The 57671-nt window shown below is 36.7% G+C and carries 53 protein-coding genes and 1 riboswitch (1 of these 54 only partly in view); of the genes, 35 read left to right on the forward strand and 18 right to left on the reverse strand.

Annotated elements, in window-relative coordinates; all coding sequences use genetic code 11:
- On the reverse strand, nucleotides 1-1167 hold the 5' end (the start) of the coding sequence (lon, locus tag AC52CF_RS00265; RefSeq protein ID WP_496517705.1) for an endopeptidase La. 1239 nt of this gene lie to the left of the window's left edge; 1167 of the gene's 2406 nt are visible here — the first part of the coding sequence; the start codon lies at nucleotides 1165-1167; the stop codon falls past the left edge of the window.
- Nucleotides 1168-1426: 259 nt separating this feature from the next.
- Here lon and AC52CF_RS00270 point away from each other — a divergent pair, with 259 nt between their 5' ends.
- The 11 genes from AC52CF_RS00270 (at nucleotide 1427) to AC52CF_RS00320 (ending at nucleotide 12604) form a co-directional block, all read left to right on the forward strand.
- Nucleotides 1427-3574 carry a peptidylprolyl isomerase gene (locus tag AC52CF_RS00270; RefSeq protein ID WP_336690218.1) on the forward strand — a complete coding sequence of 716 codons (2148 nt, stop codon included), beginning with the start codon at nucleotides 1427-1429 and terminating at the stop codon, nucleotides 3572-3574.
- A 126-nt stretch (nucleotides 3575-3700) separates the two neighbouring features.
- Nucleotides 3701-4651: an MlaD family protein gene (locus AC52CF_RS00275; protein ID WP_214587587.1), complete on the forward strand. Its 951-nt coding sequence runs from the start codon at nucleotides 3701-3703 to the stop codon at nucleotides 4649-4651.
- 12 nt (nucleotides 4652-4663) lie between these two features.
- Nucleotides 4664-6001: a 4Fe-4S dicluster domain-containing protein gene (locus AC52CF_RS00280; protein ID WP_214587586.1), complete on the forward strand. Its 1338-nt coding sequence runs from the start codon at nucleotides 4664-4666 to the stop codon at nucleotides 5999-6001.
- A gap of 85 nt (nucleotides 6002-6086) precedes the next feature.
- Complete coding sequence (locus tag AC52CF_RS00285) at nucleotides 6087-6872, forward strand: (Fe-S)-binding protein (RefSeq protein ID WP_214587585.1); 786 nt, start codon at nucleotides 6087-6089, stop codon at nucleotides 6870-6872.
- A gap of 118 nt (nucleotides 6873-6990) precedes the next feature.
- Nucleotides 6991-7479 carry a hypothetical protein gene (locus tag AC52CF_RS00290; RefSeq protein WP_214587584.1) on the forward strand — a complete coding sequence of 163 codons (489 nt, stop codon included), beginning with the start codon at nucleotides 6991-6993 and terminating at the stop codon, nucleotides 7477-7479.
- A gap of 93 nt (nucleotides 7480-7572) precedes the next feature.
- Nucleotides 7573-8703: a glycosyltransferase gene (locus AC52CF_RS00295; RefSeq protein ID WP_214587583.1), complete on the forward strand. Its 1131-nt coding sequence runs from the start codon at nucleotides 7573-7575 to the stop codon at nucleotides 8701-8703.
- Between the two features lie 70 nt (nucleotides 8704-8773).
- Nucleotides 8774-9973, forward strand: a complete 1200-nt coding sequence (locus AC52CF_RS00300) for an MATE family efflux transporter (RefSeq protein ID WP_250902061.1) — start codon at nucleotides 8774-8776, stop codon at nucleotides 9971-9973.
- A gap of 24 nt (nucleotides 9974-9997) precedes the next feature.
- Complete coding sequence (locus AC52CF_RS00305) at nucleotides 9998-10501, forward strand: hypothetical protein (RefSeq protein WP_214587581.1); 504 nt, start codon at nucleotides 9998-10000, stop codon at nucleotides 10499-10501.
- A 68-nt stretch (nucleotides 10502-10569) separates the two neighbouring features.
- Nucleotides 10570-11838, forward strand: coding sequence for a serine--tRNA ligase (gene serS / locus AC52CF_RS00310; RefSeq protein WP_214587580.1), 1269 nt, complete (start codon nucleotides 10570-10572; stop codon nucleotides 11836-11838).
- Between the two features lie 56 nt (nucleotides 11839-11894).
- Nucleotides 11895-12437 carry a peptidase associated/transthyretin-like domain-containing protein gene (locus tag AC52CF_RS00315; protein WP_214587579.1) on the forward strand — a complete coding sequence of 181 codons (543 nt, stop codon included), beginning with the start codon at nucleotides 11895-11897 and terminating at the stop codon, nucleotides 12435-12437.
- Nucleotides 12434-12604, forward strand: a complete 171-nt coding sequence (locus AC52CF_RS00320) for a hypothetical protein (protein ID WP_496517706.1) — start codon at nucleotides 12434-12436, stop codon at nucleotides 12602-12604. Before AC52CF_RS00315 ends, AC52CF_RS00320 begins: the two co-directional genes overlap by 4 nt.
- A 48-nt stretch (nucleotides 12605-12652) precedes the next feature.
- Here the strand turns inward: AC52CF_RS00320 and AC52CF_RS00325 are convergent, their stop codons facing one another.
- The 8 genes from AC52CF_RS00325 to AC52CF_RS00360 form a co-directional block, all read right to left on the reverse strand.
- A complete protein-coding gene (locus AC52CF_RS00325) occupies nucleotides 12653-13420 on the reverse strand; it encodes a sulfite exporter TauE/SafE family protein (RefSeq protein WP_214587578.1) in 768 nt (255 codons plus the stop codon).
- Nucleotides 13411-13863, reverse strand: coding sequence for a FixH family protein (locus AC52CF_RS00330; protein ID WP_214587577.1), 453 nt, complete (start codon nucleotides 13861-13863; stop codon nucleotides 13411-13413). The genes AC52CF_RS00325 and AC52CF_RS00330 overlap by 10 nt, the downstream gene beginning before the upstream one ends.
- A 9-nt stretch (nucleotides 13864-13872) precedes the next feature.
- A complete protein-coding gene (ccoG, locus tag AC52CF_RS00335) occupies nucleotides 13873-15327 on the reverse strand; it encodes a cytochrome c oxidase accessory protein CcoG (protein ID WP_214587576.1) in 1455 nt (484 codons plus the stop codon).
- Nucleotides 15328-15424: 97 nt separating this feature from the next.
- On the reverse strand, nucleotides 15425-16306 hold the full coding sequence (locus AC52CF_RS00340) for a cbb3-type cytochrome c oxidase N-terminal domain-containing protein (RefSeq protein ID WP_214587575.1): 882 nt from the start codon (nucleotides 16304-16306) through the stop codon (nucleotides 15425-15427).
- 10 nt (nucleotides 16307-16316) lie between these two features.
- The gene (locus tag AC52CF_RS00345; protein WP_076393748.1) at nucleotides 16317-16517 is read right to left on the reverse strand and encodes a cbb3-type cytochrome oxidase subunit 3; all 201 of its coding nucleotides are present in this window, start codon (nucleotides 16515-16517) and stop codon (nucleotides 16317-16319) included.
- Nucleotides 16518-16537: 20 nt separating this feature from the next.
- Nucleotides 16538-18796: a cytochrome-c oxidase, cbb3-type subunit I gene (gene ccoN, locus AC52CF_RS00350; RefSeq protein WP_214587574.1), complete on the reverse strand. Its 2259-nt coding sequence runs from the start codon at nucleotides 18794-18796 to the stop codon at nucleotides 16538-16540.
- Nucleotides 18797-18801: 5 nt separating this feature from the next.
- A complete protein-coding gene (ccoS, locus tag AC52CF_RS00355; protein ID WP_214587573.1) occupies nucleotides 18802-19023 on the reverse strand; it encodes a cbb3-type cytochrome oxidase assembly protein CcoS in 222 nt (73 codons plus the stop codon).
- 109 nt (nucleotides 19024-19132) lie between these two features.
- Complete coding sequence (locus AC52CF_RS00360; protein WP_214591154.1) at nucleotides 19133-21508, reverse strand: heavy metal translocating P-type ATPase; 2376 nt, start codon at nucleotides 21506-21508, stop codon at nucleotides 19133-19135.
- Nucleotides 21509-21597: 89 nt separating this feature from the next.
- Between AC52CF_RS00360 and AC52CF_RS00365 the strand changes: the two genes are divergently transcribed.
- The 14 genes from AC52CF_RS00365 to AC52CF_RS00430 all read left to right on the forward strand — a co-directional run bounded on the left by AC52CF_RS00365 (nucleotide 21598) and on the right by AC52CF_RS00430 (nucleotide 33038).
- Entirely contained in the window at nucleotides 21598-22311 is a 714-nt protein-coding gene (locus AC52CF_RS00365; RefSeq protein ID WP_076393740.1) for a Crp/Fnr family transcriptional regulator, read from the forward strand.
- A gap of 60 nt (nucleotides 22312-22371) precedes the next feature.
- A complete protein-coding gene (gene panB, locus AC52CF_RS00370; protein WP_076393737.1) occupies nucleotides 22372-23187 on the forward strand; it encodes a 3-methyl-2-oxobutanoate hydroxymethyltransferase in 816 nt (271 codons plus the stop codon).
- Entirely contained in the window at nucleotides 23188-23517 is a 330-nt protein-coding gene (locus AC52CF_RS00375) for a hypothetical protein (RefSeq protein ID WP_375182047.1), read from the forward strand.
- Nucleotides 23518-23521: 4 nt separating this feature from the next.
- A complete protein-coding gene (locus tag AC52CF_RS00380; RefSeq protein ID WP_375182046.1) occupies nucleotides 23522-24199 on the forward strand; it encodes an RluA family pseudouridine synthase in 678 nt (225 codons plus the stop codon).
- A 215-nt stretch (nucleotides 24200-24414) separates the two neighbouring features.
- A complete protein-coding gene (locus tag AC52CF_RS00385; protein ID WP_235131971.1) occupies nucleotides 24415-24885 on the forward strand; it encodes a glycoside hydrolase family 19 protein in 471 nt (156 codons plus the stop codon).
- 14 nt (nucleotides 24886-24899) lie between these two features.
- The gene (locus AC52CF_RS00390; protein ID WP_336690204.1) at nucleotides 24900-25277 is read left to right on the forward strand and encodes a hypothetical protein; all 378 of its coding nucleotides are present in this window, start codon (nucleotides 24900-24902) and stop codon (nucleotides 25275-25277) included.
- 725 nt (nucleotides 25278-26002) lie between these two features.
- Nucleotides 26003-26103: riboswitch (TPP riboswitch) on the forward strand.
- 57 nt (nucleotides 26104-26160) lie between these two features.
- Complete coding sequence (gene thiS / locus AC52CF_RS00395) at nucleotides 26161-26367, forward strand: sulfur carrier protein ThiS (protein WP_375191028.1); 207 nt, start codon at nucleotides 26161-26163, stop codon at nucleotides 26365-26367.
- Between the two features lie 12 nt (nucleotides 26368-26379).
- Entirely contained in the window at nucleotides 26380-28191 is a 1812-nt protein-coding gene (thiC, locus tag AC52CF_RS00400; protein ID WP_375191029.1) for a phosphomethylpyrimidine synthase ThiC, read from the forward strand.
- Entirely contained in the window at nucleotides 28188-28772 is a 585-nt protein-coding gene (locus tag AC52CF_RS00405; protein WP_375181812.1) for a thiamine phosphate synthase, read from the forward strand. The genes thiC and AC52CF_RS00405 overlap by 4 nt, the downstream gene beginning before the upstream one ends.
- Entirely contained in the window at nucleotides 28748-29491 is a 744-nt protein-coding gene (locus tag AC52CF_RS00410) for a hydroxymethylpyrimidine/phosphomethylpyrimidine kinase (protein ID WP_375181811.1), read from the forward strand. The genes AC52CF_RS00405 and AC52CF_RS00410 overlap by 25 nt, the downstream gene beginning before the upstream one ends.
- A gap of 115 nt (nucleotides 29492-29606) precedes the next feature.
- Nucleotides 29607-30227 (forward strand): thiamine phosphate synthase, encoded by a 621-nt coding sequence (locus AC52CF_RS00415; RefSeq protein ID WP_375181810.1) that lies wholly within the window; start codon nucleotides 29607-29609, stop codon nucleotides 30225-30227.
- 30 nt (nucleotides 30228-30257) lie between these two features.
- Nucleotides 30258-31034 carry a thiazole synthase gene (locus AC52CF_RS00420; RefSeq protein WP_375181809.1) on the forward strand — a complete coding sequence of 259 codons (777 nt, stop codon included), beginning with the start codon at nucleotides 30258-30260 and terminating at the stop codon, nucleotides 31032-31034.
- An 11-nt stretch (nucleotides 31035-31045) separates the two neighbouring features.
- Nucleotides 31046-32164, forward strand: coding sequence for a 2-iminoacetate synthase ThiH (thiH, locus tag AC52CF_RS00425; RefSeq protein ID WP_496517707.1), 1119 nt, complete (start codon nucleotides 31046-31048; stop codon nucleotides 32162-32164).
- Between the two features lie 163 nt (nucleotides 32165-32327).
- On the forward strand, nucleotides 32328-33038 hold the full coding sequence (locus AC52CF_RS00430; RefSeq protein ID WP_496517708.1) for a HesA/MoeB/ThiF family protein: 711 nt from the start codon (nucleotides 32328-32330) through the stop codon (nucleotides 33036-33038).
- 330 nt (nucleotides 33039-33368) lie between these two features.
- On the opposite strand, the gene AC52CF_RS00435 is transcribed toward AC52CF_RS00430, so the two are convergent.
- From AC52CF_RS00435 to AC52CF_RS00450, 4 genes are all read right to left on the reverse strand, one after another.
- Nucleotides 33369-35588, reverse strand: a complete 2220-nt coding sequence (locus tag AC52CF_RS00435) for an outer membrane beta-barrel protein (protein ID WP_496517709.1) — start codon at nucleotides 35586-35588, stop codon at nucleotides 33369-33371.
- A 67-nt stretch (nucleotides 35589-35655) separates the two neighbouring features.
- Complete coding sequence (locus AC52CF_RS00440; protein WP_496517710.1) at nucleotides 35656-36150, reverse strand: hypothetical protein; 495 nt, start codon at nucleotides 36148-36150, stop codon at nucleotides 35656-35658.
- 110 nt (nucleotides 36151-36260) lie between these two features.
- Nucleotides 36261-38531, reverse strand: a complete 2271-nt coding sequence (locus tag AC52CF_RS00445) for an aconitate hydratase (protein WP_375181804.1) — start codon at nucleotides 38529-38531, stop codon at nucleotides 36261-36263.
- Nucleotides 38532-38843: 312 nt separating this feature from the next.
- Complete coding sequence (locus AC52CF_RS00450; protein ID WP_496517711.1) at nucleotides 38844-41627, reverse strand: bifunctional aconitate hydratase 2/2-methylisocitrate dehydratase; 2784 nt, start codon at nucleotides 41625-41627, stop codon at nucleotides 38844-38846.
- 290 nt (nucleotides 41628-41917) lie between these two features.
- Between AC52CF_RS00450 and AC52CF_RS00455 the strand changes: the two genes are divergently transcribed.
- The 10 genes from AC52CF_RS00455 (at nucleotide 41918) to AC52CF_RS00500 (ending at nucleotide 52744) form a co-directional block, all read left to right on the forward strand.
- Entirely contained in the window at nucleotides 41918-42688 is a 771-nt protein-coding gene (locus AC52CF_RS00455) for a WG repeat-containing protein (protein WP_375191031.1), read from the forward strand.
- Between the two features lie 320 nt (nucleotides 42689-43008).
- Nucleotides 43009-45126: a TonB-dependent receptor gene (locus AC52CF_RS00460; RefSeq protein WP_496517712.1), complete on the forward strand. Its 2118-nt coding sequence runs from the start codon at nucleotides 43009-43011 to the stop codon at nucleotides 45124-45126.
- A 262-nt stretch (nucleotides 45127-45388) separates the two neighbouring features.
- Nucleotides 45389-46153, forward strand: coding sequence for a hypothetical protein (locus AC52CF_RS00465; RefSeq protein ID WP_496517713.1), 765 nt, complete (start codon nucleotides 45389-45391; stop codon nucleotides 46151-46153).
- Between the two features lie 186 nt (nucleotides 46154-46339).
- Nucleotides 46340-47116, forward strand: a complete 777-nt coding sequence (locus tag AC52CF_RS00470) for an HU domain-containing protein (protein WP_496517714.1) — start codon at nucleotides 46340-46342, stop codon at nucleotides 47114-47116.
- Complete coding sequence (locus tag AC52CF_RS00475) at nucleotides 47104-47625, forward strand: acyl-CoA thioesterase (RefSeq protein WP_496517715.1); 522 nt, start codon at nucleotides 47104-47106, stop codon at nucleotides 47623-47625. Before AC52CF_RS00470 ends, AC52CF_RS00475 begins: the two co-directional genes overlap by 13 nt.
- Before the next feature lie 213 nt (nucleotides 47626-47838).
- A complete protein-coding gene (locus AC52CF_RS00480) occupies nucleotides 47839-48120 on the forward strand; it encodes a GxxExxY protein (RefSeq protein ID WP_496517716.1) in 282 nt (93 codons plus the stop codon).
- Nucleotides 48121-48167: 47 nt separating this feature from the next.
- Complete coding sequence (locus AC52CF_RS00485) at nucleotides 48168-49097, forward strand: 2-hydroxyacid dehydrogenase (RefSeq protein WP_496517717.1); 930 nt, start codon at nucleotides 48168-48170, stop codon at nucleotides 49095-49097.
- 152 nt (nucleotides 49098-49249) lie between these two features.
- A complete protein-coding gene (locus AC52CF_RS00490; protein WP_496517718.1) occupies nucleotides 49250-50512 on the forward strand; it encodes a serine hydrolase domain-containing protein in 1263 nt (420 codons plus the stop codon).
- Nucleotides 50513-50537: 25 nt separating this feature from the next.
- Nucleotides 50538-52283 carry an Ig-like domain-containing domain gene (locus AC52CF_RS00495; protein WP_496517719.1) on the forward strand — a complete coding sequence of 582 codons (1746 nt, stop codon included), beginning with the start codon at nucleotides 50538-50540 and terminating at the stop codon, nucleotides 52281-52283.
- Nucleotides 52284-52285: 2 nt separating this feature from the next.
- A complete protein-coding gene (locus tag AC52CF_RS00500) occupies nucleotides 52286-52744 on the forward strand; it encodes a heme-binding domain-containing protein (RefSeq protein ID WP_496517720.1) in 459 nt (152 codons plus the stop codon).
- Between the two features lie 575 nt (nucleotides 52745-53319).
- Here the strand turns inward: AC52CF_RS00500 and AC52CF_RS00505 are convergent.
- From AC52CF_RS00505 to AC52CF_RS00525, 5 genes are all read right to left on the reverse strand, one after another.
- The gene (locus AC52CF_RS00505) at nucleotides 53320-53835 is read right to left on the reverse strand and encodes an NUDIX hydrolase (RefSeq protein ID WP_496517721.1); all 516 of its coding nucleotides are present in this window, start codon (nucleotides 53833-53835) and stop codon (nucleotides 53320-53322) included.
- Nucleotides 53832-54746 carry a site-specific tyrosine recombinase XerD gene (gene xerD / locus AC52CF_RS00510; RefSeq protein WP_214587547.1) on the reverse strand — a complete coding sequence of 305 codons (915 nt, stop codon included), beginning with the start codon at nucleotides 54744-54746 and terminating at the stop codon, nucleotides 53832-53834. The genes AC52CF_RS00505 and xerD overlap by 4 nt, the downstream gene beginning before the upstream one ends.
- Before the next feature lie 6 nt (nucleotides 54747-54752).
- Nucleotides 54753-55175 (reverse strand): deoxycytidylate deaminase, encoded by a 423-nt coding sequence (locus AC52CF_RS00515; protein WP_235131947.1) that lies wholly within the window; start codon nucleotides 55173-55175, stop codon nucleotides 54753-54755.
- A gap of 48 nt (nucleotides 55176-55223) precedes the next feature.
- Nucleotides 55224-55991: an enoyl-CoA hydratase/isomerase family protein gene (locus AC52CF_RS00520; protein ID WP_496517722.1), complete on the reverse strand. Its 768-nt coding sequence runs from the start codon at nucleotides 55989-55991 to the stop codon at nucleotides 55224-55226.
- Between the two features lie 105 nt (nucleotides 55992-56096).
- On the reverse strand, nucleotides 56097-57584 hold the full coding sequence (locus tag AC52CF_RS00525; protein WP_496517723.1) for a catalase: 1488 nt from the start codon (nucleotides 57582-57584) through the stop codon (nucleotides 56097-56099).
- Nucleotides 57585-57671: the final 87 nt, after the last annotated feature.

The raw sequence follows: 57671 nt of genomic DNA on the forward strand, positions 1-57671 counted from the left end.
AACTCCCGGAGGTCCTACAAGCAAAAGAATAGGGGATTTCATGTTGTTTTTAAGCTTTAAAACCGCCATGTGCTCCAGAATTCTTTTCTTGATATCCTCTAAACCGAAATGGGCTTTATCTAAAATTTTCTCCGCTTTGGCAATATCAAAAACATCTTTGGTGTATGTTTCCCAAGGAAGGTCTGTGAAAAAATCCAGATAATTTCTCTGAACATTATAATCCGGTGAATTCGGATTCTGACGCTGTAACCTGTTGATTTCCTTTTGGAAATGTTCCTCTACTTCATCGCTCCACTGTTTGGATTTTGCTTTGTTAATCAAATCTTCCACATCGCCTTCCGGTCCGCCTCCCAGCTCTTCCTGAATCGTTCTGATCTGCTGGTTCAGGAAATATTCTCTCTGCTGTTTATCAAGATCCTTTGATGTTTTCTGATGAATCTGGTTTCGCAGTTCCAGCTTTCTGAAATCTTCATGCATCATTTCGTAGCACTTATTGGCTCTTTCCATCAGATTTTTTTCTTCCAGAAGTTTTTGTTTGTCAGAAGAAGGGAAATTGGCATTTGTGCAGATAAAATTCAACAGATCATCATTATTATTGATGTTTTTGATGGCAAAATTCGCAGCATTCGGAATGTTTGGGTCTAGCTCAATAATTTTAAGGGCAAGATCTTTTACGTTTTCCAGCAATGCTTCATATTCTTCCTTGTTTTTAGGCTTAGAATCCTTTAATTTTGATATTTCTGCTTTAAAATAAGGCTGTTTTTCAACAACTTTCTTTATTTTAAAACGGTGAAAACCTTTGGTAATAGCTGTAATATTTCCTTCCGGAAGTTTAATGATTTTGATGATCTTTGCCAAAGTTCCGGTCTGGAACAAGTCTTTTTCCGCAGGCTGTTCAAGATCTGAATTTTTCTGGCTTACGATTCCGATAAAATCGCCGTTTTTCTGCGCTTCTTCCAATAACTGAATAGATGCTTTTCTTCCGGCAGTAATCGGGATTACAACATTCGGGAACATCACCATATTTCTTACAGGAAGGATCGGGAATATCTTTTGCTCAGAATTTTTTTCTGTTTCCGCAAGATCATCAATGTTGATTTCCTGAGCTACAATGTCAAATCCGTCGCTTATCATTTCTTCTAAACTTATATCTTCAAATTCTGTCATAGTAAATCGAATGACAAATTGTCATTATCGTTTTAATTCGTTAACGTGAAATTTCATAATATGTTTTAAAAAGGCAACCCATATTATGTGTGCTTAAATTCCACAAGACTTATGCCATTTGTTTTTTGCTAAAAAATACGGTCAAAATTTCCTTTTTCATAAAAATTAAATTTTAAAAATTAAAATAAAGGTCTTGTATTTCCGTAATTTCTTAAAAATGTGTATTTTCGCAAACTGATAAAAAACTATAATTTATATAATGGCAATTTTAGGACAAATTAGGAGTAGACCTTGGCTTTTGATGGGAGTAATTGCACTGGCGCTTTTGGCGTTCCTTGTAAACCCCGACAGTATTGATAAGGTTTTTGGTAAAAATCCTGATGTTTTAGGAAAAGTGAATGGTGAGAAAATTACCCGTGAAGAGTTTAACGATCAACTTTTCGTGCTGCAACAACAGGCTGAACAGCAAGGTCAACCAAAAAATGGTCTTGAAGAGCAGGCATGGCAATTGCTTGTGCAGTCGAAACTGATCAAACAGCAATTCGAGAAAATGGGCTTCGAAATGACGGATGATTATTTCTGGAACCAGATCCAGTACGATCAGATGTTTGCACAGCAGAAGCAGTTTTTTGATGAAAAAGGTAATTTTAAGACACAGGAGCTTAAGAAACAAATCGAAGATATGAAGGCTGCTTCGCCGGAAAGTTATAACCAGTGGTTGAAAACCAGAAAATCAATCGAGTACAGATTGATGGCGAGACAGGTATTTGCAAATGTTTCTACCGGGATCACGACAGGGAAAAAAGAAGCGGAAGAGCTGATGAGAGAAAGAGATCAGTTAGCGGATATCGATTTCGTGAAAGTAGATTATGCAACGTATCTTCAAAAAAATAACATCAAAGTTACGACTGAAGATTTAGCTAATTATATTAAGCAGCATCCGGTAATGTTTAAGGCTGAAGAAAGCAGAAACATAGGAATTGTATATTTTCCTTCTAAGCCAAGCCCTGCAGATGATGCAGCCGCTCAGAAAGAAATAAATAAATTATTCTCTGTAGGAAGCGATGCGAGCGGAGGTTCTGAAAACTTCCAGAATACAAAGAATGACTCTATGTTCATTATGGCAAATTCTGATATGCCTTTCAATCCGCAATATCTTAAACCTAACCAATTGCCTCAGACTATTCAGGCTCAGCTTCCAACTGCAGCAATCGGTCAGACTTTTGGTCCTTACAAAGAGCAGAACTTTTATGTAGTTTCTAAACTTTTAGATAAAAAGACTTCAGATTCTACATTATCAAGACATATTCTAATTGCTTTCAAAGGAAGTCCTGCGGGAGAAGGCGTTACAAGATCTAAAGAACAGGCTAAAAAATTAGCAGATTCTATCGGAGCGATTGTAAAAGCTAATCCCGGGAAGTTCACAGAATTCCTTAAATTGTCAAACGATCCGAATTCTGCTGCTCAAGGCGGTAGTTTAGGATGGACAACTCCTGAAACGCCTTTCGTTCCTGAGTTCTTAAAATATCTGTCTGAAAATCCTAAAGGTGCGACAGGTGTTGTAGAAACGCAATTCGGTTATCACATCATCAATATTGAAGATAAAAAACCGGGAGCTATGGCTTACAAAGTGGCAAACCTTGTAAAAGCGATTAAACCTTCTGATGCTACAGAAGCAGAAGTAAATAAGAATGCGAGCAGATTTGTTCAGCAGGTTCAGGGGAAGTCTTTCAACGATTTCGTGAATATTGCTAAGAAAGCAAACTATCAGTTCTCTAATCCTAAGCAGGCGAAGAGATTCGACGGTCAGCTTCAGGGATTGGGAACAGACAAAGATTCGGAAATTCTGGCATGGGCTTTCGACAAGAAAAGAGAAAAAGGAGATACTGAATTATTCACAGTAGACGGAACAGGAGATAAAATTGTAGTTTACTTAAACGGTAAGCAGGAAAAAGGAACTGCAGATCCGGAATCTGTAAGAGATCAGATTGAAGTTGTAGTTAAAAATAAACTGGCTGCAAAACAGATTTCAGAGAAAATCGGGAAAGCAGGAAATTTAGATCAGATTGCTAAACAATTCGGAACGACAAAACAGTCTGCACAGGTTAACCTGTTAAATCCTTCTGTAGCAGGTTCTATGGAGCCTAAAGTTGCAGGAGCAGCATTCGGAGTGAAGAAAGGACAGCTTTCTAAGCCGGTTGAAGGGGGAACAGGAGTTTACGTTCTTATTAAAAAGAATGAGATCACAAACAAACAGCCCGGAGATCTTAAACAGTTTACAGAATCTGTTACCCAAAGAAATGGAGGAATGTTCGGACAGGCTTGGTTAAAGAGCTTACAGGACAATGCAGATATCGAAGACTACAGAATCGAGATCTGGAACAAGCTGGGTTCTCAGCAACAATAAAAATAATTTTTAAGATAGATAAAAAGCGGCAAAGTTTTTGCCGCTTTTTTTGTGTGTAACGCAGAGCAATAAAGAAAAACATTCAGTTAAATGTAGTATATTTGCTCATTAGAAAAAATTTAGCAAGTGAAGTTCAGTAAAGAATTAAAAGCTGGTGTGATCGCACTATTAGCCATTGTTGGTTTTGTGGTGCTTTTTCAGTTTATGAAGGGCAGAAGCCTTTTTACTACCGACAATATATTTTACGCAAGATATGATAACGTAGAAGGTCTGGCTCAGTCTTCGCCGGTTTCCATTAACGGGTTAAAGGTTGGTCAGGTAGATAAAATTATTCCTAATACATCCAAAGACGGCAAGATTGATTTTATTGTAAAAATTACAGTAGATAACAATTTTGAGTTTTCAAAAAATTCAACATTAGAGATTTTTGAACCAAGTTTAATGGGAGGAAAAGAGATGAGGATTAATCTCATGTATGGAGGACAGACGGCAAAAGACGGTGATACTTTAAGGGGTGCTTTTAAATTGGGAACTTTAGGAAGCCTGTCTTCTCAGGTAGGTCCTGTAAAAGATCAGTTACAGGTTGTATTACACAGAGTAGATTCTTTGATGACCAACGCAAACCAGCTTGTTGATGCCCAAAACAGACAGGAGATTAAATTACTACTGGCGAATCTTAATAAAACGGTTGCCGCTTTACAGACTACTGCAGGAAGCGTAAACTCATTAGTAGGGCACAATGATCCTAAACTTCAGAAAGTATTGGATGATGCAAGTCTTACCATGCAGAGCGGAAAAGTAACTTTAGATAAATACGGGAATTTAGCAGAAAGTATTGATACTAAGAAACTAAATGCTACCATTGCTAATTTAGACGCGACAGTCGGGCAGTTAAATAATGTAGTTTCAGGAATCGACAGAGGTGAAGGAAGTTTGGGTAAAATTATGAAAGATGATCAGCTTTACAATAACCTGAATGCCGCTTCCAATAATCTGAATGCTTTAATTGAAGATCTGAAAGCACATCCCAAAAAATATGTTAACTTCTCCGTTTTCGGAAAAAATAATAAAGACTAATTTTTTTAAACCATGCATTATATCCCTAATATTATTTTTCTGATTTTATTAATTGCAGGTTTTGGACTTTTTGTAAAAAGTCTGCAAAAGATATATAGAAACATCAGATTAGGACGTGAGATCAATCGCAGCGACAGAAGAGGAGAGAGATGGGCAACGATGGCAAATGTTGCGATGGGTCAGAGTAAGATGACAAAACGTCCTGTAGCCGGAATTTTACACCTTTTTGTGTATGTAGGTTTCATCATCATCAATATCGAGCTTATTGAGATTGTGGTGGACGGAATCTTCGGAACGCACAGATTTTTATCAACCATTTTAGGAAGCACAGTTTATGGTTTCTTCACCGCCACTTTAGAGATACTGGCTCTTTTAGTGGTAATCGGGGTGGTACTCTTTTTTATCCGTAGAAATTTTTACGGGGTGAAAAGATTAACCATGAAAGAACTTTTAGGATGGCCAAAAGAAGATGCAAACTGGATTCTGATTATCGAATTTGCTTTAATGATGGCTTTCTTTACGATGAATGCTTCAGATTTTATTCTGCAGTCGAATGGTTACGGTCATTTTGTGAAGGTTGGCTCTTTCCCGATCAGCGAGATGACGTTCGTTCCGTTTCTTGAGGTTTTCAGTTTCAGCGACGGATTTTTATTCGGAGTAGAACGTGCAGCGTGGTGGTTCCACTTTGTAGGGATCTTATTCTTTATGAACTACCTTTATTATTCAAAACATTTACACATCATCCTTGCTTTTCCGAGTACATGGTATGCAAATCTGAATGAAAAAGGAAAATTCAACAATCTTGAGTCTGTAACGAAAGAAATTAAACTGATGATGGATCCGAATGCAGATCCTTACGCAGCTCCGGCAGAAGGAGAAGCGGAAACACCTTCAAAATTCGGAGCTGAGGATATTTTTGATCTTAATCAGGTGCAGCTTCTAAATGCCTATTCCTGCACGGAATGCGGTCGTTGTACTGCGGTTTGTCCGGCAAATATTACAGGCAAAAAATTGTCTCCGAGAGCTATCTTAATGAAGACAAGAGACCGTCTGGAAGAGGTAGGAAAGAATATCGATAAGAACGGAAAATTTGTAGACGACGGTAAAAAACTGTTGAACGATTACATCACCAAAGAAGAATTATGGGCTTGTACAACCTGTAACGCATGTACAGAAGCTTGTCCGGTTTTACTGGATCCGCTTTCCATTATCTTTGAAATGAGACGATTCCTTGTTATGGAGCAGTCTGCTGCACCGCAAGAACTGAATCTAATGATGACGAATGTAGAAAACAACGCTGCACCTTGGCAATACAATCAGGCAGACCGTCTGAACTGGGCAAAAGACTAATTAATGTAACAATCTAAAATGTAACGATGTAGCAATCATTTCATGAATAAACTGTTACAATGTTATTTTGGTAAACTGAATTAAAATGGATTTCAATATAAAAACAATGGCAGAATATGCTGCCGAAGGAAAATCGCCTGAAGTTTTATTTTGGGTAGGTTGTGCGGGAAGTTTCGACGACCGCGCTAAAAAAATTACGAAAGCATTTTGCAAAATTTTAAATAAAATAGGCGTGGAATTCGCTGTACTTGGGCAGGAAGAAAGCTGTACAGGAGATCCCGCAAAACGTGCAGGAAACGAATTTGTTTTCCAGATGATGGCTCTAACGAATATTGAAATTCTGAACGCTTATGAAGTAAAAAGAATTGTTACCGCTTGTCCGCACTGCTTCAATACGCTGAAAAATGAATATCCGAATTTAGGCGGAAATTATGAAGTGATGCATCACACTCAATTCCTTAAAAAATTAATGGAAGAAGGACGTCTGAAAATTGAAGGCGGCGCATTCAGCGGTAAAAAAATTACATTCCATGATCCTTGTTATCTGGGAAGAGCCAATGATGAATATGAAGCACCGAGACTTTTATTGGAAAAACTGGATGCCGAACTGGTGGAAATGAAGCGTTGTAAAACCAACGGGCTTTGTTGTGGAGCAGGAGGAGCACAGATGTTCAAAGAACCCGAAAAAGGGAAGAAAGACATTAATATCGAGAGAACCGAGGAAGCGTTGTCATTCGAACCGAAAGTAATAGCAACCGGATGTCCTTTCTGTAATACAATGATGACGGATGGTGTAAAACACTTCAATAAGAATGATGAAGTTGCCGTAAAAGATATTGTAGAACTTCTTGCTGAAGCAGAAGATTTATAAAAACTCAATAAAACATAAGCTCAGGATTTTCCTGAGTTTTTTGTTTGGTGATAATTCCCTCTATCCCGGATTACGGTATGAAGAAAAAATTGTAATTTTACCTTTTAAATTGATTAAAATGAAGATTGAAGAATCTAATATTGTAGAAGCAAACGACTACAGAGTAATAATATATCCTGCATCCAGACCTTTTGAAACAAAAGAAGCAAAGCAGATTACAGAGAAACTTTTTGATTTTCTGGCGACTTGGGCGGCTCACGGAAAACCGCTTTCTTCCTCTTTTAAAATTGAGAAAAATCAGTTTATTATCATCTGTGTAGATGAGGAAAAAGAAATGGCTTCAGGGTGCAGCATCGATGCATTGGGAAAGGTAATGAGAGAAATTGATGAAGAATATCAACTGGGATTATTCGACAGAATGAAAGCGAGCTTTATAGAAAACGGAGAAGTAAAAACTTTAAAACTGAACGATTTTAAATCAAAAATAAGAAACGGAGAAATCTCTAAAGATATTCAGGTTTTTGATTTTTCTAAAAATACCTATTTAGAATTTATAGGGAATTTTCTTTTGCCATTCGACAGAAGTTGGGCGGCGGGAGTTAAATAAAGCTCATAAGGCATTAATAAAATAGAAAGTGGAAGAGTTCCACTTTTTTTGCTTTGTGTATATTTGAAAACTTTTATAATCTGATCGAAGAGGATGCAGAAAATACTTTTTTTAACTACTGTTCACCGATATGACGATGACAGAATATTCCACCATCAGGCAAAAACGTTGCGGGATGCCGGAAATGTTGTTAAAATTTGCAGTCTTTCTTCAGAATTCAAGGGTAATGTCGATGGCGTTGAAATAGAGTCTTTTTCGATCTTGGGAAAAAGCAGAGAAGAAAAAATCAAAACTTTCGAAAGGATATGCAATTCTTTTCAGCCCGATTGTATTATTTGTTCTGAGCCGTTGGCGGTAATTGCTGCCGGAAAGGTTAAAAAACAGAAAAAAATCAGTATTGTATATGATATTACGGAATGGTACCCATCGATGAGAATGGTAGAAAATTTTTCCTTTCCTTTAAATATCGCCCATGCTTTTAAATTTTTTCTTTTTCAGCTATATGCTGGATTTGTGAGTACTCATTTTATTTTTGGTGAGAATACCAAAAAATTTCCGCTGGCTTATTTTTTTCCTTTTAAGAAGTCAATAACCCTGCCTTATTATCCTGATGACAGTTACATTCATCAGAATATTAAAAAACTTGAAGAAAATAAAATCTGCCTTTGTTATACAGGTCAGTTTTCAGAAGAAAAAGGGATCGGAAATTTTTTTGCCGCTGTGGATTGTTTAAGAAAGAGAAAGCCTGAGCTCAAGATCTCAATTCTTATAATTGGCGCTTCAAGAAAAAAAAAAGATGAACAGTACTTTTCTGATCAGCTTAATAAATATCAGTTTAGTCATATTACAATTGAAAAGTCTGCCTCATTCAAAGCTTTTTCCAAAGCCTATTCTGAAGCCGATATTTGTTTTGATCTTAGGGCTATGAATTATGAAAATCATCATTGTCTGCCGATTAAAATATTTTATTACATGGCTTCCGGAAAGCCTGTGATTTATACAGATCTTAAAGCGATACGTCAACATCTTGATGTTTCGGAATTTGGTTTTCTGGTAAACCCCAAAGATTCTGAAGGTATTGCAAATAATATTCTTACCTATATTCAAAATCCTGAATTATATTCGCTTCATGCGAAAAATGCGAGATGGATTTATGAAAAAAAATACAACTGGAATATTATTAAAAATTCATTCTTAAACTTCATCAATAATTCAACGAAATAAGATGAAGCAAAATACTATTGTTAAGACCTTTCTTTCCCGATTTTTAATTCTGATATTAAATTTCGGACTTGTGATTTATTCTACAAATAAATGGGGAAGTGAGGGTAAAGGGATTATTTCACTTGTGATTGCGGATCTTACCCTGATCAGTTTTTTTGCTAATGTTTTTGTGGGAAGCAGCATGAGCTATTTTGCCAAAAGATATAGGACAGAAGCTATTTTACCTTTTGCTTACATTTGGGCTGTTTTAATGGGGATTTTAATACCGCTCATTTTTAGTTTCAATCATGCCTCAGAATATTTAATTTATCTTATTGGGCTTTCTGTCTCATCATCCTTGTTAGCGGCGAACGTAAATTTATTTGTTGGCCAGCAGAATATTAAAATGTTCAATTTATATACAGCTTTACAGCAAATTGTTCATATTATTTTTATTTTAATTATTGTTTATCTTGTTAAAGTAAATTCTGTAACGGTTTATTTTGTAGCACAAATAGCCAGTTTGGGAGTTCTGTTTATAGCGAGCGGCTTACAGATTTTTAAACATTGTAATATAAGACGAATTTCATTCTCCGGAAAAGTTGGCGGGAAATTATTGGATTATGGATGGAAGACTCAGCTGAGTGCTTTTTTACAGTTTTTAAATAACAGGCTATCATTTTATTTTCTTGAATATTTTAAAGGAATTGTAAGTGTGGGGATTTTTTCGGTAGGTATCGCTTTTTCAGAAGCAATTTGGACGGTTAGCCGAAGCCTTTCCGTTATACTTTATTCAGATGTCGTGAACAATAAAAACTCCAACGATGCTATCGAAAAGACAAAAGTTTCGTTAAGAATCAGTTTTTTAATTACATTGGTTTTTATAACCATAATGTTGCTCATTCCGGGGCAGATATATTCCATGATTTTCGGAAGAGATTTTAGTAAAACCAAAGAGATTATCCTTTTTCTTTCTCCCGGAATTCTGGCAATCGCGGTAAGTAATATTATTGGTTACTATTTTGCAGGGATTAACAAATTAAGAATCTTAAATGTAAAATCTTTAATAGGACTTATTTTTACAATAGTATCTTCATTTTACATCATTCCTAGATGGGGAATTCGCGGTGCATGTATTATTACCTCTGTATCATACTGCATTTCTTCCGGCATTCTGTTTTGGAGATTTTACCAGATGACGGAATTTCGTTTTCAGGATTTCATTCTTTCTAAAGCAGAAATTAATTTACTTTTAAATAAAGTCCTGAAGAAAAATAGAACTCTCAAATAAAAATAAGTTTTATCTTTGTTGGAAATGAGGAATATTGTTTTTGGATTTCTGGTGATTTTTTGTGCCTTTCTGAGCTGCAGAACGGATGACGATGATTTGCAGAAAATCGATCAGATTTTGAATGTTTATATGAAAAACGGAGCGGGACGCGATCTTTTTCATGCTAAAAAAAACCAGACCTATTTTACCTATTCGTTAAATGATGTAAACGGAACAAAAGATGTTTCGCCTGTAAGCAGTACTCTGCGCGCTACTGCAGATTCCACTCTTTTTATTGAATATATTGCAGGAGCCAAAAGAGTAGGGCTGGATACGCTGGATCCGAACAACAAAACCTATCAGTCGGTAATTACGGTTTCACTGGTGAAGAGACTTAACAGTACAATTCTTGATACCATTAATGAAACCCTCAGAATTCAGTATCACATGACTCCTTCGGTTTTTGAGGTCTCAAAAGTTTATTATAACGATACTTTAAGGTTTACTAAAACACCGGGTTCCCCGAATGTTGTTACAATCGTAAAATAATAATTTATACATTTGCAAAACTGTTGACATTTAATGTTCAACATCCTAATAACTAACATCTAAATAAAATGTTACAAGTCAATTTTTTGCGCGACAATAAAGAGCGCGTTTTAGAAGGTCTTAAGAAAAGACAATTCAAGAATCTTGAGTTGGTAGACGAGGCTATTGCTACCGACGAAGAAAGAAAAAAAATTCAGTTTGAATTGGATTCCCAACTTTCCGAAATCAATAAAATCTCCAAAGAAATCGGACTTTTAATGAAAGAAGGAAAAAAAGAAGAAGCAGAATCCGCAAAATCTAAAACAGCGCAATACAAAGAGTCGACGTCGGAATTGAAAGCTAAGTTAGATGTAAAGGAAAAAGAATTAATCAATATTCTGTACCAATTACCGAACATTCCGAATGAAAAGGTAAAAAATGGGGCTTCTGCGGATGATAACGAAATTATATATCAGTCTCACGATGTGGAAGGTCTTGGCGAAGGAGCAATTCCTCACTGGGAACTGGCAAAGAAATATAACCTTATTGATTTTGAATTGGGTGTAAAGATTGCAGGAGCAGGTTTTCCGGTATATTTAGGAAAAGGGGCAAGATTGCAGAGAGCTTTGGTTCAGTATTTTTTAGATAAAAATGTTGAGAAAGGATATATGGAAGTAAATCCTCCTCACGTTGTAAACGAAGCTTCAGGATACGGAACGGGACAGTTGCCGGATAAAGAAGGGCAGATGTATTACATTCAGGCAGATGATTTATATCTGATTCCTACCGCAGAAGTTCCGGTAACGAATCTCTATCGCGATGTATTGTTTGAAGAAAAAGATCTTCCGGTTAAAAATACAGCCTTTTCTCAATGCTACAGAAGAGAAGCGGGAAGTTACGGAGCGCATGTAAGAGGTTTGAACCGTCTTCACCAGTTTGAAAAAGTTGAAATCGTAAGAATTGAAAAACCGGAAAATTCTTATGCCGTATTGGAAGAAATGGTAGAACACATTAAAGAAATTTTAAGTGATCTTGAATTACCATATCGTGTTTTAAGACTTTGCGGAGGAGACACAGGTTTTGCTTCTGCCATGACGTATGATTTCGAAGTATGGAGTGCAGCTCAGGAAAAATGGCTTGAGGTAAGTTCTGTTTCCAATTTTGAAACTTTTCAGGCAAACAGACTGAAATGCCGTTATAAAGCAGACGGAAAATCTCAGTTGGTGCATACCCTGAATGGTTCTGCAATGGCATTGCCAAGAATTATGGCTGCTTTACTGGAAAATAACCAGACCGCAGAAGGAATTAAACTTCCGAAGAAAATAGCGGAATATGCGAGATTTGATGTTATCAATTAATAATAGTAATGCCCTCTCACTGAGGGCTTTTTTTTAATATTTTTTATAATAGATTAATGAAGAAAATTTCTGAAAGTATTTTACTTTTCTGTCTTGTTTTATTTTCATTGGCAAAGAGTTCAGGATTTAAACATCGTTTTACTGAATCAAAATTTATAGAAATAGCAGGTATCGTAATAGATTCTGATAGCCTTACCCCGCTAGAAAATGCGAAGCTTTATGATGAAAAAGGAAAGCTTGTATCGACTACGGATTCTAAAGGTTACTTTAGCGGAAAAGTAAATTATTCTGAGAAAGGAGGAATACATTTTAAGATCAGAGTTGAACACAATGGCTATTTTTCCTTTACTCAGAAGGAAAATTGGGCAAATTTAGGAAATGTACGATGTATTTATTATTTCGGACTTGAGATAGCATCCGGAAAATCAATGAAGAATTCTTTTTCTGAAATGAAATTGAACAAAGACCTTACATATGAATCTGTTTTAGCAGGATTCGAATCTGTTAAAAATAATCGTAGATTTTATCATAAACTTGCATTGGCAGGAAGCAATAATGAGAATGTTTTTTTACGATCGATCAGAAGCATTATATCATGAACAATACAGGATGGCTGCTTATTACTTCTCCAGATGATAAAGTCTCGGTCAATAAGAAGAAAATAATTAAAGCTTCTGAATTGAATGCATCAATTAAAAGAAAAGATATTAAAAAGATGAGTCCTTCGGAATCAAAGGATTACTTATACGAGATATTTACAAAATAATGATAATAAAAAAGGAAACCTATTGAGATTTCCTTTTTTTATTTTCTATTAATGACAATTTACTTTACTATGATCGTGAGTGTTGTGATCTCCCGGCAAATGACAGTCTCCCTGATTATCTTTTGAAATGGTCATCGCTTCTGCCCTCGGAGAAATGTAGGGAATTCCCAGTTCCATTCCCCGGACAATAAAAAGTCCGCCCAAAATAATCATGACAATCGGAATCACTTTTAAAACTTTCACCCTGAAAGCCTGATTCATGAGATTTCCGACCAAAACTACCGCGAACATAAACGGAAGTGTTCCCAAACCAAATAAAGCCATATACAAAGCGCCCTGCCATATTCCTCCGCTTGCTAAGCTTGCCGTTAAAGCCATATAAACCATTCCGCAGGGTAAAAAGCCATTCAGAAGACCTGTAGTGAATCTTGAACGGTAATCTGCCTTTTGAAGCAGTCTTCCCAAATTCGATTTTACTTTGAATAAAAATTTTGAAAAAAACGGAACTTTAGAAGCAAAATCTTTTCCTCCGAATGAAAAAACAGCCATTACAATAAGCAGAATTCCTACAGCAATCGTAAGATATCTCTGAAAACCCGCCATTTCAAAGCCTTCTCCAATAATTCCAAGAATTGCTCCTAAAAGGGAATAGGTGAAAATCCTGCCGAACTGGTACGTAAGATTCTGAAGGTAGAAATTGGTTGCTTGTTTTTTTGTTAATCCCATCGACAATGCAATAGGTCCGCACATTCCGATACAGTGGAATCCAGATGCGAAACCCAACCCGATTGCCGATATTATAAGTGCTATTTCCATATCACATCATAATCCATTCTGTAGTCTGTTTTATCTTTTGTCCAGCTCAAACGAAGGGTATAGTTCCCCAGTTTCAGAACCTGCGCAGGAATTAAAAAAGACTGATTGGTATCCAACTGTACGGTTTTATGAACGTCCAGATTCTGATCGTCGGTTCTGTTCAGTACAAATTTCACTTTGGTATTAGAGTTATTGTAGTCTTTCGGAAAAGTAATCTTAATTCCTGAAGTATTTTGGCTGTAAACAGGTTTTTCCTTCAGTTCGTCTGCTCTTTTCTTGGCATCAATTACATCCTGATATTTCAGTTCTTCTTCATAGTAATTATCGGTTACCATTTCAGAGTTCTTCTGTCCGTTTGGAAAAAGGAACATCATGGATAATATAAAGATCATAAATGATGCTAAAGCGATAATTACACCGTGTCCCCAATTAAAGTTTTTCATTTCTAAAAATTAAAATTGTAATTTGAATGGTCCTTCAAAATATGTTTTGTATGAATCTACCAGTTTCCCCTTCATATCATAAACCCCGATCGTGATGTTCTGCTTGGAAAGCGTCATTTCATTTTCCGGGAAGCTGATGTTGATGGTTCCTTTGGTAATTTTATCTCTGTCTACCGGAATCTTGCTTGATGCACTGTAGATCACCTCTCCATGTTTCGGCTCAATTACTTTAATGGTTACAACTTTTTTTTCGTTGGTTTTATTTAAAAATGTATAATTGTAAGTATTGGTAATTTTTCCGTCTCTCACGAAGAACGTACTTCCTGCCGGTTTAATGAATTTAGCTTCCATTTCGGCTCTGCTGGTAAGAAGATATCCTAAAAACCCTGTAAGCAGTAAAAGAACGACTGCAAAACCTTTCATTCTTCCCGTGAATTTAAACTCGGTCTGCTTTTCGATTTCGTTCTCGGTGGCATATCTTATCAGTCCTTTCGGAAGACCTACTTTTTCCATAACTTCATCACAGGCATCTATACAGGCTGTACAGTTTACACACTCCAGCTGTTGTCCGTCTCTGATGTCTATTCCGGTAGGACAAACCACCACACACTGATGACAGTCTATACAATCACCTTTTCCAGCTGCTTTTCTGTCTTCTCCTTTTCTCCATTTCGCTCTGTTTTCACCTCTTTTAAAATCGTAGAAAACATTAACGGTATCTTTATCAATCAAAACGCCCTGTAACCTTCCGTAAGGGCAAACCAATGTACAGACCTGTTCTCTGAACCATGCAAACACAAAATAAAATGCTGCGGTTAAAAGGATCATAACGATAAAGTTGGTAGGATTGGCAAAAGGTCCTTCAGAAACAATTCTGAATACTTCTTCATACCCAACAATATACATGAACATGAAATGTGTAATGATTAAGGAAATAACAAGAAAAATCGTCCATTTAAGGCTTCTTTTCCAGATCTTTTCGGTGTTCCATTCCTGTCTGTCCAGCTTCATCTGCTTGTTCCTGTCTCCTTCGATAAGATAATCTATTTTACGGAAAATAAATTCTAAAAAAATTGTCTGAGGACAGATCCATCCGCAGAAAATTCTTCCGAAAGCCATCGTAAAAATAATGATGAATATTAACGAAGTAATTGCTCCAAGCGTAAGGATGAAAAAATCCTGAGGGTAAAAGGGCTGTCCGAAAATAAAGAACTCCCTGTCAATTACATTAAATAAAATAAGAGGATTACCATTAATTTTAATAAATGGCACTGCAAAATAAATGAGCAGTAAAACATAACTTACAATGTTTCGGTAGTTGGTATATTTTCCTTTTGGTTTTCTGGGAAATACCCACTTCCTCTTACCGGATTGTTCCATTGTCCCGATAGAATCTCTGTAAGTTTCAGGGTCCAGAACTTGTCCCTGTCCGCCGCGTACTTCTGTTTCTTCTATATCTGACATGTATGATAGTTTTTAAAAAAAGAAAAACATAATTCGTTACTATTTTTATTTAATAACAAACTATGTTTTTCATATGTTTTAATTTATTTAAGTTAAATTATTCTTTTTCCCAATGTGCTTCTGTTCCCTGAGGAGCTGCACCACCCTGAGCCTGTGTTACCGGAGGTAATTCCTGGTTGATGTGATATACATACGCTGCAATCTTTTCAATTTCAGCACCCGAAACCTCTCCGTTTTTACCAAATGCTCTCATCGCAGGATTGTTAGGAGAACCATTCCAGTCCATGTGGAAAACGTTTTTGAATAACGTTTTCTCTGGCTGATTGATCCAGTAGTTATCAGTAAGGTTTGGACCAATACCTCCGCCACCGTCTTCCTTATGACAAGATGCACAGTTTGTTTTAAACAATTCTTTTCCTTCTGCAATATTATCAGCCGAATATTTAGCTGTTTCTATTGTTACAGGAGGCTGCTCACTGTTGTATTTCTCAATTGCTGCCAATTGTTCTTTGTATTCTTTTTCATATTCGCTTAATGGATGTGCAAAATCTGTGAAAGAGAATGCTGCTACATATACAATACAAAAAGCAGTCCCAAAATAGAATAAACCTACCCACCATTTTGGCAATTGGTTATCTAACTCCATGATTCCGTCGAAACCGTGGTCGATAAGGATATCCTTTTCTTCTGCTGCAGATTGCTTTTTGAATGCTGCATTATATAATCTTGTAAAGTAAGGTACTTTCTTTTCAGCCAAATAAGCTGCCTTTTCTTCTGGAGATAGTTTTTTGAATTTATTATTCTCAATTAAATCTCCGATTGCACTGTGGATATAAGCTAAAATTCCTCCGATAATTACGGTTCCCCAGAAATAAGGAGAGGTAAGGAAATCGTAGCTCTGTACAAAAAGATAATAAAAAACTATTAAAAGTCCAATTATTATTACAATGTTTATAACAACCGGTGTTCTTTGTTTCATAATAAGTAGTTTAATTTTTTAAATTAAAATCGTCATCATTGTCATCCTGCAGAGGAGCTTCCTCTTCTTCCTTGTAATATTTTTTAGGCTTGCTAAAAACATAAATTACAAGAGCGATGAAGAACAGCATAAAGAAAATCAGAGCCAAAGTCTGGTAAAAACCAGCATTTTCTGTATTGGATAAGATGTCTTTAAAATTCTGAGGTATCATGATGTGAACCTTTTAATATATTAGTTATTACTTGCTGTTTTGATTTCAGTGGTCTTAATGTCCGTTCCTAATCTTTGAAGATAGGAGATTAGTGCTACCACTTCTTTTTTCTCCAGTTCTCCTTTAGGTTTTTGTGCATATGCCTTTTTCAAATCTGGTGCTTCAGACATGATGTCTCTTACGATTTTTGAAGCCTGGTTGTTTGCCCAAGAGTTTGCAGAATCTATTTCAGCTTTTGTATAAGGGACTTCGAAAGCACTCTTCATCAGCTTCATTTTGTCAACCATTTTAGATCTGTCTAAATCTGTTGCAATCAGCCAAGGGTAACGAGGCATGATAGAACCTGCAGAAGTTGATCTCGGGTTATACATATGTTTGTAATGCCAAGAACTTGGGTTTTTACCCCCTTCTCTGTGCAAATCCGGTCCTGTTCTCTTAGATCCCCAAAGGAAAGGTCTGTCGTATACGAATTCACCTGCCTTAGAGTACTGACCGTTTTTACCGTTAAATCTTACGATCTCATCTCTGAATGGTCTTACCATCTGAGAGTGACAGGCGTTACATCCTTCTCTGATATAAATATCTCTACCTTCTAATTCCAGTGGAGAATATGGTTTTACAGCTGAAATAGTAGGTACACTTTTCTTAAGAGACAGGGTAGGGATAATTTCTACCATACTACCGATTGAAATCGTTAATAAAGATAAAATACCTAATAATACAGGAGTTCTCTCTAACCAAAGGTGAGTTCCTTCTCCTTCTTTACGTTTTCCGCTGATATTTGCTAATGCTGGTGCTTCAGCAGGTACATCTTTCTGGAATGATCCTTTTCTTACAGTAGCCACTAAGTTTACCACCATTAAGATTGCTCCCGAAAGATAAAATAATCCTCCTACGAATCTCATTTTGAAGTAAGGAATAATAGCTGTTACAGTATCCAGCCAGTTTTTCCACACTAGAGTTCCGTCCGGGTTGAACTGCTTCCACATTAATCCCTGAGTAAACCCTGAAATATACATTGGCACCGCATAGAAAATGATACCTAATGTCCCTAACCAGAAATGCCAGTTAGCTAATCTTGTAGAATATAATTTCGTTCTCCATAAGATAGGGATCAGGTAATAGATAACACCGAATGCCATGAAACCATTCCATCCTAATGCACCTAAGTGTACGTGACCAATAACCCAGTCTGTAAAGTGACCGATTTTGTTAATGTTTTTTGTTGCTAAAAGTGGTCCTTCAAAAGTTGCCATACCGTAGCACGTTACTGCTACAACAAAGAATTTAAGAATAGGATTTTCTCTTACTTTATCCCAAGCTCCTCTTAATGTAAGAAGACCATTAAGCATACCTCCCCAAGACGGAGCAATAAGCATGATAGAGAAACCTGTTCCTACCGCCTGTGCCCAAGCCGGTAAAGCGGTATACTGAAGGTGGTGAGGACCAGCCCAGATATAAACGAAAATTAAAGACCAGAAGTGAATGATAGACAGTTTATACGAGAAAACCGGTCTGTCTGCCGCTTTTGGTAAGAAATAATACATTAAACCAAGAACCGGAGTCGTTAATACGAATGCAACCGCATTGTGACCATACCACCATTGTACGATGGCATCTTTTACCCCTGCATAAGCTGAATAAGATTTCCATCCTGTGAAAGACAAAGGTACTTCAAGGTTATTGAAGATGTGCAGCATTGCTACTGCGATCCATGTACCGATATAGAACCAGATCGCTACATAAAGGTGTCTTACTCTTCTTTTAGCAATCGTTAAGAACATATTGGCTCCGAAAATCACCCAAGAGAATGTAATCAGAATATCAATCGGCCATTCGTGTTCCGCATATTCCTTAGAAGTGTTGATTCCCATAAAGAACGTAACGTAGGTTACAAGAATCATAATCTGCCATGTCCAGAAATGGATCCAGGACAATGTATCACTGTACATCCTTGTTTTCAGTAATCGCTGTAAAGAGTAGTAAACTCCCACATAAACGATATTCATTACGAATGCAAAGATTACAGTGGTTGTGTGCAGCATTCTGATTCTTCCGAATCCGAACGCTCCATGAGTATTAATCAATCCCTCAATACTTCCACCTAAACTCTTAATGGTTGTATCGTCTGTTCCAAAAAAGAATTCCGGAAGCTCAGGATAGAAAAGCATTAATGCCGCCGTAAGTCCGAACAGAAATCCTATGATCCCGAAACCAACGGTCGCATAGAGGAATGCCCGAACAATACTGTTGTCATAACTAAACTTTTGTGTTTCCATATCAACTATTCACTTTTTTCTTCAATTTTTCTTTTCTCCTTTTCATCATCGCCTTCTTTGTTGCCAGATTCTTCTTTTTCCTTTATCTCATCGGAGTCGAAGAGTATTCGTACAGCCGGAGACTCATCATCTTCAAACTGTCCTTTTCTGGCATACACTATAAACACGACCAGGAAAACTGCAGCCAAAGAAACGCTGCACAGGATCATTAAATATAGAATATCCATTAGACAACAAAATTAACGTATTTTCGGGTTTCAAATTTAGTGAAAAATAATGACTTTCATCACGAAATACGGCTTTTGGCTAATTTAAAACGAATCTAAATAAGTTGTTTTAAGCCCCTTTTTTGAAGTATTTTCTTCCCAGAATCCAAGTCGAAAGTGTAGTGAATGAAACCACCGTAATTGAACTTGCAGGCATAATTAAAGCAGCAAAAAGCGGATGCATATGTCCTGTAACTGCGTAACTTAAACCAACAATATTGTAAAGAAAACTGATTATAAATGTGATTTTCACAATCGTGATAGATCCTTTACAGACATTCAGGTATTTATCAAGGCTTACCACTTTTTCACCGTTCATAATAACATCGGAAGAAGGGGTAAAACTGTTGGAATCATCTGCAATCGCAATACCTACATTGCTTTGTTTTAAAGCTCCGGCATCATTCAGTCCGTCTCCAAGCATCGCAACTTTCATATTCTGATTCTGAAGGTTTTGAATATAATTCAGCTTGTCTTCAGGGTTTTGATTGAAAGCCATTCCTTTGTAATTCGGAATTAATTGCTTTAATTGATTTTCCTCTGAAGAATTGTCACCACTCAGAATGAAAACTTTATAATGGGTAAGTTTTTTAAACAAATCTTTTAAATTCTCGCGGTATTCATTCTTAAAGATAAATTTCCCTAAAAATTCATTGTTTTTACTGATATAAACGGCGGTTTCAAGGTTTTTTGATTCCTGATTATTGTACCTCGCAGAACCGATTTTGTAAACACTTCCCCTTACACTTGCTTCATAACCCTTTCCTGAAATTTCCTGAAAATTTTCAACCGGGAAATATTCATCTTTTGTCTCTATGAATTCATATAATGATTTTGAAAGCGGGTGATTGGAATTTTTTAGTAACGTTTTGATATTCAGTAAATCAAATTCTTTTATCTCAGTGCCTTCAAATTTTATATTTGATTTTTTTCTGTGCGTAATAGTTCCGGTTTTATCAAAAACAATCGTATCTAATTTGGCAATTTTCTCAATTGTTAAAGTATCTTTTACGTAAAATTTATTTCTTCCTAAAATCCTCATAATGTGCCCGAATGTAAACGGAGCAGACAACGCTAGCGCACAAGGACACGCGATGATAAGAATCGCAGAAATTACCTGAAACATTTTCTCCAGATCTACAGTGTACCAATAGATTGCTGAAAGTAAGGCGATTCCTAAAATGATAAATGTGAAATATTTACTGATGTTGTTCGTTAACGTATCAAGTCCGGTTTCATGTTTTTTAAACGCTTCCTTATTCCAAAGCTGCGTAAGATAACTTTGATCCACATTCTTAATCACTTCAAGCTCCAGTGATGATCCGATCTGTTTTCCTCCGGCGAAAATTTTATCTCCCGGCTGTTTGCTGATGCTTTCGCTTTCTCCGGTAATGAAACTGTTGTCAATATTACCTTCACCATTAATTAAAATTGCGTCCACAGGAATAATCTCCTGATTTCTTACCAGAATCCGGTCGCCCACTTTAACTTCAGAAAGCAGTATGTTTTCCTGTTTACCTTCGAAATCAACTTTTGTAACCGCAATAGGATAGAAAGATTTGTAATCTCTGTCGTATGAAAGCGCATTGTACGTTCTTTTCTGAAAGATTTTACCCAAAAGCATGAAGAACAGAAGTCCGCATAAAGTATCAAAATATCCGGGACCGTAATTCGTGGCAACTTCATACAAACTTCGCCCGAAGAGAACAATAATTCCCAAAACAATCGGAACATCAATATTCACGATTTTATTTTTCAGACCGTACCAGGCTGATTTGTAATAATCTGAAGCAGAATATACCACGACAGGAATTGCCAAAAGACACATCAAAGCCCTGAAAAGCCCTTTGTAATGCTCCATCCAATAATCTTCTCCGCCAACATATTCCGGAAAAGCAAGGAACATCCCGTTTCCGAAGGCAAAAGCCGCAATAGCAAACTTTACCAGTAGGGATTTATCTAAATTTTCAACGTTTTTATCGGCGGTTTCCAGACTGATAACCGGTTTGTAGCCTAAATTCGTTAAAAAATTAGCTAATTCGCTTAATTTTAAATCGTTATGGTTGAAAGAAATCTGTAAGGTCTTTCTGGTGAAGTTAACCTGAGAATATTTGATGTTTTTATTTAATGTATGAAGACTTTCCAAAAGCCATATACAGGAAGAACAATGGATTACAGGAATTTTAAAAGTGACTAAACTTGTGCTTCCTTCAGAAAAATCCGTTACCTTTTCAAAGATTTCAGGAGTGTCGAGATATTCAAACTGTGAGGAACTTTCGTCCGGACGGATTCCTGCACGTTTATTTAATTCATAAAAATTACTTAAGTTGTTCGTATTCAGAATTTCATAAACAGATTTGCAACCGTTGCAGCAGAAAGTCTTTTCATCAAACAAAATTCTTTCCTTTTCGATCCCTTGACCACAATGAAAACAGTTCTCGCTCACCTTCATAAATTATTGAACTACAAAATTATAACAATTTTTTTTGTTTATCGAGTTAAAAAGTTCTATTTTTGTGATAAATGTCATATAAAATGTCGCAGGAACAACAAATTGCAATCGAGGAGAGGTTCGCAAGAGTTTTTAATGATAAATCATTCAAGGAAAGGCTTTCCAGTGCTGATTTTGAAAAATACATTAACGCTAAAAAGAAACTGAGTTTTCAGAAACACGAAACTATTTTCGAAGACGGGGAAACGCCAAAAGGCGTGTTCGTTTTGGAAAAAGGAGCAGCGAAGTTATCAAAATCGGGAGCTTTCGGGAAAGATCAGATCCTGAGATTCATTAAAGAAGGCGACATCATCGGTTACCGTTCTTTGCTTTGCGGAGAAAATTTTCAGGCGAAAGCAGAAGCTATGACGGATATTGAAGCTACTTTTTTACCGGCGGATATTTTTATGTATCTGTTAGAAGTAGATTCCCAGCTTTCCTTTGTGATGCTTCAGAAAATAGCTTATGAACTGGGAGAATCTTCCAATACCATTACTTTCCTTGCTCAGAAAACCGTAAGAGAAAGACTCGCGGAAATTCTACTGTTATTAGAACAGAAATTAGGAGTTGATCCCGAAGGATTTATCAAAATTTCTTTAACAAGAGAAGAAATCGCCAATATTATCGGAACCGCAACCGAAAGTGCAATTCGTCTGATCTCCGAATTTAAAGGAGACCATCTCATCGAAGTAGACGGAAGAAACATCAAAATTCTCAACCACGACAAATTAATGAAACTAGGTCACGTAGTTTTATAAATCATACAAAATTGAAGTCGGCTAAATGCCGACTTTTAACTTTTAAAAAATAGATACATTATGTCTGTTCATTCTGAAATTAAAAAAGTTACAACTGAAACCTTGCGTAAAATGAAATTCGACAAGGAAAAAATAACGATGCTTACGGCATACGATTATACCACTGCGAAAATGGTGGATGCGGGAGGAATTGATGCGGTTTTGATCGGAGATTCTGCGGCAAACGTAATGGCAGGTTTTGAAACCACATTGCCAATTACTCTGGATCAGATGATTTACCATTCTCAAAGTGTAGTCAGAGGAACCGACAGAGCTTTGGTGGTTGCCGATTTACCTTTCGGAACATATCAGAGTAATCCCGAAAAAGCTTTGGAATCTGCCGTAAGAATGATGAAAGAAGGAGGAGCTCATGCAGTGAAAATTGAAGGCGGGAAAGAAATTTCAAAATCAATTAAAAAAATTATCAATGCAGGAATCCCTGTAATGGGACATTTGGGATTAACACCACAATCGATCTACAAATTCGGAACATATAAAGTAAGAGCCAAAGAAGAAGCAGAAGCAGAAAAATTAATTGCAGATGCACAGCTTTTAGAAGAATTGGGGTGTTTTGCTGTGGTTTTGGAAAAAATACCGGCAGATTTAGCTAAAAAAGTAACGGAATCTATTTCTATTCCGACCATCGGAATAGGAGCCGGTGCGCATTGCGACGGACAGGTTTTGGTGTATCATGATATGGTGGGAATGAACAAAGGATTCAGCCCGAAATTTTTAAGAAGATATCTGGATTTGTATACAGAAATCACCGGAGCCGTTGCGCAATACGTGAAAGATGTGAAAACTCAGGAATTTCCTAACCAAAACGAAAGCTATTAAATGGATCGTCAAAAACTTCAGACCATTCAGGGTGTTATTTCTATTCTAGCCGTAGTTTGTCTTGCGGTGGGATGGTTTAAGCTATTTTCTCCGGATATTAACGAACTTCTTTCCAAGAAGATATTTTATATCATCGTAGGAGTGAGCTTCATTTTACAGGCACCTTTATTGCTGAACAGGAAATTTGTTTATCCGATGTATGCCGCTGCAGCACTTTGTATTATCGGTGCATTTTTACCTTACGAATCGAATCTTACAGGAATGAAAACCATCGGCCTTTTGGCAGGGGTAATTATTTCTTTTGCCAACCGATCCAATTACCGTCAGTAGAAAAATGGAAGAACAGATTGTTTATGAAGACAACCATCTTCTCGTAATCAATAAAAAAGTCGGGCAGCTTGTACAGGGAGACAAAACTGGCGATGATTCTTTATTGGAATTAATTAAAAATTTTATAAAAAAAAGAGATGACAAACCGGGAAATGTGTTTCTAGGTTTGGTTCATCGTATAGACAGACCGACTTCAGGTCTTGTGATTTATGCTAAAACTTCCAAAGCACTGTCCCGTCTCACGCAGATGGTGAAAAACCGTGAAGTGAAAAAAACATATTGGGCAGTTGTCGCAAAAGAGATGATTCCCAAAACCCAAAGACTGGTTCATTATTTAAAGAAAAACGAAAAAAATAACAAAGCCATTGTTTTTCCAAAAGCAACTGAAGGCGCAAAAGAAGCCATTCTTACGTACAACGTTATCAAAACTTTGGATAATTATCTTTTATTAGAAATTGATCTTGAAACAGGAAGACATCATCAGATCAGAGCACAGTTGTCAAAAACAGGAGTTCCCATTAAAGGCGATCTGAAATACGGTTCGCCGCGTTCCAATCCCGATGGTGGAATTAATCTTCACGCCAGAAAACTGGAATTCATCCATCCTGTTACCAAAGAAAATATTCAGATTATTGCTCAGGTTCCTCAAAATGATGCCGTTTGGAGAGCTTGCGAAGAGTAAATTTCCGTAAAAACACTTACCCAAAAACAGGGATTTTACTGTAATGATTATTGTTTTTTAGAAATAGTTTTACACTATCAATCTAAAGAACAATAATCATGCTTACATTGGGACAACTTAAAGAAGCTACCTGCTCAAAAACGGCATATGCTTCGCAATTCTTACCGTACGTTATAGCAACATGTGATAAATTTTCCATTAACACGCCTTCACGAATGCTTAACTTTCTTGCACAGGTCGGTCACGAAAGCGGCGGATTGTTTTACACCGAAGAACTTGCGAGCGGAAGCGCTTATGAAGGGAGAGCAGATTTAGGAAATACACAGAAAGGAGATGGTGTAAAATTTAAAGGAAGGGGGCTTATTCAGATTACAGGAAGAGCAAATTACAAAGCCGTTTCACTGGCTTTAGGAACTGATTTTGTGACAAATCCTACGCTCTTGGGAGGTAAAAATGTTACGAAATGCAATGCTGCTCAGCTCAAAAACGCAGCAGAAAGCGCGGGCTGGTTCTGGAACACCCGAAATCTGAATGCTTTGGCGGATCAGATTGATATTACCAAAAGTATTGATACCGGAAATAATCTTGTTGCTTTTAAAAAGATCACAAAAGCCATTAACGGAGGATACAATGGCTTGCCCGACAGACTGAACCGTTATAAAGCAGGATTAAGCTATTTTCTTTAATTAAAACAATTGCCATGAAAAATCTATTATTCTTAGTCATTTTTCTTTTAATCAATAACTTCTCTGCCCAAAAACCTGTTCTTCATGATCTGAAAGATCCTAAAATGCATGCAGGCTGTTATATTGATGGGAAGAATAATCCGGTTGCCAATTTATCCGAAGACGAAGGCGCTTTATTCAATTTTAACGGAAAAGATGAAATTTTTCCTTCCATCAAAGGAACAAAAGAATATCCTGAAGCGTTCGGAAACAAAACCTATAAAATTTACATCCGCGAAACGAAATCTGTAAAAGACGGAGAATCCTGCATTGAAAATAAAGTCTATTCAATAAAAATTATTTACAAGAAAAAAGCCTATCTCTATTCCAGAAAAGGAATGTGTGGCTGTTAATTCTCTAAATGCGATCACTTAAAGGCTATCCTCATCATATGAGATAGTCTTTTTTTTATTTTTGGAAATTGTTTCCCACTTTCGCTACTCGCTTTTTCGTTTTTTTCGGCGCGGCAGCTTCGCTGCCGCGCCGAAAAAAACGAAAAGAGCTCAGACATGCCGCTCAATCGCGACTAAATTGCCGTACCTGTTTTCAGCATTTGAATTAAATCAAAAAACATCTGCACAATCCGCAAAATCCGCGAGACATAAAAGAAAATCTTCACGCTTCGCGCCGCAAATTTATTTGCCTCTGCTTACTAAACTAAGAAGTTTTAATAAGAACTCTTTGCGTTAAAATCAAAACCTCTGCACTATCCACAAAATCAGTCAGCTAAAATTAAAAAATCAATTCAAAAAGAATATTTTCCAAGCTTCGCACAGCAAATTTATTTGCCTTTGCTTATTAAACTAAGAAGTCTTAATAAGAATTCTTTGCGTTAAAATCAAAATATCTGCATTATCAGAAAAATCAGCGAGAGATAAAATAAAAAAATCAATTCAAAAAAGAATATTTTCCAAGCTTCGCGCAGCAAATATATTTGCCTCTGCTTACTAAACTAAGAAGTCTTAATAATAATTCTTTGCATTGAAATCAAAAATCTTTTATCATCATCAAAATCAAAAACTTCCAACTTCCTTCCCTCACAAAATTTTGCCCATTTCAAAAAAATGTCTAACTTCGTCCCATACTTTAGGGGTGTCCGTTGAACAGACGGGCTGAGAATTTACCCTTTGAACCTGATTTCTAGATCATACTAGCGTAGGGAAAAGTGAGATGACTTTGCTGTACATTCTACTGTACAATCATGGGCATTCCTAAAGTGTTTTTAAAAATTTAGGAATGGAGCTCACAATCAATCACACGACAAAAAAGTTCAAAAAACTTCCCGAAAATCTGGAAGCACTTATTGCTATGGAATTACCTGAAAAGAGAAGAGGAATTGCTGTAGCACTCAACAACCGTATTATTCCGCAGTCATTCTGGGCGGAAACATTCCTCAACGATAAAGATTCAGTTTTAATTATCACAGCCACTCAGGGTGGTTAAAAAAATATTTTTATGGCTCATAACATCACACGTTCACCGTTTCCGAACTCAAAAAAGATCTATGTTGAAGGGACAATTCACCCGATCCATGTAGCAATGCGCGAAATACAGCTCAGTCCGACAAAACTAAGCAACGGAAAAATGGATGAAAATCCTCCTGTTACCATTTACGATACATCAGGAGCTTATACCGACGAAAATTTTGAAATCAATATAGAAAAAGGACTTCCAAGAATCCGCGAGCAATGGATTTTAGACAGAAATGACGTGGAAATTCTTGACGGAATCACTTCTGAATACGGAAAAGCCAGACTTTCGGATTCAAAATTGGACGAACTGCGCTTTTCATATAATCATAAACCTAAAGTAGCCAAAGAAGGTAAAGAAGTTACCCAGTTGTATTACGCAAAACAGGGCATCATCACTCCCGAAATGGAATATATTGCCATCAGGGAAAACCAGAGAATTGAGCAATTGGATTCCGTTTCAAAAGAAATGGCTTTCCAGCATCCGGGAAACAGTTTTGGTGCCAAAACGCCGAAAAATAAAATCACGCCTGAATTTGTAAGAGACGAAATCGCAGCCGGCAGAGCAATCATTCCCAACAACATCAATCATCCCGAAAGCGAACCTATGATTATCGGGCGGAATTTTTTAGTTAAAATTAATGCGAATATTGGAAACAGTGCCGTTTCATCAAGCATTGAAGAAGAAGTGGAAAAAGCAGTCTGGGCTTGTCGATGGGGCGCAGACACCATCATGGACTTATCAACCGGGAAAAATATCCACGAAACCAGAGAGTGGATCATCAGAAACAGCCCGGTTCCCATTGGTACCGTTCCGATTTATCAGGCATTGGAAAAAGTAAAAGGCGTTGCAGAAGATTTAACGTGGGAGATTTTTAAAGATACCTTGATCGAACAGGCAGAACAGGGCGTTTCTTACTTCACGATCCACGCAGGAGTTTTACTGAGATACATTCATTTAACAGCAAAACGGGTGACAGGAATTGTTTCCAGAGGAGGTTCAATTATGGCAAAATGGTGCTTATTTCATCATAAAGAAAACTTCTTGTACACCCACTTCGAGGAAATCTGCGAAATCATGAAAAAATATGACGTTGCCTTTTCTTTGGGTGATGGTCTTCGTCCCGGTTCAATTGCCGATGCCAATGACGAAGCGCAGTTTGCAGAGCTTGAAACCTTAGGCGAATTAACGAAAATCGCATGGAAACACAATGTTCAGGTGATGATCGAAGGTCCCGGTCACGTTCCGATGCATATGATTAAAGAAAATATGGAGAAGCAGTTAGAAGTGTGTGATGAAGCTCCGTTTTACACTTTGGGACCCTTAACAACAGATATTGCAACGGGTTACGACCACATCACTTCAGGAATCGGAGCGGCAATGATCGGTTGGTTTGGTTGTGCCATGTTGTGCTACGTTACGCCGAAAGAACATTTGGGACTTCCGAACAAAGAAGATGTAAAAGTGGGAGTGATTACGTATAAATTGGCGGCTCATGCTGCAGATTTGGCAAAAGGACATCCCGGAGCACAATACAGAGACAATGCGTTGAGCAAAGCCAGATTCGAATTCAGATGGGAAGATCAGTTCAATCTTTCTTTGGATCCCGAAACCGCGAGATCGTACCATGATGAAACACTTCCTGCAGACGGAGCAAAAGTAGCCCATTTCTGTTCGATGTGCGGACCTAAATTCTGTTCCATGAAAATTACACAGGAAATTAGGGAATCTGCCGAACAGGGAATGCTGGATAAATCGCAGGAGTTCATCGAAAAAGGAAAGGAAATTTATATATGATCGTTGTAATCACTCCTGAAGAACTGGTTCAGAATGAAACTGAAATCATCAATGCATTATTTGAAGAAGGATTGGATTTGCTTCACATCAGAAAACCCTTCATCAATTCGAAAGAAATGAAAGATTTTATCCAAAACATACATTCTGAATTTCATCACCAATTGGTTTTGCACAGTCATTATGATTTAGCTGAAAATTTTAATATTTCAAGATTTCATTTCAGAGAAATTGACAGACAGAATGATTTGTTTAAATCTTTCACAGATAAAACAATTTCAACCTCTGTTCATGATATTGAGACTTTTAATGAGTTAAGTGATGATTGGGAATATGCTTTTATCAGTCCGGTTTTTCCGAGTATTTCAAAAAAGGGATACGGAGAAAATTCGAATATTTTAAATGAGATTAAAAAGCGGAACAATTCAAATGTAAAACTGGTTGCTTTAGGAGGAATTCATGAAAAAAATATCAATGAAGTATTCAACAGCAGAGTAGATGGAGTGGCTTTGTTGGGTGCAATCTGGGAAAGTAATGAACCTTTAGATATTTTCAGAAAATGCAGAAAGAGCGTCCTTTCGTAATGAGCATTGCCGGCTTCGATCCAAGCGGAGGAGCCGGTGTATTGGCAGATATTAAAACATTTGAACAGTTAAAAGTTCACGGATTGGCTGTCTGTACAGCAATGACTTTACAAACAGAGTCCGAATTTTATACGCTTCAATGGCAGCCAATCGATGAAATTTTATCAGGGATCAATGTTTTAATGAAAAAGTATAAAGTTGAAGCGGTGAAAATCGGAGTGGTAAAAGATGCCAAATTTTTAGCTCAGATTGTAGAAAAGCTTAAATCGATTAATCCTGAAGTAAAAATCGTCTGGGATCCGGTTTTAAAAAGTACATCAGAATTTTCCTTTTTTGATTTGAATACCATTTCAGATGTAAAAAATGTTTTAGACCAAATTGATTTAATCACGCCCAACTATTATGAATACAACGTTTTGAAAGAACATCATCTTTTTGAAACATCAGAAAATGGATGTTCCGTATTAATAAAAGGCGGACATCGTGAAGATAAAACCGGAACAGATATTTTAATTCAAAACGGAAAAGAAATATTTATTGAACCGAGTGAGACGTTTTCTGTTTTTTATCCGAAACATGGTTCCGGATGTGTGCTTTCATCTGCAATTGCAAGTCATTTAGCAAACGAAGAAAACTTAGAAAATGCCTGTCGAAAAGGAAAATTATACATCGAAAAATTTTTAACAAGCAATCAGATGTTTTTAGGATTTCACTCCTGAAAATTAATATTAAAACTTTGTGGTCTTTGCTAAGTGAAACGCCTTTGCGAACTTAAAAAACATTTAGTAGTTAAAAAAATCTTAGCGCTCTTAGTGTTAAAATCAAAATTAAAAAATGGAAAAATTACAATATATCTCTCAGGGTTCATCTTTAGAAGTTCAGGAAAAGAACATCCGAAAAGCTCTTGATTATGGCGCAAAATGGATTCAGGTTCGCTGGAAAAATACACCCGAAAAAGATTTTATCACACTCAGTGAAATTTCAAAAAAGCTATGTTCAGATTATCAGGCTGTTTGTATCATTAACGATCATGTTCAGGTTGCAAAAGAAGTTGATGCAGATGGAGTCCATCTGGGACTGAAAGATATGTCCGTAGAAAAGGCGAAATACATTTTGGGAGAAAATAAAATCATCGGAGGAACAGCCAATACTTTTTCAGATATTCTTCAGAGAATGGCGGAACACTGTAATTACATTGGATTAGGTCCGTTGAGATTTACTTCTACCAAAGAGCAATTAAGTCCGATATTAGGATTCGAAGGTTATGGTGAAATCATCAATAGTTTAAAAGAAAAATCTATTGAGATTCCAAAAATTTTTGCCATCGGCGGAGTGGTTTTGGAGGATATCAAACAGTTACGGGAAATCGGGATTTATGGTGTTGCTGTTTCCGGACAGATTACCAGTCAGCCTTCCGTAATTAGAGAATTCAGAAACATTTTAGAATTCAGTTAAGTCTTAGAACATCTAAATTAAAAAGTAAATATGAAAAATCAACCTTTAAAAATAGCCGACAGAATCTTTGAATCGAGATTATTCTTGGGAACAGGAAAATTCGGAAGCCTGTCGGAAATGACTAATTCCATCATCGCCTCAGAAAGCGAATTGGTAACCATGGCTTTGAAAAGAATCGATGCAAATTCTTCGGAAGACGATATTTTAAGCGCATTAAAACCGACAAAATCTCACCTTTTACCCAATACTTCAGGAGCAAGAACTGCCAAAGAAGCCGTGTTGGCGGCACAGTTGGCAAGAGAAGCACTGGAAACCAACTGGGTAAAACTGGAAATCCATCCCGATCCGAAATATCTGTTACCCGATCCTGTTGAAACATTGTACGCAACAGAGGAACTTGCAAAATTAGGATTTGTTGTGATGCCTTACATTCATGCAGATCCTGTTCTGTGCAAACGTTTGGAAGATGCAGGAACAGCCGTCGTAATGCCTTTAGGAGCACCAATCGGAACGAATAAAGGATTGAAAACAATGGATTTTCTGGAAATCATTATCGCTCAAAGCAATGTTCCGGTTGTGGTGGATGCGGGAATTGGTGCGCCTTCGGATGCAGCAAAAGCAATGGAAATGGGAGCCGATGCAGTTTTGGTAAACACAGCCATTGCGGTGGCGCGAAATCCGGTAAATATGGCATTGGCTTTTAAAGAGGGTGTGATTGCCGGAAGAAGAGCTTTTGAATCCGGTTTGGGAGCAATTTCACAGCACGCAGAAGCATCAAGTCCGCTGACTTCTTTTTTGTTTGATTAAAATTAAATGAAATGAAGAGTTTTAAAGATTTTTTTGAAAAATACAAATGGGATGAGGTGAAAACAAAACTTGAAAAAGTAACGTTAACCGATGTTGAAAAAAGTCTTCATAAAAAGAATAAAACCATCGAGGATTTTTTGAATTTTCTGTCACCTGTTGCTTTTCAAAAACTGGAAGTGATGGCAGAAATGACTCAACAGCTTACCCAAAAGCGTTTCGGAAAAACGATTCAGTTGTATTCGCCGTTGTATCTTAGCAATGAATGTCAGAACATCTGTACTTACTGTGGTTTCAGTCTGGATAATTCCATTAAAAGAAAAACACTTTCTGACACCGAAATTCTGATTGAAGCCTCCGTTTTAAAATCAATGGGCGTGAACCATGTTTTACTGGTAAGCGGTGAAGCCAATAAAACGGTCGGAATCGATTATTTTCTGAATGCTATTCAGCTTTTAAAGCCTCATTTTGCGAATATTTCGATTGAAGTTCAGCCTTTATCTGAAGAAGAATACCGACTGCTTCACAAAGAGGGAGTACATGCAGTTTTGGTTTATCAGGAAACCTATCATCAGGAAGTCTATAGAGAATATCATCCGAAAGGAAAAAAGTCGAATTTCGATTTCCGATTGGAAACACCCGACAGAATTGGAAAAGCCGAAATTCATAAAACAGGGCTCGGTGTTTTACTGGGGCTTGAAGACTGGCGCATAGACAGTTTTTTCAATGCCTTACACATCGATTATCTTCAAAAACAATACTGGAAAAGCAGATATTCAGTTTCATTTCCGCGCCTCAGACCTGCGGAAGGAATTATTGAACCGAATTTCATTATGTCCGACAGGGATTTATTACAGCTCATCTGCGCTTACCGAATCTGGAATGAAGATTTGGAGATTTCTATTTCCACAAGAGAAAATGAAAAGTTCAGAAACAATATTATTTCATTGGGTGCAACGGCGATGAGTGCTGCTTCCAAGACCAATCCGGGAGGTTATGCGGTGGATAAAGAATCGTTGGAGCAATTCGAAACCAGTGATGAAAGAAGCATGGAAGAAATTAAAAATATAATTAAAAAATCAGGCTACTATCCGGTAATGAAAGACTGGGATGTGGTTTATAGCGGAACTTAAATTAGAAATTTGAACCATTAAGATTTTATTAAGGAGTTAAGTTTAATTAAGAAAATATTTAAAAATATTTTTTTAGTAATTCAACTTATTTTTATTTGCTTGCAAATACTTAATCTTTCTAAACTCCTTAATAAAATCTTAATGGTTCAAATAAAAATAATCAATGAAAAAAGAAGACATTTTTGCACGATACAGCCGACAGATTTTCATAGAAGAAATCGGATTGGAAGGTCAAAGAAAAATAATGAATTCTAAAGTTTTGGTAATCGGAGCCGGAGGTTTGGGAAGTCCCGTTATTCAATATTTGGCTGCTGCAGGAGTAGGAACTTTGGGTGTCGTGGATTTTGATGAGGTGGAACTCCATAATTTAAACCGACAAATTATTCACAATGAAAAAACGGTTGGAATCTCTAAAGTAAAAAGCGCCGGAATATTTGTCAGAAACCTAAATCATCAAATTAAATTCATCGGAATTGAACAAAAAATAGATGAATCAAACGCAGAAGAATTGATTTCCGGATTTGATATCATTATTGATGGTTCCGATAATTTTAAAACGAGATATTTAGTTAATGATACCTGTGTACAATTCAAAAAGCCTTTGGTGTATGGAAGTATTCTCGGTTTTTCAGGGCAGGTCGCGATTTTTAATTATAATGGCAGCAAAAATTTAAGAGATATTTTTCCGGAACCGCCTTTTGAAGAACAACTTCCGGATTGTGACAGTTTGGGCGTTTTGGGTGCTTTACCCGGAATTGTAGGAAGCATGATGGCGAATTTAGCTTTGAAAATTATTACAGATTTGCCATTGCAGTTGAATCAGTTAACATTGATTGATACGTTGAACTGGCGTTTTCAGGCTGTTGATTTCTAGTTTAAACACTAATGACACAAATATTTTTGCACAAAACGCACAAATTTTCGAAGTTTTGGCTAAAGCCTTTCTTTGGGGCGTAAAAAAAGCGGACTTTAGTCCGCTCGTATCGCCTAAACACTAATGACACGAATGTTTTTGTATAAATCGTACAAATTTTTTACGTTTTGGCTAAAGCCTTTCTTTGGTGCATATAAAAAAGCGGACTTTAGTCCGCTCCTATTGATAAAATAAATACTTATTAGTTTCAATTTTGCTTAATCATTATAAATCAAAATTATTCGTGAAATTTGTGCAAAACATTTGTGCAATTAGTGTTTAGAAAAAAAACTACTGTCCCTGCTGCATCACACCGCCGTTTTCATCTTTCTTCGTCTGATTTAGGATGTTTGCATCTTCTTTTGCCAATTTGTTCTTCGTCGGGATTTTGTAATTAATAGATAATCCGAAATTTCTTGAGTCGTATTTCGTTCTCAGCATTACCGTTTCTCCGGAAGGCGGATTCGAGCGAACCTGCATCAATTGTCCGTTGAAAATATCATTGGCAAAAACAGAAACCGTCAAACGATTGTCCATAAATTTCTTCGTAAGCGTAAGATCCACAGAATTGTTGAATGGTTTTTCTGCGGTGAAATAAAAATACCCTGCTTTTGGGGTGAGATAGCTGTAATTGGCTGTCAGTTTGATCTCTTTCGGTAAAATGATCTGCGTCATCAGATTTAGAATCCAGAATCCTTTATTGTTCAAATTGTCGATATCATGTTTCTGATAACCTGCGTAAATATACATGAAGTTGATCTTATCCGGATTGAAATTAAACTTCATAATTTCGCTCAGCGGTTTGCTGAAAATCATGAAAGGAACCGGTAATCCGACATTGAAATTGTGGATTTTCATTTCAGAAATATTAATCTGCTCGTTGAACAGGTTTTTTCCGTCTTTTCTGATGATCTGTGCAACCTGATTTTTTGCTGAACTTACACTGTATCCGATAAATGCATAATCGAAAGCCGAAATTTTTATTTCATAATTATCAAATATCGTTGGCTGAAGATTCGGGTTTCCCGTTACCTGTGTATTCGGTCCCTGAAATGTGGTGTTGTTCGGGTTTAAGGCGGAAATACTCGGCAAATTTATCTTTTTATTATAATTTGCTGCTACATACACCTGATTCATCAGATTGTACTGAACACTTGCGTTCGGGAACAATTTAAACTTGTTAAAAGGAAGAAGATCTGCCTCAATAAGATTTTTGTTGTTGTAATATCTTGTAACACCGGAAATATCATAATTTTCAGCACGCGTTCCCAAAATAAAATCGAACTTTTTCAGCTTAGCCTGAAACTCCAGATAAGTTGCTGTTGTTTGTCTGGTATATTCTAAATTTGTGATTCCTTTGCTTTCCGTATCAAATTTCTGATGCTCGTACAATCCTCCCAAACTTACTTTTCCACCGTCCAGAATCTTTAAAGGCTGAGAATAATCTACCTTAAAATTGGCGATTTCCATATCCGATTTGTTGTTCAGTTTATTTGAAAAAGGAATTCTTGGACTGTTTTCAACAGGGTTGGTATAAACCACATCTGTAAAAATATTATCCTGAATAAATTTACTGTCGGATTTTGTAAAACCAAACTGGAAGTCCAGCTTCTGAGATTTTTCCGTGAAACGTTTCTGATACGTTACCACAGCTTCCTGTCTCAAATTGTCGGTGTGAGCTGCATCAAAACTGGAAAATTTTCCTTCTCTGATAATATTCGGATTCAGATAATAAGGAAGATCTGCAAGTCCGTTGCTGGAAGTATAATTATCATTGTTATTATGATAAATATCATAATTTAAAAGCAATCTGTCCTGTCCGAGATCAAAAGTAAGCCCGGATTTTGCAAAATATCCTCTTCCCACTCTGTCCGTATTGCTTAACATTAAATTATCCTGATTGCTGTTCAGCATGCTTTCACGGTAATTCTGACCAACATTCAGTTGCCATCCGAAAATTTTATTTCTCGCATTCAGATTCAGAGAGTTGCTTGTTCTGCTTCTGAATTTATCATAATTAGTAAACGAATAATTTCCGGAATACGTTGCCGTTAAATATTTATTCGCATTCTTATTCGTAATAATATTCATGATCGCGCCTCCGGAAGTGGCAGGAAATTCCGCACCGGGCTGTGTGATCACTTCAATTCGGTCTACAGAATTGGCAGGCATTCCTTCAAGAAAAGAATTAAGCTCATTGGAAGTAATGTTCAAAGGTCTTCCATTTAAATAGACATCCAGAACTTTTCCCTGATACATCATTCCTGCTATATCGGTAGAAACCAGTCCGGGAAGTTTTTTGATGCCTTCCAGAACGTTTCCATTATTAAGCTGCGGCTGTTCCGAAAAATCGAAAATCGTACGGTCTGCTTTCTGTTCAACGGCTTTTTTAGTTTTGGTAATGGTTACCCCTTCAATTTGTTTTTCTTTGGTTGTCTGGTTATTCGTTTTTTCCTGGGCAAAAGAAAAGATACTGCCCAAAATTGATAACGCAATAATCGCTTTTTTCATAATGTCTTTCTGGTATTCTATTAGACATCGAAAAAAGTACTTTTGTTACATTTTTATTCTCTTAAATTTAAAATCTATACCCTGCTGAAATAAAGAGGCGGAATAATCCGCCGTACTGATCTCTGTCTGAAGCAGATAAATTTTTAACAATTCCGGCTTCCAGACCAGCTTCCACAAAGATATTTGATAGAAATACATATTTTTCTCCAACTCCGGCTCCGATTCCTAAAGATGATCCCCATTTCTCATTATTTAAAGTCTGACCATTTTCGTCGAGCGGAGAATATTTGTCTCTGTTGTAAATAGCTAATGCTTCAATAAAAAAATCTTTTGCAATACCTTCATTATCCGTGTAAAATCTATAATATGGCATAACCGTATATTTTTCTTTCCATTGATATATAAAGTAACTTCCTATTCCGGCATTGTAATTAATAATTCGCTCATATCCGATATCAATTCTTGATTTAAATATTCCATAGGCATTAATTTTCACTTCGTTGTTTTCCTGAGCGAAAGAGAGTACAGGAAGAAACGATAAAAGCAGTAAAAGTTTTTTCATAGTTCAGTTTTACTATTATTTTTAAAGCCTAAAAATAAACTAAATCAATATAAAACAAAAAGCAACTTCAATCTGAAGTTGCTTTTTTAATGATTAATTAGATCTAACAATTAATTTTTCTCCTGTTGTTTGATCAGATTTAAAGCAGAACCTGCCTTAAACCAGTCAATTTGCTGATCGTTGTAAGTGTGGTTTGCCATCACAATGTCTTTCGTACCATCTGAATGGATGAATTCTAAAGTCAGTTGTTTTCCCGGAGCAAACTGATCGAGATCCAGGAAATTGATCACATCATCTTCCAGAATTTTATCATAATCTGCTTCATTGGCAAAAGTAATTCCTAACATTCCCTGTTTTTTAAGGTTGGTTTCATGAATTCTCGCAAACGATTTTACCAAAACAGCTTTTACGCCCAAATGTCTCGGTTCCATCGCAGCGTGCTCTCTTGAAGAACCTTCCCCGTAGTTTTGGTCTCCCACAACGATGGATGGAATTCCTGCGGCTTTATAATCTCTCTGTACAGCAGGAACTTCTCCGTATTCTCCTGTAAGCTGATTTTTAACTTTATTGGTTTCCATGTTGAACGCATTAACTGCGCCGATCAACATATTATTTGAAATATTATCAAGGTGACCTCTGTATTTCAGCCATGGTCCTGCCATAGAAATGTGGTCGGTTGTACATTTTCCGAAAGCCTTTATTAAAAGTCTTGCTCCTGTAATATTCTTGCCGTCCCAAGCCGGAAATTCTTCCAGCAACTGAAGTCTGTCTGAAGTTGGGCTTACATTTACCTGAACAGAAGATCCGTCTTCAGAAGGCGCCTGATAACCATTGTCATCTACCGCGAATCCTTTTTCAGGTAATTCAAAACCTTTTGGCTCGTCTAATTTAATCTGCTCTCCGGCTTCGTTGGTTAAAGTATCGGTAATCGGATTAAAATCCAGTCTGCCCGAAATTGCCACAGCCGCTACCATTTCCGGAGAAGCTACGAAAGCGTGCGTATTTGGATTTCCGTCTGCTCTTTTTGCAAAGTTTCTGTTGAATGAGTGAATGATTGAATTCTTTTCACCTTTTTCAGCACCTTCTCTGTCCCATTGTCCGATACAAGGACCGCAAGCGTTTGTAAAGATTCTTGCATTCTCAAACTTTCTGAACGAATCTAAAAATCCGTCTCTTTCTGCGGTAAATTTCACCTGCTCAGAACCCGGATTAATTCCCAGAATTGCTTTCGGTTTTACTCCTTTTGCTACTGCGTCTTCCACAATAGAAGCTGCTCTTGATAAATCTTCGTAGGACGAATTGGTACAGGAGCCAATCAATGCCCACTCTACTTCTAAAGGCCATCCGTTGGCTTCTGCTTTTGCTCTGAATTCAGAAACAGGCGTTGCCAGATCCGGAGTGAAAGGTCCGTTTAAGTGAGGAGTCAGTTCAGAAAGATTAATTTCAATTAGCTGGTCAAAATATTGTTCAGGATTTGCATATACTTCAGGATCACCGGTTAAATGTTCTGCAATCTGGTCTGCAGCATCTACAACATCCTGTCTTCCGGTAGACGAAAGATATCTTCTCATGGAATCATCATATCCGAATGTTGAAGTCGTTGCTCCGATTTCTGCTCCCATATTACAGATGGTTCCTTTACCAGTCGCTGAAAGAGATTGTGCTCCTTCTCCGAAGTATTCTACGATGCAGCCTGTTCCTCCTTTTACGGTAAGAATTCCTGCCACTTTTAAGATCACATCTTTTGCGGAAGTCCAGCCCGACATTTTGCCGGTTAATTTTACCCCGATCAGTTTAGGCATTTTAAGTTCCCAAGCCATTCCCGCCATTACATCTACAGCATCTGCACCACCAACTCCGATGGCAACCATTCCTAAACCTCCTGCGTTTACGGTATGAGAGTCCGTTCCGATCATCATTCCTCCCGGGAAAGCATAGTTTTCCAGTACAACCTGATGGATGATTCCGGCTCCCGGTTTCCAGAAACCGATTCCGTACTTATCACAAACCGAACTCAGGAAATTGAAAACTTCCGAGTTTTTGTTAATTCCCTCCTGCAAATCTTTGTCAGCACCTACTTTTGCCTGAATAAGGTGATCGGCGTGAGCGGTTGAAGGAACAGCCACTTTTGCTTTTCCTGCCTGCATAAACTGAAGCAGCGCCATTTGTGCCGTTGCATCCTGCATTGCCACTCTGTCCGGTGCGAAATCTACATAAGAATTTCCTCTTTCGTGTGCCTGTGTTGCATTTCCTTCCCAAAGGTGGGTGTAAAGGATTTTTTCTGAAAGGGTAAGAGGTTTTCCCACTACTTTTCTTGCCGCAGCAATTCTTTCCGGGTAACGCTCGTACACTTTTTTGATCATATCAATATCAAAAGTCATATCTGAATTTATTTTTCTTCTGTTTTAATTATTTGCTCTTTGCTATTAAATTAATTAACATCATTAAATTATCAAATTCTATTCCTGTATGCTTTTAAAAAGGATAAAAAAGGATAAATAATTCTGAAATTTCCAACCTTCAAGTTAAGAAAAAATAAAATTTTTGTGATTGATCTAAGTTAAAATAATTTTTGCAATCTTTAAATGGAAAGATTCTAAATAAAAAATTGAAAGATTCTACATCTTTACGAGTAAAATCTTTCAATTCTATAAATTGTTAAAAACAGCCTTTACGGCTTATCTGTAAGCTTTTTAGTGAGCGCTTGTACTTGTCAGTTCTTTAATAGAAGGAACAAAAGTAGTAAGGTCGATCCCTTCAACCGCTGTTTTATACTCATCGATGCTCGGAATTCTTCCCATAATCGCAGAAAGTACAACTACCGGAGTTGATGCCAATAAAGATTCTCCTTTTTTACGTTCAGAATCTTCAACCACTCTTCCCTGGAAAAGACGCGTAGAAGTGGCTAAAACCGTATCTCCTTTCGCTGCTTTTTCCTGATTCCCCATACAAAGGTTACATCCCGGTCTTTCTAGATACATCATGTTTTTGTATTCAACACGAGCTTCGCCTTTAGGAGCATTGTCGTCAAACTCAAAACCTGAATATTTCTCTAAAAATTCCCAGTCGCCTTCAGCTTTTAATTCATCAATGATGTTATAGGTAGGAGCAGCCACCACAAGCGGAGCTTTAAATTCTACGGTACCGTTTTGTTTTTCAATGTTTTTAAGCATCTGAGAAACAATCTTTAAATCTCCTTTGTGAACCATACAAGATCCAACGAAACCAAGATCTACTTTTTTCTCACCACCGTAATACGTTAAATCTCTGATGGTATCGTGCGTATATCTTTTAGAAACATCTTCATTGTTTACATCCGGATCGGCGATCATCGGTTCTACGATGGCATCAAGATCTACAACAACTTCAGCGTAATATTTAGCATTGGAATCCGGAGTCAGAGCAGGTTTTTCACCGGATCTGATTTCCTCAATTCTTTTATTAGCCTTGTCAATTAATCCCTGAAGAACCTGATTGTGGTTATCCATTCCTTTATCAATCATAATCTGGATTCTGCTTTTTGCAATTTCCAGAGACTCGATTAAAGTGGCATCTTCAGAAATATTGATGGAAGCCTTTGCTTTCATTTCAGCCGTCCAGTCTGTGAAGGTAAACGCCTGATCGGCAGGAAGTGTTCCGATATGAACCTCAATAATTCTTCCCTGGAATACGTTTTCTCCTCCAAACTGTTTCAGCATCTGAGCCTGAGTTGCATGAACCACATCACGGAAATCCATATGTTCTTTCATGGTTCCTTTGAACGTTACTTTTACAGATTCCGGAATTGGCATTGACGCTTCTCCCGTTGCCAAAGCAAGGGCAACAGTTCCTGAATCTGCTCCGAAAGCAACTCCTTTAGACATTCTCGTGTGAGAATCTCCTCCGATGATGATTGCCCATTCGTCTACAGTAATATCGTTAAGAACTTTGTGAATAACGTCTGTCATCGCGTGATATTCACCTTTCGGGTCACGCGCTGTGATCAAACCGAATTCGTTCATGAATTTCATTAATTTAGGAATATTAGCCTGTGCTTTTTTATCCCAAACTGAAGCGGTGTGACATCCGGACTGGTAAGCTCCGTCTACTACCGGAGAAATTACCGTTGCAGCCATAGATTCCAGTTCCTGAGCCGTCATTAAACCTGTAGTATCCTGAGAACCTACGATGTTTACTTTCACACGTACATCAGAACCTGCGTGTAAGATTTTACCCGGAGTTTTTCCTACTGCATTTCTGTTGAAGATTTTTTCAACCGCAGTAAGCCCCTGTCCTTCGTGAGAAATTTCTTTAGAAGGTGCAAAAACTACCGGAGCTTCGATGCCTAAAACTTCAGCAGCGAATGTCTGTAATTTTTTACCGAATACGATAGCGTAAGATCCACCCGCTTTAATGAATTCCATTTTCTGCGGTGTGAAAGATTTTGTAAGATCAATAAGTTCCTGATCTCCGTTGTATAATTTTTTCTCTTTGGTATTGATGGTTAAAACCGTTCCTGTTGCAACAGAATAAGTCTGCTCAAGAATAGGTTCGCCTTCTTCGTTAAGAACAGCGTTTCCGTTTTCGTCTACTTTCTTTACCCAGTTTTTAAGATCGATTCCGATACCTCCGGTTACGTCTACTGTTGTAAGGAAAATTGGTGAAATTCCGTTAGTGCCTCCAACGATAGGAGCAATATTTACGAAAGGAATATAAGGACTTGCCTGTTTTCCCGTCCAAAGTGCAACATTGTTTACACCGGACATACGCGAAGAACCTACTCCCATTGTTCCTTTTTCTGCGATAAGCATTACACTTGCATCCGGATATTTTGCCTGTAAGGCTTTAATCTCTTCCTGCGCCTGAGGCGTAATCATGCATTTACCGTGTAATTCGCGGTCTGATCTTGAGTGTGCCTGATTACCCGGAGAAAGTAAGTCGGTAGAAATATCTCCTTCCCCTGCGATGAAAGTAACTACTTTAATTTCTTCAGCAACTTCAGGAAGTTTTGTGAAGAATTCTGCTTTTGCATAGCTTTCCAGAATTTCTTTTGCAATTTCGTTCCCGATATTGAAGGCTTCCTTCAGACGGGTAGTATCTGCTTCATAAAGGAAAACCTGCGTTTTCAATACTTCTGCAGCCTGTCTTGCGATATTTTCGTTGTTTCCTAAAGCCAGATCCAGCAATACTTCGATAGATTTTCCACCTTTCATGTGGGATAACAGTTCGAAAGCAAAAACCGGAGAGATTTCTTCTACTACAGATTCACCAAGAATAATTTCTTTTAAAAATTTAGCTTTTACACCGGCTGCACTTGTGGTTCCGGGTAAGGTGTTGTAAATAAAAAATTTAAGAGAATCAGCCCTGTATTCGTTTGCTGTATCTTTAATCTGTGCGATGATCTCGCTTAATAATTCTGCACTGTCAATCGGCTTTGGATGAAGCCCCTGAGTTTTTCTTTCTTCAATCTCTTGGATGTAATCCTGATAAATATTCATAATAATAGAAATCTTTTCAATCTTAATCGGATGATAATCAAAAGATTGTCATCGTATGTTTTCCGGCGGAATTATTATTTTTATTTTTCTGATCTAAACAAGAAGCTGAAATTTTTAGATAGTGTATTAAAAATGACTTCTTTAAGACATCTGTCATAATAAATGCCTGAAAACGTGCCCAAATTTACGGAATTTTAGAATTTTTTCAAGTTTAAATTATTTAGATTCTTTATAAATATGTATTTTATATTTTCTATTTTTGGCGATATTTTTGCAAACAATTGATGATTATGAAAAATGTAGCTTCGGTTTTATTCCTTTTTATTTCGGTTTTTGTTTTTTCTCAGGCTAAAACAGTGAAGAAATTGCCTTCGAAGACAGGTTCTAAAACTGTGGTTAAAAAATCATCAGAAAAGGCAAAGCTTAATAGTAATCTTCCAATCATCACCGAAGAGCTTCCGTTGTTAATTCCGAAAAAACAGGACGGCAAATTCGGATATGTGAACCAAAAAGGAAAATTTATCATTCAACCGGAATATCACATTGCGGTATTCTTCTACGAAGACTGTAATCTTCTGAACTCTCCAAATGTAAAACTCAGAAAATTCGGGACTGCGGATTATGCGACGGTAGAAAAAGATGAAATTTCTTACCGCATTGACAGAACAGGCAAAAGGGTGTATCAGTATAAACAGTCCGATTTGGCAAAATGTCCTCACAAAGAATATGTTCAGCAGCTTTTTCAGGTGTATACGATGAATGGTTTTTTCGGAATCATCGAAAAAGCAACGTTTGAAAATCCTTATGACTACAAACAGTTTAAAATTTATCCTCAATACGATTACCTTTTTATTTTAGAAGGCGATGATGTTGCCAATCCGATGATTATTGCTTCAAAAAATAATGTTTTCGGAGTGGTGGATGTGAATGGTAAGGTGGTTATTCCGTTTGAATATTCTGATATTAAACGAAATTTTAGCTGGAAGCTTGGTAAAATGTTCGAGGTTTCAAAAGACAGTAAGAATTATTACTATGTAGATTCGAAGAATAAAACCTATTAGTTTTAAACACGAATTTCAAGAATCTTTCACCAATAACGCAAATTTTTAGTTAAATGATTTTAGTGCGTAAAAATAGGCTGAAAAACGTAATTTCCCAGAGTTGGTAAATTTTTCGTAATTTCGCGGCTGAAATAAAGGGGTGCTGTAGCAAGCTGAGATTATACCCAATGAACCTGGAACGGGTAATGCCGTTTAGGGAAATTAAAAATGAGCAATAGGTAATGAGCAATGAGTGATCCTCATCATATTATTTATTACCGATTACTAATTACTCATCATAATCCGCCCCTTTTATTCATTAAATTTTAAAGATTTATAGAATGAAAGGATTATTTTTTTTAGGGCTTACCGTTGGCTCTTTCGCTTTTTTACAGGCGCAGAATTCCGATTCCCTGAAAGTAAGGGAAATTGAAGCTGTTAATTTTACCAAAAGACTTCCTGTTGCCAAAGAAATCATCAATGTTCAGAAAGATCTGGACAGCAGAAATTTAGGACAGGATCTCCCGATTTTACTGAAAAATCAGACTTCCATCATTTCAACTTCAGATGCCGGAAACGGAGTGGGGTATACAGGATTCCGGATTCGTGGTGTTGCGGGAAGCGCCATCAATGTCATGATGAACGGCGTTCCGTACAACGATTCCGAAAGTCAGGGGACATTTTTCGTGAATGTTCCGGATCTTACGAGTTCGGCGTCACAGATTTTAATTCAGAGAGGGGTGGGAACTTCCAATAATGGTTCTGCGGCTTTTGGAGCAAGCATCAATGTACTTTCCAAAGATCCTGAAGAGAAGTTTTATTTTAAAACAGACGACAGTTACGGATCTTTCAACACCTATAAATACTCTGCGGAAATAGGTTCCGGAAAATTCTTGGGAAACCGTCTTTCTGTAATGGGAAGATATACCCACATCAATTCTGACGGATATATAGACCGTGCTTTTTCAAAATTAAATTCTTACAATCTGACCGCTTTGTATGAGGAAGGAAATACAAGAATTCGTTTGATGGCTTTCGGAGGAAAAGAAAAAACGTATCAGGCGTGGAACGGAATCGATAGGAAAACATGGGAAACCGATCCTAAATTTAATTATTCGGGAGCGATTTACGACTCAAATTGGGAAAATATTGTCGGATTTTATGATAATGAAACGGATAATTACAGACAGAACCATTATCAGTTGCTTTGGGAACAGAAATTCAATGAAAGATGGAATCTGGAAACAACGGTACATTACACCAAAGGAAAAGGATATTATGAAAACTATAAGCAGGACGCTAAATTTTCGAAATATAATCTTCCTAACTTCATCAACGGTTCTCAAACCTTGACGAGAACAGATTTTATCAGAAAAAAATGGCTGGATAACGATTTCTACGGAGTTGTTTCTACGCTTTACGGAAAATTGGGAACAGTTGATGTGAACTTCGGAGCCGTTGCCAATCAATACTACGGAAGACATTTCGGCAATGTAACGGGCGTTTTTCTTCCCCAGATTGATGAGCATGAATATTACAGAAACCGCTCTGTGAAAAACGAAGTTTCAGGTTTTGCCAAAGCACTGGTAAGAATGAATGATTTTGAATTTTTCGGAGACCTGCAATTGAGAAATGTAGATTATGATACAAAAATCATCACGGCAGGAGATGGAGAAGGCGCTGATTTAAATAAAAACTGGCTGTTCTTTAATCCAAAAGCGGGGATCAATTATAAAATTTCAGCAGGAAAAATTTTCGTTTCCTATGCACATGCGCACCGCGAACCGAACAGAGATGATCTGTTGGCAAATAATGAAGTAAAGGCTGAAAAGCTTCACGATTTCGAAGCCGGAGTAGAAAAGCAGTTCGGGAAAGTGTCTTTTACCGCAAACTTATATTATATGTATTACGTGAATCAGTTGGTTTTAAATGGCGAACTGAATAATGTGGGTGCTTTCATCAGAACGAATTCCGGAAAAAGCTACCGAAGCGGAATCGAGCTTGGAGCTTTGGCAAAGCTTTCCAAACAGTGGGAACTTTCCGGAAATGTGAGTTTCAGCAACAACAGGAATTTAGATTTTAAAGTGGAAACAGAAACGGGTGTTAAAGATCTCGGAAATACACAGATTTCTTTTTCTCCGGATGTGATTGCTAATTTAGGTTTGAAATTCAATCCGACACAGAATTTCCAGTTTGCATTGATGAATCAGTATGTCGGCAAACAGTATCTGGATAATTCGGAAGATGAAAATTTACAGCTTAAAGATTACTTTTTAACCGATTTTAATGCGCAGTATCAGTTTAAAATTAAAAATAATGAGATTGCTTTGAAGCTTTTGGTGAATAATTTATTCAATAAAAAGTATGTGAACAACGGAGCAGTTTATGACGGTTCTCCGTATTATTTTTCTCAGGCAGGAACAAATTTTATGTTTGGGATTAGCTGGAAAATTCAATAAACAATCAGGCTATATTTAAGATTAATTATAGAATGTAAAGTTAGATTTAAGACTGCTTCGGCAGTCTTTTTTGTTAGTAGACTTCTTTTGAGTAAGATTTTTAATTGTAATTATCACATTCATTAAGATAGAGTTATGTTCCGACACTAAAATTTTTATGTACTTTTGAGAAAAAGACACGGATAATTATATGTCTTATAAAGCCATAGTCTAGGAATCTGTTCCTACTACAGTAATCAAAAATACCATTTAGAAATGGCAGATGAAAAATATAAATAAAAACTTTTATAATAGAGAAAGGAAATATATTTTAAGTTTAATATTCTTATTTCCGTTCATTTTAAATGCACAAAAATTTCCTCTCAATGAGAATTTTTATATTGACAGAATAATTGGATTAGATTCTGTTAATATTTATCAATATAGATTGATTAAATATCCTCTAAAAAAAGATCAAAAGAAAAATTATTTATATTATTTAAGTTTTGATAGTGATGGTAAATTTGACTCACGTGATTCTGGCTCAACCTGCGGTTTAGATATATACAAATCAATATCCGGAAGTTATCAATTAATTGATGATTCTCATATTTTATTAACGCCAAAATTATATCATAACTCCAAAAAGTTATATCCGGAAACAATCTCTTCAAAATCGTATTTGTTCTTTATCTCAAAAGAAAGTGAAGATTATTTTAAGCTGATTCAAAGTAAGGGAAATATTAAAGACGATAAAAAAAACGCAATCTTATCAAAAGAACTAGATAAGAAAATTAAAACATATGATAGGAGAAGTATTTTCGAGTTATGTGATTATAAACCAAAATCAAAGGATAATATTTCTAGAGTAGATGAATATATAAGAAATGTTTGGAGAAAAAATCCGAAAGATTATGATATTCTTTTTGTTGCATGGTATCCTGATGATTTTTTAGTTAATATAGTTTACAACAGAAAAACAAAAAAGAGAACATTAATACTAAATTATGTGGCAAAATATGTAGAAAATACAATGGGGCATATCTAAGAAATTGAAATAGAAATATCTACAATCTACAACAAATTATTGTCAGAAGAATAAGTCATACACATGAAAATCTAATCCTTATTTATTAGATGAATTATATGATTGGTTAAAAATAAATTTGGTTACAGTTAAGCATGAAATATTTTAATCTATTTTTTACTCAAAAAGTCATAAATTTGCTGCCAAATGAATATTTCAGCTTACATTTTAGAATATTTGAAACAATTCGGGACCGTTATTGTTCCGGATTTTGGCGTTTTTTCTTTGGAAAATTCCAAAGCCATTATCAATTCCGAAAATGGGAGCATTCTTCCTCCTGCAAGCAAAATCGTTTACAGTTCCGATTATGAGGCGAAATCTGATGATTTGGCATCTTTTATTGCGGGGCAAAAACAGATGACTTTGGAAGCTTCAAAAACAGATCTTCAGATTCAGACCGATTTTTGGAAGAAAAAACTGCAGGCAGATCAGACGCTTGAAATTCAGGGTTTAGGAGTCCTTTTTGTAGAAGACGGCAAAACGCACTTCAAAGGAAACAGACTGCAGTCGGATCATCCGGATTTTTATGGTCTTGAAGAAATTAAGATTTCCGATATTAGCAATAAAAACATTCCGTTAGCAACTTCTCTGAATACGGAAAAAGATTATCAGTTTAATAAATCTATTCTTTGGGCTTTTCTGATTATCATCCCGATTTTAGGAATCGTATACGTAGCTTACACGCAGCAGGAACTTCTTTTCGGAGAGAAATCTTTTGACAAAGCCAATATCTCTATACAGACAAAAACACACAGAATTCAGGACACTGTAAAAGCTCAGCCAAAAATAATGAATCCTGCTCCGGTTGCGGATTCTTTAAAGAAAGATTCTGTGGTTCCAAAAGCGGTTCAGCCTGCAGTGCAAAATGCGGCAAAAGTTCCGGCAACTCAAAACAACACTAAGACAACGAAATGGCAAAAATAAAAAAGGCGTCAGAATCTCTGACGGTGATGACGAATATTGTACTTCCGAATGATACCAACCAATTGAGAAACCTTTTCGGAGGAGAATTATTGGCAAGAATGGACCGATGTGCTTCGATTTCCGCAACAAGACATTGCGAAAGGAGAGTGGTAACGGCATCCGTAAATCACGTTTCATTCGACCATCCGATTCCGGAAGGAGGAATTGTTGTAATGGAATCCAAAGTTTCCAGAGCTTTTTCCACCTCAATGGAAATCTATGTAGATGTTTGGCTGGACGATCCGATCAATCATAAAAAAATTCAGACCAACAAAGGAATTTATACCTTCGTTGCGGTAGATGAGTTCAACAGACCGATCCCGATTCCTGATATGGAACCTGAAACAGATCTTGAAAAAGAACGATATGCAGCGGCACTGAGAAGAAAAGAACTTTCCCTGATTCTTTCCGGAAGAATGAAACCCTCTGAATCTATTGAGCTTAAAAAGCTTTTTCAGGAGCCGAACTGATAAACACAAATAACACAAATGTATACACAAATTTTCGCAAATAATTTTATTTCGTTACTACACTCAAAAAGAAATTTGTGTTTTAGATTATTATAACACAAGATGAAAAATGATATTTCTGAAAATGAAATCTCGAAAATAGTTTATGAGTCCGGTTATTTAGTTCATAAAGTTTTAGGACCCGGATTGTTAGAGAGCGCTTACTAAGAATGTATGCTGTATGAACTTCAAAAGCAGGGACTTTTTGTAGAAAAACAAAAACCAATGCCTTTGATTTATGAAGATGTGAAATTAGATGTAGGTTACAGGCTCGATTTATTTATTGAAAATAAATTTATATTAGAAATAAAATCCGTTGAGTTACTGAATGATGTGCATTTAGCTCAGATTCTTACCTATCTTCGATTGAGCAATTCCAAACTTGGAATGTTGATTAATTTTAATACCCATCAGTTTAAAGATGGTGTAAAAAGAGTAATCAACGGCAAATTATAGTTTAGTGCCATTTGTGCAACAATATTAGTGTCATTAGTGTTAAAAAAATGAAAATTTTACTCCTCGATAAAAACCACCCCTTAATTACCGAACAGCTTTTAGCTAAAAACTTTATTCTGGAAGAAGATTTCAGCTCTTCTTATGATGAGGTTTGTGCTAAAATTGAACAATATGACGGAATTATCATCCGAAGCAGAATTCCTTTGGATAAGAATTTTTTAGAAAAAGCTAAAAATCTGAAATTCATTGCAAGAGTAGGAGCGGGAATGGAAAATATAGACATTCCGGTTGCTGAAAAATTGGGAATTCAACTGATTAATTCTCCGGAAGGAAACAGGGATTCTGTGGCAGAACACGTTGTCGGGATGTTGCTGATTTTAATGAACCGGCTTTTTATCGCTTCTCAGGAAGTAAAAAACGGCATCTGGCTTCGTGAAGAAAACAGAGGCGACGAACTGTTGGGAAAAACGGTCGGACTCATCGGTTACGGAAATATGGGAAAAGCCACGGCAAAAAGACTTTCAGGGTTTGGCTGTACAGTGATTTTCCATGATATTCTACCGGATCTTTCGGATGAATTCGCAACACAGGTTTCTCTGGAGGAATTAAAACAAAGAGCTGAAGTTGTAAGCTTACATATTCCATTAACGGAACAGACCTATTATTTGGTGGACGGTCCGTTTATCTCTGATATGAAAAACAATTTCTATTTTGTAAACACAGCAAGAGGAAAGAATGTTGAAACGAAAAGTTTAGTTGAGGCATTAAAAGCAGGTAAAGTAAAAGGAGCCTGTCTTGATGTTCTGGAATACGAAAAATCTTCTTTCGAAAATCTGGAAACGGAGAATGAAGACCTTCAATACCTTCTGGAATCCGAGAAAGTAATTGTTACTCCGCATATTGCAGGATGGACGGTTCAGAGTAAAGAAAAATTGGCGCAGGTGATTGTAGATAAAATTGTGGCACAGTTTGCTTAGCCTTGAAATTCAGTAAGATTAGAAATAAATTTTGACGATACTATTTTATGAATTATTTTTCATTTTTATTTATGTTAAATAATTCATAATTTCTATTCAGGAGATACGAATTATTTCGAGTTTTATTAAATTGCCGCTCATTTTCGAAACTCATGACGAAGCGTAATTTTATCCTTGTATTATCTGCCTTTTTATTTCTTTTTTCCTGCAAAAAAAAATCTGAAAATCAGGACAGTGTCGCTGAAAGCACGACCAATCTTCCCAATTACGGAAATGTAGACTTAGCCAAAGTTTTTGCACCTGCCGAAAATCAGGTTGTCAATAAGGCTTCACTGGCAAATTACATCAACAGTTATTACCAGAAAGTTTGGGAAAACGGTGATCTGAGCGGGGGAATTTTAGTCGCGAAAGGAGATAATATTATTTACGAAAATTACAGAGGCTTTGCCAGAGAAGGAAATCAGAACCCGATCGGTAAAAATACGCCGCTTCATGTGGCTTCCGTTTCAAAAACGTTAACCGCAATGGCGATGCTGAAACTTATTGAAGCAGGAAAAGTGAATTTATCTGATCATCTTACCCAGTATTTTCCGGGTTTTCCTTATCCGAATGTTACTGTTAAAACATTGCTCGATCAAAGAAGCGGTCTTCCTAAATACGAATACTTCATCACGAAAATTCAGCCGGCTCCCGCAGAACTTTCAAAAACGTTCCTTACGAATGAGGATATTTTGAATATGATCATTAAATATAAACCGGATCTGGCGAGAGAAACAGATACCGGATTTATGTACTGCAACACGAATTTTGCCATGTTGGCTTTAATTATTGAAAAAGTAACAAAAGTTCCTTTTCCGCAGGCAATGAAAGAAATGGTTTTTGATCCTCTGAAAATGAAAAACACCTATATTTTTCAGGAAAAAGATATTCCGACAGCGTCACAGTCTTTTTATTACGGAGGAAGTAAACTGTATCCCTTAGACAGACTGGATTTAATTTACGGAGATAAAAATGTATATACCACACCGCGAGATTTATACAGCTTTTCAAAAGCAATGTTTTCGAAAGATTTTTTAAAGCCTGAATTGATGGAGCAGGTTTTCACGCCTTACAGCAATGAAAAATTCGGAATGAATAATTACGGTTTCGGCTTCAGGATGAAAATTTTTGATAACGGAGAAAAACTCACGTATCACAACGGATGGTGGCACGGAACCAATTCCGTTTTTGCCCATCTTCTGAAATCTAAAGTCACCATTATTGCCATTGGAAATAAATACTCCAACAGAGTATATACCGCTTTGGCATTATCGGGATTATTCGAAGATTTTCCGCCTCAGAAAGATAAACTTCACAGCGTAATGAGCGATGATCGCGATACATTGAAAGGTCATGGTGAAGTTTATGGAGAATAATGTTTATTTTTGCGTAAACATCTTCATGAAAAGAATTCTTTTTTTATTGGTTTTCGCTTTTCTTTTGCAGTCTTGTGCAAGAGTAGGTTCGCCTATCGGTGGCGCAAAAGATTCCTTAGCTCCGAAATTTTTAAGCTCAAATATCGATTCTTCAAGAGTAAATGTTCCGAGAGATATAAAGCAGCTAAGAATAGATTTTGACGAATACATTACATTAAAAGACATCAACAAAAACCTGAATATTTCTCCGCCGATTAAAAATATCACCAGAATTGTTCCTTCCAATATTGCCAACAAGTTTATCCTGATCCAGTGGAAAGATACTTTACAGGCAAATACAACGTATAATTTTAATTTCGGAAATTCTATTGCAGATAATAATGAAGCCAATATTCTGAGATATTACAATTTCGCGTTTTCTACGGGAGACAAGCTTGATGATCTTTATGTAAGCGGGGATGTAAGAGATGCTTTATCCATTAAAAAAGCCAGTGAAAATAAATTTGTGGTAGGATTGTATCAGGTAAAAGACACCATCAATTACAGACAAAAACCTTACTACATTACGAAAGTTGATGATGATGGCTATTTTGAGCTGAATTATCTTGCTGCCGGAAAATATAAAATCATCGCGTTTGAAGATGAAAACGGAAATTCCATGTACGATCCAGGGAAAGAAAAAGTAGGCTTTCAGAAAGATCCTGTTGTCGTAGAAAAATCGGTTTCAGGATTAAATCTGAAATTATATCCGTCTAAAAAACCGGTGAAATACCTTGAAATGAAAGAAGCTCCGGGAGGAGTTCTCATGACTTTTGAAGGAAAACCGAATGAAGTTACCGTAAAACCTTTAAATGAAAAAATAAAAGAATACAAGGTAACCCACGCTCCGAAGTCCGATTCCGTAAGAATCTGGTTTGATGCCGTAAAAAGTGAGGTAGGACAGACCACGAACGAGAATTTAAAGTTCGGGTACAATGCAGGAATAGGAAAGAAAGACAGTCTTTACAACGCCTCGTTGTTTTACAGATACAATGCGAAAAACGCAATGGATATTAACAGCGATAACGGCGGTGCCATGCTTCCTCCGAAAGAAGACTTTAAAATCCTTTCCAATTATTATGTGGATAAAATAAACACCGATAAATGGATTTTCAGAGTTGCAGGAGATTCCCTGAACACCGTTCCTTTTACCGCAAAAATCTCAGAGAAAAATCCGTATCAGATTTTGGTGAAAGCGGATTTTATTTCAGGTAAAAAATATCAGCTTACCATTCCGAAAGAAACCGTTTCATCATTCTTTGCCAAAAATTATCAGTCGAAACGTTTCGATTTTGAAGCTGATAAAGTCGAGAATTTCGGAAGCTTGAAATTCATCCTTCAGAATGCTCCGAAATCAAGCTACTGGCTGCAGCTCTTGGACAGTTCAGATAAAGTGTTGTTTCAGAAATATACCAAAGGAAGCGAGGTGAAATTTGATATCCTAAAACCCGGAGAATACATTGTAAGGATTTTAGTGGATAACAACGGAAATGGCTTTTGGGACGAAGCAGATTTCCAGAACGAAACTTTTGCAGAAGATTCCTACATTTACTACAAAACAGCCATCGTAAGACCGCTTTGGGACAGCAACGAAAACTGGGATCTGAAAGATACAAGAGTTCTGGATCCTTCAAAAATCAGCACACCGAAAGCAGAGCCGAAATCTCAGCCGAAAGATGCTAATAAGCTTGATCTGAAAGGAAATGATGCTTTGGTAACGCCTTCAAGATAAATATGAAAACATTTAAGAAAATATTTTTCTGGACTTTGCTGGGATTTGCTTTAATTCAGTTTATTTCAACAGATAAAGTAAATCCTCCGGTGGATCACAAAGTGAATTTTGTGGATGCTAAAAAAACACCTGCAAAAATTCAGGGATTGCTGAAAGGAGCATGCTACGATTGTCATTCCAACGAAACGGTTTATCCTAAATATGCTTATATCGCGCCAATTTCATGGTCTGTGAAAAGCCATATCAACGAAGGACGGGAACATCTTAATTTTTCGATTTGGGAAACGTACAACAGAGATTTAAAGCAGAGTATGCTGAGTAAGTCGATCCAGACCATTCAGAATAAAATGATGCCGATGCCCGGTTATATTGTTTATCATAAGGAAGCCAATCTTTCCGATGCAGAAAGAGCTTTGCTGATTCAGTATTTTGATCAGATGCTGAAATCCAAAACTTATTAATCGTATTTAATCGTCATAAGAATTTAAAAAGATAAATAGTTTAACTATTTGATTTTCATTGTTATTCTATTCAGAAAATCAATCGCTTTTTGTATTGCTTTGATAAGTGAAGCGACATTGTTTATTTTAAAAGCATTTCAGAGAATACTTCTTCGTTTTTCTTGCGATAAAATAATCAGATTTCGAAAATCAACTTAAGAATCTTTAATTTAACCAGAGTTCGAGATAAGTCTTCTTAACCGCAAGGTTAAACAAAGAAATTCAATTATCAGGAATTCAGTTTTTAAGATATACAAAGGCGTAAAACTTATCCAAGTAATACCATTTTTGTCTTTTTTAAATAAACGAAGTGCCTTTGTTTAGCTTACCAATTTTCAATAAGTAAAAAAAACTTTTCTTTTTCTTTGCGATAAGTTAATATCATGCTATAAATCAATTATTTAAATTTATTTCTTATTCCTGACTGAGGTTAATTTATGTTGATCATGCAAAGCAAGAGCATAAAAAAACTCCCGCAAATTTTACATGTTCAGTAGACATCTGTAAAATCTGCAGGAGAATCTATTTCAGGAATATTAAATATTCTTCAGATACTCTTCAAAAAACTTTTTCTGAGAATCAAAAGCAATATCCTCAAGATTCAATTCTTTTAAAGGAATCCAGACTGCTTCTGAAATTTCAGACAATTCAAGATTCACTTCAAATTTTTCCGGAACGCGGTATTCATAAAAAAGATCAATGGTATTATAATCAATCTCTTTGTACTGATAGACGTTTGGAAGGCTCGTTAAGTACTTTAAATTTGAAATATCAACACCAAGCTGCAGCTCTTCAAAAAGTTCTCTTTTACAGGTCTCTTCTGCACTTTCCTTCGGATCTACAAAACCTCCTGCAAGATCGAGTTTTCCCTTCTTAGGATCTCTGTTTCTTCTTGTAAGATAAATTTCATCATTATATCTTATTACCACAGCTACCGCTCCGGCAACGTTGTTGTATAATGTGAAACCACAGTTTTGGCAGCTCCATTTTCTTTCTCCATCCCACTGTAAAGATTCTTTGCCGCAGTTGGGGCAATATTTCAATATTTTCATTGAGTTACATTAATATTTCTCGGGTGATAAGACAAGATAACATCACGCAGCTCCTCTGTTTTCAGGTGGGTGTAGATCTCTGTCGTTGTAATGCTGGAATGTCCAAGCATTTCCTGGATATAACGAAGATCTGCACCATTCTGAAGCAAATGGGTTGCAAAAGAATGCCTGAATGTATGTGGTGATATTTTTTTGCTTACACCCGCCTTGTCTGTTAATTCTTTTATAATTAAAAATACGATTACTCTGGACATCGATGTTCCGCGGCTGTTCAGGAATAAAGTGTCCTCATATTTTTTATTGATTTTGCTTTTGGAACGTACTTCCTGAATATAATTTTCCAAAAGATCTGCCGTATAATCTGCCAAAGGGACGAAACGTGTTTTGTTTCCCTTTCCGTTTACCTTGATATACTGCTCTTTAAAATTGATATTGGAAATTTTCAGATCAATAAGTTCCGAAACGCGAAGTCCGCATCCGTACAGAACTTCGATGATACACTGGTTTCTCTTTCCAAGATCAGAGTTTACTTCAATCGCACTGATGATCCTGTTGATATCGGGCAGACTTAAAGTATCCGGTAAATAAAGACCCAGTTTCGGACCTTCAAGCAGAGAAGCCGGATTGTCTTCACGGTATTCATCCTCCAGTAAAAATTTGAAGAATGCTTTAATGGAAGAGATCCATCTCGCCTGAGATCTTTCGCTGAATTTTTGTTTGGAAAGATTGAAAATGTATTCCTGCAGATTTTCGTAGCCTATAGTATCGGGCCCGACGTTGCCCAGATCTTCTTCTGCGTATTCTTTTAGTTTTCTGATGTCTCGAATATAGGCGTCGAGAGTATTTTCTGAAAAGTTTCTCTCGAATCGAAGAAAGATTTCAAAATCCTTAATTTTTTCATCCCAAGTCATGTTGTGTTATTTTTTTAGTTCACTTTCCGAAATTTGCTCTATTTCAATATTGTGGTTTCTTAAAAATGATATCCCGTCGTCATCCGAATATTCATTGATGTAGACAAGTCTGGTAATTCCCGCCTGCAGAATCAGCTTACTGCATTCTTTACATGGCGAAAGCGTTAAATACAATGTTGCACCTTTTGCAGACTGCGTGGAAGCTGCTAATTTTAAAATAGCATTCGCTTCTGCATGAAGTACGTACCAGTGTGTTTTCCCGTCACTGTCCTCACAGCAGTTTTCAAATCCTGAAGGAGTACCATTATAACCATCTGAAATAATCATCCTATCTTTTACGATAAGAGCTCCTACTTGTTTTCGTTTACAGTAGGAAAGTTTTGCCCATTCCTGAGCCATTTTTAGATAAGCTTTGTCAAACTTATTCATACCGCAGCATTGTTTGTTTCGAAATAATTTGTATTAAGGGTAAAAAGTTTAGAAGCTTGGCTTTCTTTTTTCAAGAAAAGCAGAAACTCCTTCTTTTTTGTCGTCCATTTCAAAAAGCTCTCCGAAATATTTAATCTCAGTTTCAAAACCTTTATCCGTGTCCGATAAGTTTGCAGCATGAATTGCTTTCGAAATTGCCATTGGTGAATTGTGGGCAATAATCTTGGCTAATTCTTTTGTCTTATTTAATAATTCTTCTATTGGATACACTTCATTTACCAGTCCGATTTCTTTTGCTTTTGCAGCAGGAACCATTTTGGCAGAGAAGATCATTTCATTGGCAATACCTTTTCCTACAAGCTTCGGCAGTCTTTGGGTTCCTCCGTAACCGGGAATTAATCCTAAAGTTACTTCCGGAAGTCCCAGTTTTGCATTTTCCGATGCGTATCTGATGTGGCATGCCATGGCAAGCTCAAGACCTCCGCCTAATGCAAAACCGTTTACGGCTGCAATTACAGGCTTGGTCATATTTTCAATTTTATTGAATAAAGTATTGTGTCCGTTTCTAGCAAGTTCTTCTGCCTTTTCCTGTCCAAAATCACTGAATTCTTTAATGTCTGCTCCAGCAACAAAAGATTTTTCACCGCTTCCTGTAAGAATAACTACTCTGCAGGATTGGTCTGAATCTAATTCGTTCAACGCTGAACTTAATTCGCTGATCGTTTTAGCATTGAGTGCATTTAAACTCTCAGGTCGGTTTATTGTAATAATAGATATTTTATCTTCCTTATTTAATAATATATTTTCGTAACCCATTTTCCACTTTAAAATATTATTCTGTGCAAATTATGAATTTTTTATAAAAAAAAGGAAAAAATATTGATTTTTTTTCCTTCTGATTGAAATTATTGTTTAAGATACTTATTTCGTGTGGTTCATCATATTTGCATCAATAATCACATTCAATTGAGAAGCTACCTTCATGCCCAATTCAATATTGGCCCTGAAAAAATGACATAACTGTCTGTTAATGATCTCGTCTCTTTTAGGTCCTGTAATTCCTTTCATGCTTCCAACGATGTTATTTACAAGGTTTTGTCTGTCTTCGGTATTCATTGCCTTTGTATATAATAATCCGGGTTGGGTGTAATGATCGTCATCATTTTCGTTTCTGTTGTAGCTTGCTACGTGTGCGCTGTCCAGTTCATATTCGAAACTTTTATAAGCAGAATCCGGTTTAATATCATCAAAACTGTTCGGATGATAATTCGGTTTGTCCTGATAATGGCTTGAATCTGCCATAAATCCGTCTCTCTGATAATTATTAACCGCAAAAGGGCATCTGTTAACTTCCAGCAGATGAGCATTTACGCCCACTCTGTATCGGTGCGCATCCGGATAAGAAAATAATCTTCCCTGAAGCATTTTATCCGGCGAAAAACTGATACCGTCGATTAAATTGCTTGGCGAAAAAACAGATTGTTCCACGTGTGCAAAATAATTGACAGGAACTTCGTTCAATTCCATTTCTCCGACTTCAATTAACGGGAAATCGCTTTGGAACCATACTTTGGTAATGTCAAAAGGATTCCATCTGAAGTCTCTTGCCTGTTCTTCCGTCATCACCTGAATGTACATCGTCCATTTCGGGAAATTTCCTTCCTCGATGGCATTGCAAAGGTCTTCCTGAGCGAAATCCGGATTTTCCCCAGCCATTTTTACCGCTTCATCATTCGTGAAATTTTTAATTCCCTGTTTGGATTTTAAATGAAACTTAACCCAGACTCTTTCGTTCTGAGCATTGATCATAGAGAATGTGTGAGAACCGAAACCGTGCATGTGTCTGTGTCCGTAAGGTGTACCTCTGTCCGACATTAAGATCAAAACCTGATGAAGAGATTCAGGATTCAGGCTCCAGAAATCCCACATCATAGTTGCGCTTTTCAGATTGGTTTTCGGAACTCTTTTCTGGGTATGGATGAAATCCGGGAATTTTTTCGCATCCTTGATGAAAAAAACCGGCGTGTTGTTTCCAACAAGATCCCAGTTTCCGTCTTCTGTGTAGAATTTTAAAGCAAAACCTCTTGGATCTCTCGCGGTATCTGCACTTCCTTTCTCTCCGCCTACTGTGGAAAAGCGGGCAAACATTCTGCATGAATTGCCAACTTTAGAAAATAATTTTGCTTTTGTATATTGGGTAATATCGTGGGTAACCGTAAAAGTTCCGTAAGCTCCCGTTCCTTTTGCATGAACAATTCTTTCCGGGATTCTTTCTCTTACAAAATGAGCAAGATTTTCCTGCAAAATGAAGTCCTGCAGCAGTACCGGACCTCTTGGACCGACTGTCTGGGAATCCTGATGTTCGTAATAGGGAGCGCCGTTACTTAAGGTTAATTTTTTAGAATCCATAGATTTATGATTTTTGTGAATGATTTTTTAACTGCTTTTGTTTATGTAAAGGTACTAAATATCAAATTTACTTGAATTTTTAATTGC

Source organism: Chryseobacterium sp. 2P (genome assembly GCF_059579425.1).

Coding starts and splice junctions, on each gene's coding strand:
- AC52CF_RS00270 (WP_336690218.1), top strand. CDS start 1,427: ATGGCAATTTTAGGACAAATTAGGAGTAGACCTTGGCTTTTGATGGGA.
- AC52CF_RS00280 (WP_214587586.1), top strand. CDS start 4,664: ATGCATTATATCCCTAATATTATTTTTCTGATTTTATTAATTGCAGGT.
- AC52CF_RS00285 (WP_214587585.1), top strand. CDS start 6,087: ATGGATTTCAATATAAAAACAATGGCAGAATATGCTGCCGAAGGAAAA.
- AC52CF_RS00290 (WP_214587584.1), top strand. CDS start 6,991: ATGAAGATTGAAGAATCTAATATTGTAGAAGCAAACGACTACAGAGTA.
- AC52CF_RS00295 (WP_214587583.1), top strand. CDS start 7,573: ATGCAGAAAATACTTTTTTTAACTACTGTTCACCGATATGACGATGAC.
- AC52CF_RS00305 (WP_214587581.1), top strand. CDS start 9,998: ATGAGGAATATTGTTTTTGGATTTCTGGTGATTTTTTGTGCCTTTCTG.
- serS (WP_214587580.1), top strand. CDS start 10,570: ATGTTACAAGTCAATTTTTTGCGCGACAATAAAGAGCGCGTTTTAGAA.
- AC52CF_RS00315 (WP_214587579.1), top strand. CDS start 11,895: ATGAAGAAAATTTCTGAAAGTATTTTACTTTTCTGTCTTGTTTTATTT.
- AC52CF_RS00320 (WP_496517706.1), top strand. CDS start 12,434: ATGAACAATACAGGATGGCTGCTTATTACTTCTCCAGATGATAAAGTC.
- AC52CF_RS00325 (WP_214587578.1), bottom strand. CDS start 13,420: ATGGAAATAGCACTTATAATATCGGCAATCGGGTTGGGTTTCGCATCT.
- AC52CF_RS00330 (WP_214587577.1), bottom strand. CDS start 13,863: ATGAAAAACTTTAATTGGGGACACGGTGTAATTATCGCTTTAGCATCA.
- ccoG (WP_214587576.1), bottom strand. CDS start 15,327: ATGTCAGATATAGAAGAAACAGAAGTACGCGGCGGACAGGGACAAGTT.
- AC52CF_RS00340 (WP_214587575.1), bottom strand. CDS start 16,306: ATGAAACAAAGAACACCGGTTGTTATAAACATTGTAATAATAATTGGA.
- AC52CF_RS00345 (WP_076393748.1), bottom strand. CDS start 16,517: ATGATACCTCAGAATTTTAAAGACATCTTATCCAATACAGAAAATGCT.
- ccoN (WP_214587574.1), bottom strand. CDS start 18,796: ATGGAAACACAAAAGTTTAGTTATGACAACAGTATTGTTCGGGCATTC.
- ccoS (WP_214587573.1), bottom strand. CDS start 19,023: ATGGATATTCTATATTTAATGATCCTGTGCAGCGTTTCTTTGGCTGCA.
- AC52CF_RS00365 (WP_076393740.1), top strand. CDS start 21,598: ATGTCGCAGGAACAACAAATTGCAATCGAGGAGAGGTTCGCAAGAGTT.
- panB (WP_076393737.1), top strand. CDS start 22,372: ATGTCTGTTCATTCTGAAATTAAAAAAGTTACAACTGAAACCTTGCGT.
- AC52CF_RS00375 (WP_375182047.1), top strand. CDS start 23,188: ATGGATCGTCAAAAACTTCAGACCATTCAGGGTGTTATTTCTATTCTA.
- AC52CF_RS00380 (WP_375182046.1), top strand. CDS start 23,522: ATGGAAGAACAGATTGTTTATGAAGACAACCATCTTCTCGTAATCAAT.
- AC52CF_RS00385 (WP_235131971.1), top strand. CDS start 24,415: ATGCTTAACTTTCTTGCACAGGTCGGTCACGAAAGCGGCGGATTGTTT.
- AC52CF_RS00390 (WP_336690204.1), top strand. CDS start 24,900: ATGAAAAATCTATTATTCTTAGTCATTTTTCTTTTAATCAATAACTTC.
- thiS (WP_375191028.1), top strand. CDS start 26,161: ATGGAGCTCACAATCAATCACACGACAAAAAAGTTCAAAAAACTTCCC.
- thiC (WP_375191029.1), top strand. CDS start 26,380: ATGGCTCATAACATCACACGTTCACCGTTTCCGAACTCAAAAAAGATC.
- AC52CF_RS00405 (WP_375181812.1), top strand. CDS start 28,188: ATGATCGTTGTAATCACTCCTGAAGAACTGGTTCAGAATGAAACTGAA.
- AC52CF_RS00410 (WP_375181811.1), top strand. CDS start 28,748: ATGCAGAAAGAGCGTCCTTTCGTAATGAGCATTGCCGGCTTCGATCCA.
- AC52CF_RS00415 (WP_375181810.1), top strand. CDS start 29,607: ATGGAAAAATTACAATATATCTCTCAGGGTTCATCTTTAGAAGTTCAG.
- AC52CF_RS00420 (WP_375181809.1), top strand. CDS start 30,258: ATGAAAAATCAACCTTTAAAAATAGCCGACAGAATCTTTGAATCGAGA.
- thiH (WP_496517707.1), top strand. CDS start 31,046: ATGAAGAGTTTTAAAGATTTTTTTGAAAAATACAAATGGGATGAGGTG.
- AC52CF_RS00430 (WP_496517708.1), top strand. CDS start 32,328: ATGAAAAAAGAAGACATTTTTGCACGATACAGCCGACAGATTTTCATA.
- AC52CF_RS00435 (WP_496517709.1), bottom strand. CDS start 35,588: ATGAAAAAAGCGATTATTGCGTTATCAATTTTGGGCAGTATCTTTTCT.
- AC52CF_RS00440 (WP_496517710.1), bottom strand. CDS start 36,150: ATGAAAAAACTTTTACTGCTTTTATCGTTTCTTCCTGTACTCTCTTTC.
- AC52CF_RS00445 (WP_375181804.1), bottom strand. CDS start 38,531: ATGACTTTTGATATTGATATGATCAAAAAAGTGTACGAGCGTTACCCG.
- AC52CF_RS00450 (WP_496517711.1), bottom strand. CDS start 41,627: ATGAATATTTATCAGGATTACATCCAAGAGATTGAAGAAAGAAAAACT.
- AC52CF_RS00455 (WP_375191031.1), top strand. CDS start 41,918: ATGAAAAATGTAGCTTCGGTTTTATTCCTTTTTATTTCGGTTTTTGTT.
- AC52CF_RS00460 (WP_496517712.1), top strand. CDS start 43,009: ATGAAAGGATTATTTTTTTTAGGGCTTACCGTTGGCTCTTTCGCTTTT.
- AC52CF_RS00465 (WP_496517713.1), top strand. CDS start 45,389: ATGAAAAATATAAATAAAAACTTTTATAATAGAGAAAGGAAATATATT.
- AC52CF_RS00470 (WP_496517714.1), top strand. CDS start 46,340: ATGAATATTTCAGCTTACATTTTAGAATATTTGAAACAATTCGGGACC.
- AC52CF_RS00475 (WP_496517715.1), top strand. CDS start 47,104: ATGGCAAAAATAAAAAAGGCGTCAGAATCTCTGACGGTGATGACGAAT.
- AC52CF_RS00480 (WP_496517716.1), top strand. CDS start 47,839: ATGCTGTATGAACTTCAAAAGCAGGGACTTTTTGTAGAAAAACAAAAA.
- AC52CF_RS00485 (WP_496517717.1), top strand. CDS start 48,168: ATGAAAATTTTACTCCTCGATAAAAACCACCCCTTAATTACCGAACAG.
- AC52CF_RS00490 (WP_496517718.1), top strand. CDS start 49,250: ATGACGAAGCGTAATTTTATCCTTGTATTATCTGCCTTTTTATTTCTT.
- AC52CF_RS00495 (WP_496517719.1), top strand. CDS start 50,538: ATGAAAAGAATTCTTTTTTTATTGGTTTTCGCTTTTCTTTTGCAGTCT.
- AC52CF_RS00500 (WP_496517720.1), top strand. CDS start 52,286: ATGAAAACATTTAAGAAAATATTTTTCTGGACTTTGCTGGGATTTGCT.
- AC52CF_RS00505 (WP_496517721.1), bottom strand. CDS start 53,835: ATGAAAATATTGAAATATTGCCCCAACTGCGGCAAAGAATCTTTACAG.
- xerD (WP_214587547.1), bottom strand. CDS start 54,746: ATGACTTGGGATGAAAAAATTAAGGATTTTGAAATCTTTCTTCGATTC.
- AC52CF_RS00515 (WP_235131947.1), bottom strand. CDS start 55,175: ATGAATAAGTTTGACAAAGCTTATCTAAAAATGGCTCAGGAATGGGCA.
- AC52CF_RS00520 (WP_496517722.1), bottom strand. CDS start 55,991: ATGGGTTACGAAAATATATTATTAAATAAGGAAGATAAAATATCTATT.
- AC52CF_RS00525 (WP_496517723.1), bottom strand. CDS start 57,584: ATGGATTCTAAAAAATTAACCTTAAGTAACGGCGCTCCCTATTACGAA.